General features: G+C 43.6%; 36 protein-coding genes and 1 tRNA gene. 21 read left to right on the top strand and 16 right to left on the bottom strand.

Features of this window, described 5'->3' with window-relative positions; all coding sequences use genetic code 11:
* The first annotated feature begins 826 nt into the window (after positions 1-826).
* The 6 genes from NDA03_RS24445 (at position 827) to NDA03_RS24420 (ending at position 7632) form a co-directional block, all read left to right on the top strand.
* Positions 827-1603 carry an EcsC family protein gene (locus NDA03_RS24445; RefSeq protein WP_190413874.1) on the top strand — a complete coding sequence of 259 codons (777 nt, stop codon included), beginning with the start codon at positions 827-829 and terminating at the stop codon, positions 1601-1603.
* Between the two features lie 5 nt (positions 1604-1608).
* Entirely contained in the window at positions 1609-2535 is a 927-nt protein-coding gene (locus NDA03_RS24440; RefSeq protein ID WP_190413875.1) for a hypothetical protein, read from the top strand.
* Between the two features lie 444 nt (positions 2536-2979).
* Positions 2980-3354, top strand: coding sequence for a hypothetical protein (locus NDA03_RS24435; RefSeq protein ID WP_348239413.1), 375 nt, complete (start codon positions 2980-2982; stop codon positions 3352-3354).
* A 152-nt stretch (positions 3355-3506) separates the two neighbouring features.
* On the top strand, positions 3507-4085 hold the full coding sequence (locus NDA03_RS24430) for a hypothetical protein (RefSeq protein WP_190413879.1): 579 nt from the start codon (positions 3507-3509) through the stop codon (positions 4083-4085).
* A 145-nt stretch (positions 4086-4230) separates the two neighbouring features.
* On the top strand, positions 4231-6291 hold the full coding sequence (locus NDA03_RS24425) for an ATP-binding protein (RefSeq protein WP_348239412.1): 2061 nt from the start codon (positions 4231-4233) through the stop codon (positions 6289-6291).
* Positions 6292-6339: 48 nt separating this feature from the next.
* Positions 6340-7632 carry a hypothetical protein gene (locus NDA03_RS24420; protein ID WP_348239411.1) on the top strand — a complete coding sequence of 431 codons (1293 nt, stop codon included), beginning with the start codon at positions 6340-6342 and terminating at the stop codon, positions 7630-7632.
* A 741-nt stretch (positions 7633-8373) separates the two neighbouring features.
* Here NDA03_RS24420 and NDA03_RS24415 read toward each other — a convergent pair.
* Positions 8374-8446 (bottom strand) — tRNA-Phe (locus tag NDA03_RS24415).
* 222 nt (positions 8447-8668) lie between these two features.
* On the opposite strand from NDA03_RS24415, the gene NDA03_RS24410 reads away from it, so the two are divergent.
* Entirely contained in the window at positions 8669-8833 is a 165-nt protein-coding gene (locus NDA03_RS24410) for a metallothionein (RefSeq protein ID WP_190413885.1), read from the top strand.
* 114 nt (positions 8834-8947) lie between these two features.
* Here the strand turns inward: NDA03_RS24410 and NDA03_RS24405 are convergent, their stop codons facing one another.
* Positions 8948-9826: a metal ABC transporter permease gene (locus NDA03_RS24405; RefSeq protein ID WP_190413887.1), complete on the bottom strand. Its 879-nt coding sequence runs from the start codon at positions 9824-9826 to the stop codon at positions 8948-8950.
* 61 nt (positions 9827-9887) lie between these two features.
* Between NDA03_RS24405 and NDA03_RS24400 the strand changes: the two genes are divergently transcribed.
* A complete protein-coding gene (locus tag NDA03_RS24400; protein WP_190413889.1) occupies positions 9888-10298 on the top strand; it encodes a metalloregulator ArsR/SmtB family transcription factor in 411 nt (136 codons plus the stop codon).
* Between the two features lie 31 nt (positions 10299-10329).
* Here the strand turns inward: NDA03_RS24400 and NDA03_RS24395 are convergent, their stop codons facing one another.
* Both NDA03_RS24395 and NDA03_RS24390 read right to left on the bottom strand, forming a co-directional pair.
* Complete coding sequence (locus tag NDA03_RS24395; RefSeq protein WP_190438714.1) at positions 10330-11112, bottom strand: ATP-binding cassette domain-containing protein; 783 nt, start codon at positions 11110-11112, stop codon at positions 10330-10332.
* 23 nt (positions 11113-11135) lie between these two features.
* Positions 11136-12179 (bottom strand): zinc ABC transporter substrate-binding protein, encoded by a 1044-nt coding sequence (locus tag NDA03_RS24390; protein ID WP_348239410.1) that lies wholly within the window; start codon positions 12177-12179, stop codon positions 11136-11138.
* 334 nt (positions 12180-12513) lie between these two features.
* On the opposite strand from NDA03_RS24390, the gene NDA03_RS24385 reads away from it, so the two are divergent.
* Positions 12514-14538 (top strand): iron uptake porin, encoded by a 2025-nt coding sequence (locus NDA03_RS24385; RefSeq protein WP_348239409.1) that lies wholly within the window; start codon positions 12514-12516, stop codon positions 14536-14538.
* A 357-nt stretch (positions 14539-14895) separates the two neighbouring features.
* Here the strand turns inward: NDA03_RS24385 and NDA03_RS24380 are convergent, their stop codons facing one another.
* Together NDA03_RS24380 and NDA03_RS24375 are read right to left on the bottom strand one after the other, a co-directional pair.
* Positions 14896-16716, bottom strand: a complete 1821-nt coding sequence (locus tag NDA03_RS24380) for an NFACT RNA binding domain-containing protein (RefSeq protein ID WP_348233582.1) — start codon at positions 16714-16716, stop codon at positions 14896-14898.
* 151 nt (positions 16717-16867) lie between these two features.
* The gene (locus NDA03_RS24375; protein WP_190413896.1) at positions 16868-17680 is read right to left on the bottom strand and encodes a PEP-CTERM sorting domain-containing protein; all 813 of its coding nucleotides are present in this window, start codon (positions 17678-17680) and stop codon (positions 16868-16870) included.
* Positions 17681-18404: 724 nt separating this feature from the next.
* Here NDA03_RS24375 and NDA03_RS24370 point away from each other — a divergent pair.
* The 3 genes from NDA03_RS24370 to NDA03_RS24360 all read left to right on the top strand — a co-directional run bounded on the left by NDA03_RS24370 (position 18405) and on the right by NDA03_RS24360 (position 20217).
* Entirely contained in the window at positions 18405-18671 is a 267-nt protein-coding gene (locus tag NDA03_RS24370; RefSeq protein ID WP_190413898.1) for a DUF370 domain-containing protein, read from the top strand.
* A 31-nt stretch (positions 18672-18702) separates the two neighbouring features.
* Entirely contained in the window at positions 18703-19266 is a 564-nt protein-coding gene (gene gmk, locus NDA03_RS24365) for a guanylate kinase (RefSeq protein ID WP_190413938.1), read from the top strand.
* 255 nt (positions 19267-19521) lie between these two features.
* The gene (locus NDA03_RS24360) at positions 19522-20217 is read left to right on the top strand and encodes an SH3 domain-containing protein (protein WP_190413900.1); all 696 of its coding nucleotides are present in this window, start codon (positions 19522-19524) and stop codon (positions 20215-20217) included.
* A 99-nt stretch (positions 20218-20316) separates the two neighbouring features.
* Here the strand turns inward: NDA03_RS24360 and NDA03_RS24355 are convergent, their stop codons facing one another.
* Complete coding sequence (locus tag NDA03_RS24355; protein WP_190688212.1) at positions 20317-20688, bottom strand: hypothetical protein; 372 nt, start codon at positions 20686-20688, stop codon at positions 20317-20319.
* Between the two features lie 240 nt (positions 20689-20928).
* A complete protein-coding gene (locus tag NDA03_RS24350) occupies positions 20929-22638 on the bottom strand; it encodes an AarF/ABC1/UbiB kinase family protein (protein ID WP_348239408.1) in 1710 nt (569 codons plus the stop codon).
* A gap of 656 nt (positions 22639-23294) precedes the next feature.
* Here NDA03_RS24350 and NDA03_RS24345 point away from each other — a divergent pair.
* Complete coding sequence (locus tag NDA03_RS24345; RefSeq protein WP_348239407.1) at positions 23295-24551, top strand: Na/Pi symporter; 1257 nt, start codon at positions 23295-23297, stop codon at positions 24549-24551.
* 115 nt (positions 24552-24666) lie between these two features.
* On the opposite strand, the gene NDA03_RS24340 is transcribed toward NDA03_RS24345, so the two are convergent.
* Positions 24667-27327 (bottom strand): M1 family metallopeptidase, encoded by a 2661-nt coding sequence (locus tag NDA03_RS24340; protein ID WP_348239406.1) that lies wholly within the window; start codon positions 27325-27327, stop codon positions 24667-24669.
* A gap of 477 nt (positions 27328-27804) precedes the next feature.
* On the opposite strand from NDA03_RS24340, the gene NDA03_RS24335 reads away from it, so the two are divergent.
* Entirely contained in the window at positions 27805-29040 is a 1236-nt protein-coding gene (locus NDA03_RS24335; RefSeq protein ID WP_348233593.1) for a glycerophosphodiester phosphodiesterase, read from the top strand.
* Between the two features lie 483 nt (positions 29041-29523).
* On the top strand, positions 29524-32391 hold the full coding sequence (locus NDA03_RS24330) for a tetratricopeptide repeat protein (RefSeq protein ID WP_348239414.1): 2868 nt from the start codon (positions 29524-29526) through the stop codon (positions 32389-32391).
* Positions 32392-32515: 124 nt separating this feature from the next.
* Here NDA03_RS24330 and NDA03_RS24325 read toward each other — a convergent pair whose 3' ends face one another.
* Both NDA03_RS24325 and NDA03_RS24320 read right to left on the bottom strand, forming a co-directional pair.
* Complete coding sequence (locus NDA03_RS24325) at positions 32516-33439, bottom strand: class I SAM-dependent methyltransferase (RefSeq protein ID WP_190675160.1); 924 nt, start codon at positions 33437-33439, stop codon at positions 32516-32518.
* A gap of 188 nt (positions 33440-33627) precedes the next feature.
* A complete protein-coding gene (locus tag NDA03_RS24320; protein WP_190430545.1) occupies positions 33628-35295 on the bottom strand; it encodes a DUF3352 domain-containing protein in 1668 nt (555 codons plus the stop codon).
* A gap of 529 nt (positions 35296-35824) precedes the next feature.
* On the opposite strand from NDA03_RS24320, the gene ligA reads away from it, so the two are divergent.
* The gene (gene ligA / locus NDA03_RS24315; RefSeq protein WP_348239405.1) at positions 35825-37870 is read left to right on the top strand and encodes an NAD-dependent DNA ligase LigA; all 2046 of its coding nucleotides are present in this window, start codon (positions 35825-35827) and stop codon (positions 37868-37870) included.
* 89 nt (positions 37871-37959) lie between these two features.
* Positions 37960-38883, top strand: a complete 924-nt coding sequence (locus NDA03_RS24310) for a DMT family transporter (RefSeq protein WP_348239404.1) — start codon at positions 37960-37962, stop codon at positions 38881-38883.
* Positions 38884-38962: 79 nt separating this feature from the next.
* Here NDA03_RS24310 and NDA03_RS24305 read toward each other — a convergent pair whose 3' ends face one another.
* Positions 38963-39955 (bottom strand): calcium-binding protein, encoded by a 993-nt coding sequence (locus tag NDA03_RS24305; protein ID WP_190413919.1) that lies wholly within the window; start codon positions 39953-39955, stop codon positions 38963-38965.
* 331 nt (positions 39956-40286) lie between these two features.
* Here NDA03_RS24305 and NDA03_RS24300 point away from each other — a divergent pair, with 331 nt between their 5' ends.
* From NDA03_RS24300 to NDA03_RS24285, 4 genes are read left to right on the top strand one after another with little or no spacing between them, the layout of a single operon-like run.
* A complete protein-coding gene (locus NDA03_RS24300; protein WP_348239403.1) occupies positions 40287-41189 on the top strand; it encodes a hypothetical protein in 903 nt (300 codons plus the stop codon).
* Between the two features lie 33 nt (positions 41190-41222).
* Positions 41223-42143, top strand: coding sequence for a DUF1822 family protein (locus NDA03_RS24295; RefSeq protein WP_348239402.1), 921 nt, complete (start codon positions 41223-41225; stop codon positions 42141-42143).
* Positions 42144-42194: 51 nt separating this feature from the next.
* A complete protein-coding gene (locus tag NDA03_RS24290; protein ID WP_190413926.1) occupies positions 42195-44573 on the top strand; it encodes a CHASE2 domain-containing protein in 2379 nt (792 codons plus the stop codon).
* Between the two features lie 4 nt (positions 44574-44577).
* Positions 44578-45312 carry a DUF928 domain-containing protein gene (locus NDA03_RS24285; RefSeq protein WP_190413927.1) on the top strand — a complete coding sequence of 245 codons (735 nt, stop codon included), beginning with the start codon at positions 44578-44580 and terminating at the stop codon, positions 45310-45312.
* A gap of 11 nt (positions 45313-45323) precedes the next feature.
* Here the strand turns inward: NDA03_RS24285 and NDA03_RS24280 are convergent, their stop codons facing one another.
* The 4 genes from NDA03_RS24280 to NDA03_RS24265 all read right to left on the bottom strand — a co-directional run bounded on the left by NDA03_RS24280 (position 45324) and on the right by NDA03_RS24265 (position 52766).
* Complete coding sequence (locus NDA03_RS24280; protein WP_242037111.1) at positions 45324-45830, bottom strand: peptidylprolyl isomerase; 507 nt, start codon at positions 45828-45830, stop codon at positions 45324-45326.
* 471 nt (positions 45831-46301) lie between these two features.
* A complete protein-coding gene (locus tag NDA03_RS24275) occupies positions 46302-46655 on the bottom strand; it encodes a hypothetical protein (protein WP_190413929.1) in 354 nt (117 codons plus the stop codon).
* A gap of 326 nt (positions 46656-46981) precedes the next feature.
* Positions 46982-49765, bottom strand: coding sequence for a CHAT domain-containing protein (locus NDA03_RS24270; protein WP_348239401.1), 2784 nt, complete (start codon positions 49763-49765; stop codon positions 46982-46984).
* A gap of 40 nt (positions 49766-49805) precedes the next feature.
* On the bottom strand, positions 49806-52766 hold the full coding sequence (locus NDA03_RS24265; protein ID WP_348239400.1) for a filamentous hemagglutinin N-terminal domain-containing protein: 2961 nt from the start codon (positions 52764-52766) through the stop codon (positions 49806-49808).
* Positions 52767-53348: the final 582 nt, after the last annotated feature.

Here is a 53348-nt window from a genome sequence, read left to right as displayed (position 1 = left end):
AGCTCCGTATACGGCATACCAACTCCCCAGTGTCTTGATGCTGATCTACTCCCTTATTGTGCAATCTCGATTATGAACTGGCACACTACTTGACCATTCATGCAGGAGGTCTAATGGAAACTTAAATAAATAAATAAATAAAGTTAGTAAAATATTAGTTACACCAGTTACAGTTACGTCAATGCTTGAAACTCTTACTGGGACTAGATTACTGCCGTTAATAGAGAAAATAATACTTAGTTTCACTTCAGTTACATCGGTTACATCAGTACTTAATAAAGTTTTCAGTTTTATAAACTCAAAACAGAAATTGATGTATTAATCATTCAAAAATTTTCAAATTAATTTTTAAGGATAAATACTTACAACTACTAAGCCTTAAGCATAAATACTCCTTATGTAGCTGGTTAGCTTTATTTGGGTATAGCAGTGATTCAAGTAAGGATGACTAACGAAAAATCAAGGTTTTTAGAGATCGCCCTGATAGGTAGAAAGGCTGAATATTTAATTTATTGAACAACTAAACGACTGAAAACCTCACATGACAATGGTTCCAGGCTATCCTAATAAAAAGCCATAAAACCACATTAAAAAGATTTTAGGTAGTAGATGACATAAAGCCAATTTCATGGCACTTGAAAGAGCTTATAGAAGCTAGGTATTTTTACTTAGGGTCAATGGTTATGCTTTTGAAAACCATGAAAACAGTAAAAATGCTTAAATGATAATTTAAAAGGAGAATATTCCTAGTGGTATAACTGAGTTATTTCTAAATTGTAAAAGTTATCCTTTAGCAACAGCTAAAAGTAATTATGTAAATCAAAACATGGATATTTCAGGTTTGCAAGAAGCGCTTGAATCACTAATTAACATGATGAGTAGTTCTGATCCAGAAGAAATAAATAAATACTTAAATAAAATCCGTTCGGAAAATCCTACTTTAAGTAAAAGGGAAATTGCCGAAAAAATAATTCATGACCAATCTATTAAGAGTGGTGTATTAGGTGCTGTTACTGGACTCGGAGGAATAGTTACTTTACCCGCAACTATTCCTATAGATATAGTTAAATCTTGGAGAATTCAAGCTTTTACAATTCGCTGTATTGCTTATTTGTACGAATATACTCCTGCAAACACTGATATTAAAACAGATATCTTTTTAGTTTTGTCTAATGGATCTATACAAGAGTTAAAGAAATTAGTAATTACAGAAGCATTGAAGTCAGCTCCTAAACACGCATTAAAAGCTTTAGAAAGTGTAAAACAATCAATTATTAAAGTAACTGTAAAGGAAAGTACAAAGTATGCTGCTAAAGTTATTACTAAACATGGTGGTAAAACCATAGTTAAATATACTATGAAAGGAATGCAAAAACATTTAGTAAAAGCTTTATGGAAAGTAGGAGGAAAGAAAGCAGTAGAAAAATCTGTTCAGAAAACACTTGGCAAAGCAGTTCCGGTAGTTGGTGCAATTATTGGCGGTAGTTTAGATTGGGTTTCGACACAAGCTATAGGAAAGTTAGCAATTGAGTATTATGAAAACTCAACTCCTGAATGGATAGATGAAGTTTTCAGCTTGTGTGCAGAAGAAAATAAAGGTTAAAATAGATGCTTGTATTTTTCATTCATGGAGTTGCTACAAGACATGATAAGTACGCTTTTGAATTAATAGAGAAAATCAGAGATGATTTTGATAAAAGAGAACAAGCTAAACCTTATTTTTGTTGCAGTCAATGGGGAGGAGTTTTAGAAAATACACCCCCACTTTGGAAATGGGTTCAGCAAGATTTAAATAATTTTTGCAATAATTCTAAGATCGATTTAGGAGATGTGTTTCAGTATAGTCAATATCGTGAATTCTTTATCGAGCAGTTCTTTGGGGATCTTTTCACTTACCTTAATACAGAGAATGGTCGGGAAATTAGAAACATTATTGCATTGCAATTACTTGAATTTTTAAAAAAACATCCTCAAGAAACAGAACTTCATCTAATAGCACATTCTTTAGGAGGAGTAATTTTATATGATATGTTATTTTCTGATAAATATGGAACAGACGATCCAGCATTTTATATAAGAAATATAATAAAAGGTTTAAGTGGTGCTAACGGTAAATCAAAAGTTTATCTTAGAAGTATTACTACAATGGGTTCGCCCATATTACTTTTTAATTTAATGTTAGGTATCCTGCCTGAAAATCTAAAAAGGTTTGCTAGTAGATATTTAAAATCACCTTTAAGATGGATTAATTTGATTCATGCTTCTGACGTTTTTGCATATCCTATTTCTGCAAGCTTAAATATTGATTCATCATGTAATCTCTTTTTTAGAGATAAGTTTATTGCATCTCATAATCTTATGAAAAAAATTTCACAGCCATTTTCTGGCTTAGCCGGATTATCTATGGCTAAAGGATTAACAAGTTCTCATACGTCTTATTGGAATAGAAGTAGGGTTGCTCGTTTAATCACAGCTAATATTTTAGGAGACTGTGAATTTATAGATTCTGTAAGTCCTTATAGAAAACATTTTTGATTTCTGCTTTCCGCTATAAATAGTTTTTTTGTATTTTTAAAATAATAATTTACTTATTTCAAAGTAAGCATTTTAAGAATATATAATTAATGTTTTACTGATTGTATATTTTTATATGCTTTTATGTGTCCAATTTGTTAATATCAACTTTGCTAAAAACATAGATTAATAGATTTTATGGATAGCTTAAGTAAGACTTTGAAGGGTACTTAAACACTAATTTTTATCTATGCCTGTTCGATTAAATTTAGCTTGAAAGTGTCTTTATATGTTTAACAAGCTCAAGATTCATCAATTTCTGTATAAATTAGGAATTAAAGGTAGTTTACACAAAGTAAATGATATCAATCATTAATATTTGTGATTAATATCACAAGGTTGAATAGTAACTGTAACTTCTAAATAGAGAATACTGTTACAAGAGGTACTACAGAGGTTAAATTAATGAATGCTTTCCAAATAGTTCAGCTTTATAAGGCAAGTAAGACTGCATACAAAGCAGGTAAGGAAGGTAAGAAAATTTATGAAAAACTGCTTCACGGAGGTAAAGATCGTGTAGGTGAAGTTCTAATTAGAGATAGCAGATATCATCTTTGGGAAGTGAAAGTACGCCAAACAGTTAAGCGAGGAAAATATCTCAAGATAACTTCAGAATTAAATGGAGACGAAATTCTCGCATCAGCAAATAACTACAAGATAGGGAAATATCTTGCTATTACATTAGAAGAATGGGAAGTATTCGCTCTATGTACAGAGCATGATGATGATGAGAAAATCAGTAAATGCGCTCAGGATATTCTCACCAGACTTGTGAAATAGAACAAGAAACTGCTAAAACATTAGAGTATTAGGTAGACAACTATACAGTTAATAAGCCTCTTATACACATGAATATACAGCATTCATGGGCTATCATACAGGACAAATAAACCATCTATCTGTCGAACAAATATTAAGATGTTGGAGTTCCTATGAGTGAATGTCCTGTATGTTTGAATGTATCTCAAGATGATGTTAACTTCTGTCCTGTATGTAATTGGGATTTAAGCATCTATCTTCTTTCTCCTGATGGACTTAAACAAGAACAAGAGAGTAGGCTCAACTGGGCTATAGAAGTTTGGCAAGAATTTAAAACTCTAAGAGAAGAAAGAGAGTTGATTTTTTCAGAATATGCCTTAAAAGAACAATGGATAGACACATTGTTCAAGGTGTTTAGAGATTTGGAAGTGGGATTAGAAGATGAAAATCAAAGCCTAAAACATGAAAACAAGAGACTAAATCATGAAGTAAAGGAATTGAAAACCAAGTTAAAATCAGCAGAGGATAAAGAAATTAGAGAATCTCAAATATCGGCTCAATGCAAAAGAATAACAGACAAGGTTTTTGAACGTGAATGGTCAGAGGGAAAATTAGTTTCTGTAGCTTTACCCGAAAGCGTGAAAGACGCTATTAAAAAACGTACTCGTGAGCGTAGCCGTGGTGAAGATGGTTTAGCTCATTGGCTTAGAGTTACTATAACTTACGGAGCAATTAAAGAACGATGGTTATAAGTTACTTCTAACTTTATTTTTACTAATGCATAGCAGTTTTAATTAGCTTTGTTGTGGAAAATCCAGCAATAATAAGCCGTGTTTATATATATTGTAATAAGCCTATCTGCTTAGATCATTTTAAACTTTGATAAAGAGGAGTGTTATGGTTAATCGTATAAAAATTGAACCCGATCAAATCGAAAAGGAACAACAAGATTACACTAATAAACCGAAAAAATTTAAAAACCAAATAGGATATCCTTACTCTAATTTGCCTGACGATCGGGATTTTGAACGTTTATTGTATTTAATATTTAAAGAAGATTTAAAAAGTCAAAATGATTTAATTTATGATGACGTAATATTAATGCAAGGTGTTGGAGAAAAAGGTCGCGATATTTGTTTAACATTGAAGTCCGAAAATATAGGATTAGTTCAATGTAAAAAATACAAAGATTCGTTAAATAGAAAACAGGTGGGAGAAGAAGTTATAAAGTTTGTTTTGTTTCATTTACAGGGTAATAATTTAATTTCAAACACTCAAGAAAAACTTTACTACTATCTCGCTGTAAGCTCTGATATAAATGAAAAAGGAAAAGAATTAATTTCAGAAATTAATGATAGTAGATTAGAAAAAAATGAAAATGAAATTCATGAATGCTTTGAAAGCATCAAGAAAAAATATGTATCATTTAAAAATTTAGATTTTGAAGTATGTAAAAATGATATTTTTGCAACTTTAGAAAAAATTACTATAAAACCACTAATAAATACTGACTTAGACTACAGACTTGATAGATACAGTGATATTGTGAATCTGTTTTTTAAAGTTGATTCAGTTATTAATACTGATGCCTTTAAGGACATATTAGAACAAAGGGAAAAACAAGCTGTAGAATTAATGGGTTCACTAACTCCATTGGAAAAACATCTTCAAAATAAATCTCCCTATTTGTTTGATATTTTCAACAATACGAAAAGGAAAATACAAGAATTAATAAATCAATACAATATTCATTTTATAGACTACTCTGAACATAATAAATGTCATAACCAGGAGGTAATTAAGTATGTTTGTAGCCTTCTTACACAAGAAAATATGAGTCATCTTAATGAGCATGAGTTATATATATTAGCTAATTCATCTTATTTAACTGATATTGGCGTTTGTCAATCTAAAGAAGCCTTAGTAGAAAAATATCAGGATGAATTTTATGAGCATAAAAAAAATAACTTTTTTCATTCGTTTGAAAACTATATCCGATTGAATCATTACAAAATATCCCATGACTATATAGTTGAAAATGCAGAATTATTAGGAATTCATAAGGATTATGTAGAAGCAATTTCTTTAGTCACTCAAGCTCATTTTAGTATTCAAAAAACTATTGAAGATTCAACTTACTATCACTCTCAACATTCAGTTAATTCTTATTCTACTGAAACAGTATGTTTACCTTATCTAGCATTTTTAATCTTAATTGCAGATAATGTTGATGTTAAAAACATTAACTCAAATAAGTTGTTGAATAAATATATTAAATATCCTAAGTATATTAAGAGTAAGAGATTGTGGGAAGAGAAAGTAGAGAGAGAAAAACCTCGGACAAAGTTCCAAGATGCCGGAAAAAGATTGATTTTTGAGGATAAAATCGACGATCAATTAATTTACTTAGCAACTTCAGAACATTTACACTTACTTGAGCAACTATTAAAAACTTGCCATAAATTTATTAAACAGTTGCCAAAACAAATCAAAATTGAACTAACTTTTGTTGAGAATGATATTTCCTCTCCATTTAAAGACGGAATAGGATTTAGCCTCGATTATAAAAACATTATCCATACTTTTATGGGTAAAAAAATTTACCATGATGAATATGTTGCTATTCGTGAAGTTCTTCAAAATTCATTAGACTCATGTGAACTAAAAATTCAAAACGAACAGAACTATACGCCTGAAATTATTCTTGATTTAATTGGTAATGATCTAGTTATTCAAGATAATGCTTTAGGAATGGATAGGTATATAGTTGAAAATTATTTTGCTAAATTAGGTAGCTCATTCTATTGCGAAAACAACATTGAAAATTCTATCGGTCAATTTGGAGTAGGAGTATTCTCATATTTTATGTTATGTGATTCTTTTACTGTAGAAACAAAAATGAAACACTCTAATGGCTTAAAATTTATAGTTAATCAAGAAGCTCCCTATCAGTTTTAATTTGAAGAAGACCCTAGTATAAGTGAAGGCACTAAAGTTATACTGCATTTGAAAAACGATATTGATTTAAATATTAATAGGCTAACAGATTTTGTTTCGACTAACTTTAAATATGTTGATATACCTTTAATTATAAAAAACGAAAATCAACAGACAAATATTATTGAATTTAAAAAAGATGCTTTCTGTGAGAATGAAGTAATTGACTTAATTAAAGATATTGTACAAAGCCCTCATGTAATAGCACTTTTAGAATACAAGTTTTATCAGGTCACACTAAAAAATGAGGAATTTGAAGGATATTGTGGAATATTTTTTCCTGAAAATCAACATGACTATTCTTTTGAACTTAGAAATATTTATAAGGATAATAGAAGAAATGTTAATATTTTTCAAAAAGGTATTTTTGTAAAACAAGCTGGTATTACACTCATTGGCGATATTAATATAAAAATACCTAAGCAGCTTAATATAACTAGAAATACTTTTGAAAATGATTTATTTTTATATGAAATTTATGAAAAATTTCAAAGCGAGATAATTAAAACTATTTTTTCAAACATTCACGAAAATTTAAGAACTACTGTTACTTTGTCTTATCTTTTGAATTATCGTAGCTCCTGTAGTAAAGAGCATTATGAATTTCTGGAAAATTACTTTTATTTCTCGGTGTATCAGCGTAATTTTCTTCCTGAAGGAGCAAATGTCATTAACTTAGATTTGTCCTTATTTAAGCTAAGTAACTTATTAGAAATAATGCTGTGTACTAATGATGTGAACCTTATGGATTACTATATACGTAAGTATAATATTTCTTATATTCTACCTGGAAATCATCAAAGTTCTAGTTTTATCTTTGACTATTTGAAACATAAAAAGTTTGTATTTTATGTTGTAAACCATCCGCAAGGAACTTTTTTGAAAGCAAGCAAAAACAAGCATGAAATTATAACTTATAATAGTTTTTCACATAACTACGAGTTAGCAAATTTTTATGGAGTCCAATTAACTCTTTGCACGACTAAATTTTGTTCTTATATAGATAACCCTATAAAAACTTATTTTAATATTAATCATCCGATAATAAAGTTTTGGTATGATAACTTCAAGGAACTTAGTCATACTAGACCATTTAGGTTATTTCAGGAATTAATGGAAAAGATACGTCAGCAGTTTGTAATTGTTTTTCACCGTATTAACGGCTCTACAACTCTGATAAAATTATCTCTGAATGAACTTAATTTTTATTTAAATGACATTAATGTCCTTTTAGGTACATCTTTTCATTTATCAAAAAATGATTTTCCTGAATGGATGTATTCAAAAATAGATGATGATTAAAAATGAAAAAATAATTTTTTCATATTTCAGGTTATTTATGTAACAAGCTTAACCAATTAAGTATGCAAACTTAAAACTAACTATGAATTACGTTGCTAATATTATATTTATACTGCTGATTACATAAATTTTTTAAGCATTCATGCTACACTTTTCAATTTATATTAAATAATTGTATACATCGTGTAGTAATTATGTATCAACAAATATGTATCAACAAAGTTGATGATTTTATCTATGTTTTCCATATTATTCTGCTAGTAATATGTGTAGAATTTACACGTTTTTTTCAACCTCATACCTCTAAAACATCGAATAATCGATAGATACATCAGTTGTATATGTCTTTCCATAGCGGAAATTGTAAGATTACATCTGCTATTTGTATACAGCAATTATGTGTTTGTAGTTATAGACCTATTGCATTTATATAGGATTAGCACTCAAGAAGTGATAAGCATGAGTATAAATACAGGTATTGACTAGGATAGTTAGCTATGGTATACGTCCACCCTTAAGCCATAGTTCTGTTAGAGTAAGCCATAGTTCTGTTAGAGCTATCTGTACTTCCTTTAGAATCCTCTGTAAGGACACGATAACCCGTCAAAGGTGGAAAGATAGCTGAGGGCAGCTTTTATCGCCCTTAAAGCCTCTTCTACACTTAGTAGAGTTTTAGTAGACTTGCCTAGACTATTAGCGTACTTGATGAGCCTAGAACCTTCTATATACTGTTGTTTTAAATGCCAGGACGGAGATTTGAACTCCGGACACGAGGATTTTCAGTCCTCTGCTCTACCAACTGAGCTATCCCGGCGCACTTTTTTTGGTGCTTTATTAAATTAACAAAGTTAGACAGTGTTGACAAGCCCCTAGTGGCAGATTCGGTAATATTTTTGTTTTTTGTCAGAGATCGCAGTTCCAGCAAGGGCGATCGCTATCTCTGTATCGCTATCTCTATGACGATTCCTGAAAAGGACGGATATCTGAATATCTGTTCAGATGTTATAGTAAGTGAAGAGTTGACTAGGACAAAGTGATGACTACCGTAACTTCGATGAAATGTGCCTGTGAATCTTGCCTGTGCGTTGTTTCCATCAGCGAAGCGGTGGAAAAAGGTGGTAAATACTACTGCGGCGAAGCTTGTGCCAATGGTCACGAATCTGGACAAGGCTGCTCCCATCACGGCTGTAACTGCGGCTAACTGAAGGTTGAAAGCTTACAAGAGTTGAAGGTTGAAGGTTTACAGCAGTGGAAAGTTCTCATAAACTGGCTAACCTTCAACCGGCTAATCCACAACCCGCTAACCTTACTTGTCTCAGCTAGTTTGCAGATTCAGCTTTGCCCAGCCAAGAACGGCTAGAAACAGCAAAAACTGGACGAGAACAATACTAGGGCCAGAAGCAAAGTTAAAAAGACCGGATACAATCATTCCAGCAACGCTACTCATCGCTCCCAAGAAAACGGAGAGCCAGAGAAAGTAGATAAATTGGTGACTCAACAACTTGGCAGTAGAAGCGGGAATCACTAGAAAGGCATTTACGAGTAAGATGCCTACGGCTTTGATAGAAACGGCAACTGCCAGGGACAGCAGTACAACAAATAAGTAGCGATAGAGCTGAACTGGAACACCCTGAACCTTTGCTACATCGGGGTTAAGCGTCAATAAGATTTGCTCTCGCAGCGTTGACAGTAAGAAGATACCGCTGCCCACAAGCAATAGAAAAACCAGCACCAAGTCGGTGTTATTAATTGCGAGAATATCCCCAAATAGAGCGCCTAAGAGGTTGCCTCGGTATCCCTGGATAAAACTGCTGAGGATGACGCCAATTGCCAAGGCACCGGATAGCACAATGCTGAGGATGTTGTCGCTGGCGAGATTGGTTTGATCAATCAAGTAGAGAACCGCTAGACCAAAAATTACCGTAAAGGGTAGTAGCATCCAGGTGGGATTTAGCTGCAATAAGACTCCCATCACCAGCCCGACTAAAGCCGCGTGACCAACGGCGTGGCTGAAAAAAGACAATTGGCGCAAAGTGACAAAACTGCCAAGAAATCCGCCGAGAAGTCCCATCAGGACGCCACCTGCGATCGCTCGTTGCATGAAGGGAAACTGCAACAAGGTGATTAAGTTAGCGCTATCCGCGATCGCTAGCCAGTGAAAATGAAATGAGATCGACCAATCTAGGAGAGTCATGAGCTTTCCATCCACGTCAGCGAATCAGTTACGATAAGAGTATCTACCTATAGCTTGAGAAATGTCAGTGCAACTTTCATCTGATGAAGCTGTAAATAGCGACCTTCAGAAGACAGAAACTTTAAATTGTAATCCGCCACATCCGGTTGACATAGATAACGTTCACCAATTGCAAAGTCAGATTCTCAGCACCGAGAAGTCCCAGCGAATGGCGGAGTTCTTTAGTCTCTTAGGAGACGCCAATCGCCTGCGGATTCTATCAGTTTTGGCACTCAAAGAACTGTGTGTGTGTGACTTGGCAGGAGCGCTGGCAATGAGCGAATCAGCGGTTTCCCATCAGTTGAGAGCCTTACGTGCCCTGCGACTGGTTAGCTACCGCAAGCGTGGGCGCAAGGTCTTCTATAGCCTTCAAGATAATCACGTTTTAGACCTCTATCGCTCTGTTGCAGAACATTTGGATGAAGCCAATTAAATATTAAAAACTCCTAGCATTTTGATTCTTTTTAGTGGTGATGATGATAGCGACTGAAACTTGGGCCATAAGTGGCTAGCAGGTTTTGAGGGGAAAGGGCAATTTCCGGGGTGCCAGTGCAGACTACCGTTTGATTGAGGCAGAGAACGCGATCGCAGTGGTGACTTACCATGTCAATATCGTGGGAAACTTGCAACACCGTCCAATTTTGCTCGCGTTTGAGTTCATTGAGCAAAGCATAAAAATCTGCTGCACCTTGCACATCCACACCGGCAAACGCTTCATCCAGGACTAGAAGTTGACGAGGCATGACTAGACAATAAGCCAACAAAACACGCTTGAGTTGCCCACCACTCAGAGTACCGATAGATTGACGGCGCAGGTGATAAGCGTCTACCCGTTTCAAGGCAAATGCGATCGCTTCTGATTTCTTTTCATCTTTCCGCCAGAATGACAAAAAGTTTTGAGCCGTGAGTTTTCCTGACTCCTGATTTTTCTTCGCCCATCCCAACCCCACCATTTCGGCGACAGAAATTGGAAAACTCCGGTCAAAGATAAAATTTTGCGGCATATAGCCTAACCAGTGACACCAATGCCCCAAACGTTCAACTGGACGGTCAAAAATTTCTACTTTTCCGGCACTTCGCGGAATTAATCCCAGAATTGCTTGCACCAGCGTACTTTTACCCGCACCATTCGGGCCAACTACTGCTGTATCAGTTCCGGGTAGCAATTCAAAAGAGACATCCCGAAGCGCCAGATAGCTGCCTAGATATACAGTTAAGCCGTCAACTTTCAGAATTGGCGATGGGATAGGGGCGTCGGAATTTCTCACGTCTACTTGCAGGCAGCTTCCAGGGTTTGCAGATTTTGCTTCATCGCGGTGAAATAATGCTCCGGAGTCAGGGGGCCGTTTTCCAGAGGATCGATGGTTCTCAGGGTTAATTTCAAGTCAGTGGAGAGACTTTCAAGCAATTTATTGTCAGTTCCTGGTTCGCCAAGTAGGGCTTTAACATTGTACTTTTTCACTGCCCCAACCGCCTTTTGAATGTCAGCAGGCGAAAGGTTATCTTCAGGAATCTGAACTACTGCAACTTGCTGAAGCTGGTAGCGTTGAGCAATGTAAGGATAGGCATCATGGAAGGTGACATAAGTACAACCGCGATAAGGTTGCAGACGCTGCTGAAATTCTTTGTCTAGCGCCTCCAGTTGCTGAATGTAGGCGGTGGCGTTTGCTTGATAAGTCGCTTTGTTATCAGGATTGGCTGCAATTAAACCATCCCGAATATTCTCTACTTGCTGTTTTGCTCGGACTGGATCGAGCCAAACGTGAGGATTACCTTCTGCATGGTCGTGTTCTTCTGCCTTTGCACCGGCTTCTCCCTCGTGGTTGTGGTCTTCGTGGCTAGCTGCTTGACCATTCACCACGGGTGAGGCGTCTTCTAAGGCGTTAATGCTTTTACTACTATCAATTTCTTTAATCTGAGCGTTTCCAGAATTTTTGATAGTTTCTTGAAGAAATTCTTCCAAGCCGAAGCCATTTTTTACCAGCACATCTGCTTGAGCGATCGCTTGTACGTTTGCGGGTGTCGCTTGATACTCATGCACTTCCGATCCGGGTGGCACTAAAATTTCTACCTGCGCTTTGTCACCCGCAACTGCCTTGGTAAACCAATAAATCGGCAAAAACGTTGCCACTACCCGTGGAGACTTCGGATTCTGCGCTGCTACTGGCGACTGCGGTGAAGCACTCTGCTGTGGAGATGGGACAGAAGTCTTTGATGAGGTACACCCAGCAGCGAACACTGGCAGCAGTAATAAAGACAGGGCAAATTTGCGCGGATAATGTCGGATTTGATGTCGGATTCTAGGGCGCGTCACGGTTTATCTCCTGATTGACGGTGGAAGTGTCAATCTCTTTTTTTGAGAATGAGTCTTGTTGTAATGTTATGAGAATAATTCTCATTTTAGTATGATATTGCTGCCGATAGTTGAGTTTTGACTGGTAAATGCCATCAGGGGGGATTGTAAAAGTTGGAGAAATCTTGTCTCTTAAGTGTTTAAAAGCAAAATTTCTCAGCAGCAACGGATGCTTTTCATTGGAAAAAGGCAATTTATAAGCAAAATCCAGCAAAATTGTCAATAAATTGTCTTTAGCAAACTGTAGAGCAGTCAGTCGCTGCGGAGAATCTTGAAAGGGTGTCAGGAGTGAGAAATGAAATTTAAAAACCTGTGGAATGCGCTGCTGGTAAGCCCAGCAGTGTTCGGTGCAATGCTGTTAACGGATGCGGGGGCATTCGCAACGGAAACCCCGGCGGTGATGGAAGTTAAGGAGAACGCAATCGAGGATGCGATCGCTCCCACTCTCCCAATCAAGGAGGATCAAGAGGAATCTCAAGCGTTACATGAAAAAAATGAAGAATTGGAATCAAACTCGGTAGCCGTCGCAGCTGCCCTAATTACCACTTCTGAGATCAAGCTGGACGAGACATCTGCTGTCAAGGTAGAAACACCCGCATCAGAGGCGATCGCGCCAAATCAGTCAACAGTGACGGATTTAGCCCAAATCCCAGCTACCACCCCAACATCAGTGACGGCTGATGCCGATGTTTTAGAACAAATCGATGTTTATACCAATCCAGAGGGCGCGGATAGTTCTCTGGATAGTTCTCTAGAACAAGTCACGAATGTTTCCCAACTGCAAGACGTAGAACCGACAGATTGGGCGTATGAAGCGTTGCGATCACTTGTCGAACGTTACGGTTGTATTGCAGGATATCCTGATGGCACTTTTCGCGGCAACCGGGCACTCAGCCGGTATGAATTTGCCGCCGGTTTGAATGCTTGTCTGCAACAAATCGAGAAATTGATTGCCGCCAGTTCGGCAGATTTCGTCACCAAAGCGGATTTAACTACATTACAGCGACTGATTGATGAATTTGGCGCGGAATTGGCGACATTGCGGACGCGCGTTGATAATTTAGAAGGTCGCACCGCTTTTCTGGAAAGCCATCAATTTTCCACCACCACTAAACTACAGGGAGAAGCGATCTTTGCGCTGGCAGGGATTTTCAAGGGAGAAGATGCGACTGGCGATGAGATCGACGATGTAGCGATTTTTGGTCATCGTACCCGTCTGAATTTTGAAACCAGCTTCACCGGGAAAGATGTGCTGAGAACGCGACTGCAATCGGAAGGACTGGGTTCTCTTACCGAACGCACTTTGACACCAGAAGGCAACCTGTTTTTCTCAGGTGATACCGACAGTAATGTTTTCGTGGATGCGTTTCTTTACGCTTTCCCCATCGGTGAGAGAACAGAAGTGGTAGTTGCGGCAAATGCAGGTGCGGCAGATGACTTTACCGATACCGTCAACTTCCTCGACGGTGACGGTACAACTGGGGCACTCTCTACTTTTGGAACGCGCCCGCCGATTTATTACCTAGCAGAAGGTGCTGGAGTTGGGCTAAGGCAGCAGTTGGGCGATCGCTTTGAACTCAGCTTAGGCTATTTAGCAGGGGACGCCGCTAACCCGGAAGAAGATGGTGGTTTGTTCAATGGCCCTTATGGTGCCTTGGCACAGCTACTGATCAAGCCAAGCGATCGCTTGAAGCTGGGCTTGACGTACATTCATTCCTACAACAACAATGACACCGGCACTGGTAGCAATCTCGCGAATTTCCAGGGCGGACTTGCCCGCTTCTTCGATACCGATATTGACGGTAGTTCGGTCGGCGGGGGTTTAACTAACTTAGGGTTCAGCACCAATCTCCCCGTGATCAGCAATTCTTATGGGGTAGAGTTATCTTGGCAACTGAGCGATCGCTTTGTTTTGGGTGGCTGGGTTGGCTACACCAACACGCGCAACCTCTCCACTTTAGGCGGACTCATTGAGCGCGGCAAAGTTGACATCTGGAACTGGGCTGTCACCTTAGCCTTCCCAGATTTGGGTAAACAAGGCAACTTGGCTGGCATTATCGTGGGGATGGAGCCGAAAGTCACTAACTCAACCATCGATATCAATCCCGGCGCAGTCGCCGCATTAACCGCAGCAGGCATCCCCACCCCGCCCGTGGGAGACAATGACGATACTTCACTGCACATTGAAGCGTTCTATCAGTATCAATTGACAGACAATATCGCCATCACACCCGGGGTTATCTGGCTTACTGCTCCCGACCACAATAATCGTAACGATGATATTGTGATCGGCACTATCCGCACCACGTTTACATTCTAGTGACGAGTCAACCGTCATTGGTCGTTTCTTAATTTTGGATACAACCAGATTTGAGATAGCACTCCTAAAGGATTCGTGAAGACGAGATCCCCGACTTCTTAAAGAAGTCGGGGATCTAAACTCTGGCAGCTCACAACTCTGAAGCGGATTGCGATATGACTAATGACCACTTACCACTGAAAAAAAACCAGCTGATGTGACAGCTGGTTGAACAAAATCTTTATTTTTGTTGTCGTTAATCCGAGGAAATCCAGAGCTGCGCGTTCCCAACCGCCAGCCGTAAGATTTCTTTAATATTTACTGTAACAGGAAATACACATTTTTTGAAAGAAATATTTACATTTTTTTGTAAACTTCTTACCTTAGATAGTTGATTCCTGTTTGAGGACTCCCCCAGATAATGCGCTCCTGCTTATAAATAGCGATTCCCGGTTTAGCACCCTTGGGTTTGTAGACGTGCTTGGGTTCCGTGTAAACAACTGGCACGCGATCGCTTTGTCTGGCGCGGCTGTAATAGGAAATTAAATCGGCAGCAAATTGCAAATCGGCTTCTTCCGGGACAGAACCCGGAGCGACGCGCAGCAACCCATGACTTCCAGGAATCTCCTGGGTGTGAAACCAGAGGTCGTAGTCTCCAGCCATCCGAAAGGTTAGCTGGTCGTTCTGGCGGTTATTGCGCCCAATCAATAACTCAAAGCCGCTGGGCGTCTGGTAACGATAAGGGTGACTTCCCTCCTCGTCTCTACGATTACGGTTGTCCGGGTCTTCTAGATACCGCTGCTGTATCAGCTCATCGCGGATTTCTAAGAGCGTTTGTAAATCTTCTGGGTCATCGTAAGAATCGAGCTGAGTTAGGGTGGCTTCCACTTGCTCCAAGTAGTCTATTTCCGTTTGCACCTCGTTAAGTAACGGTTCAACGGCTGAGCGAGCGCGTTTCAGCTTCTGATGCCGCTTGTAGAGGGATTGGGCATTTTGGACGGCATTTTTTTCAGGGTCGAGGGGAATTGTGACAGGTTTGTCGGTGTCAAAATCATTGAGGTCAATTGACTTCATCCCTGGTTCCCAGTTCTGAAGGTAAGCCATCAGCAAATCTGCCTGTTGCCGATATTGGTCTGCTTGATCGGATTGCTGCAAGCGTTCCGTAAAAGTAGACGCCTTCAAGCGTAATTTTTCCAGAACGTTGTTGAGTTTCTGGCTCAACTGATGATGAATCTGGTTAAATTCTTGTTGATTGAGCCGATCGGTGTAGTAGCGGTTGAGTAATTCTTGGATTGATTCAGCAGGCTTAACAATGCCCCAGCCCAAGACGTTGTATCCTTCAGGTGTCCAGCCGGGATGAAAAACTGCCCCAGTCTCCTTATGCGTCACGAGTGTCGTAGGCGAGGGGATAGAAGACTGAGAGGATTGGCTTTTCAGAATTGCTTGCAGCCATTCTTGCCATCGGAGAAATAATGCGTCCCAGTCAGATTGTGTGAGGGTATCGGTCGATTGCTCTGGATCTAGACCAGCGGCTTGTACCATTGAGACAACCAGCGCTGGACTCAAACCCCGGTAATTTTTCAGCATCTGACGCCGCAGTGCTGCGGGAATTAAACTCAGCCGTTCTTGCCAGCGTTCTTGAGATTCGCTTAAAGTCGGGATGGTTGCAGTGAGGGCGGGTGGAGATTCGTAGGGCTGTCCGGTCAGGATGGTACGGACGCTAGATTGTTGGGCGTTGACTTGATGGGCGGCGGTGACAATCAGGTTGTCTGCACCTGTAAGGATGACGTTACTGTATTTGCCCATGATTTCAACGTACAAGTGCCAGATAGCCGGATCTCCTGGGCGTTTGGCAAATTGTAAATCGATCACTCGTTCCCAAGGCGCGATCGCTGAAGGTGTATTTGCGTCAGCGCTACTCGCTTCTATCGCCACCAAGGCAAAGCCCCCCAACTGATGCCGTAGCTGGTCGCTGAAGGTAAAGGTATCTGGCGTGCGGGGAGGTGGATCCCCAATGCAAACACGCGCTGCTTGCGGATGCCAAGAAACTGTCAGCCAACTCCTCCGCTTCAGGGTTCGCAGGGCTATGGAAATTGTAAAGCGATCGCGCTGATAAACTTGTTCCAGCCGCGCCGGTATCCACTCAGCACGCAGCTCAGAACAAGTGGCAGTTAAGGTAGTAAAATCAACGAGTTGCACGCGCGATCGGTATTTTTTGTAAAGATTTCGAGGAGCGGTCTCTTTCTATCCTCTCAGTTTCAGGCTACTTCCGACAAAAAAAGCACAAAGCTATTTTAAAGGAGCCTTGTGCGTTAATGAGTATCACCCGTTTCTGTTGAGACACATTGGCTTAGACAGATTGGCGACGGCGACGAGTTTTTAAACCGAGTGCGATCGCGCCCAAGGTCAATCCTAGCGTCGCGCTGGGTTCTGGAACGCTCTGTTGGTTTTTCCAGTCATCGGTCGTCCCAACTTTGATTTGGTAGGCGAGATTGGATTGGGTAGGGATTTTTCCCGTCCAACTCATAATTGAATTCCCTGTAAGGCTGAAACTCCCCGATACATCGCCGATCCGAAGATATTGCACTCCCCCCTTCACATCCTCAAAAATATTGCCATTGGCATCCTTGGACCAGGTTGTGCAATTAGGACTCAAGGTACATGAAACGCTAGAAGTTTCGGCGATGGACTTCATACCCGACGCATCTTTCAGCAATAAGTCTTTGACCGTCATGCTGCTATTCGTGTTATTTGCTCTAGTGCGGACAAAGATATCTGTGACGCCTTGGGTAAATTTCGATGTGTAGTCGTAAGCTAAAGTTTGGTTTCCAACTTTATAAGTAACTATCTTTGTGAGTGCGTCGTAAGCCAGAGTGAAAGCATCCACTCTTCCGCTTTGCCAGAAATTTGAACCAGTCAGTTCCTGTTGTTTTTGTACCGCAAAATTAGTGCTTCCCGTATCATCGTGAAGATCGAGTTCGTAAGTGCTGTTATTGCTACTGCCAATCCGACCCTCCGCAACAAACAATAAATCTACATTTAAATTTTTAAAGGCTTGGTCGGTTTCTAAATAACTTAAAGAAATTGCTTTTGCGTCAGCAGGAGCCGATAATATTCCTAAAGTGGCAACGAATAATCCAATAAGTGTTTTACGAATAGCCATTTTTTTTATTCCCTGGTTTGGGTAAGTGCAGCACGGTATATCAGGATTGATCTTTACGTCCCCGATTGCCGCGCTTGGGTTGGCGCTACTTTTTTAGCATAAATGACTCATGCCAATAACCGCTACTAAAAACAGCCTATTTTACGGAAACTTTATCGCTATAGTTTATATTTTGAAGTTATGGAAAAACCTAGATAAAAGTATTTTGTTTTCGATAGCTTGGGATGGCAAAAAACCTTTGTTTCAATAAAAACACGGTACTTGTTTTTCTAAAAATGGTGAAAAAGCGGATTAATTGTAATTCTACGGATAAGCGCTCTATGTAAAATCTCGTAAATAGTTGCAACCATCCATCCTCTGGTAGAATTTGATTTTTATGGGCATACAAAGAAATACTTCCCACCCTGTGAACGAAGAGCGATTCCACGGACAATCGTGAAGCGATCGCGTCCCTCAAGCTGTTCCAGTCATGCTGGATATCTATTTCACAACCAGCGCCAAGAGAAATGAATTAAGTTGAATTTGTGCAGTTGAATGTTAACGCAACTGTCAAACCTGCCTCTGCCTTTCGGAATAGATAACAGAGGTAAAAGGGAAAAAAAAGCAGCGATCCCTTAAAAACGCGAGTTTTTGTGGATTTTAGGCTTGTAAGTCAAAAATTTTGTAGATAACATGGGAACTAGACTTAAATAAGCTTTTTAGGCGGTTATGCCGCTAGTTTTTTATGGACATTCAGTTAATCAATATCGGTTTTGGTAACATCGTGTCTGCAAACCGAGTGGTTGCCATTGTCAGTCCAGAATCTGCGCCCATTAAACGGATTATCACCGACGCCAGAGATAGAGGGCAGTTGATTGATGCAACCTATGGGCGTCGCACTCGCGCGGTAATTATTACCGATTCCAGCCACATCATTCTCTCCGCCATTCAGCCTGAAACCGTTGCTCATCGCTTTGTGATTGGCAAAGACGTGAATGCCAGCAACAATTAAGGCAATAGGCATTTTCACGGGTGACAGGAGCATGAAAACTGGCAGGCTGATTGTTTTGACTGGGCCGAGTGGCGTAGGCAAAGGTACTTTGCTGCGATCGCTCTTGCAGCGTCATCCGGAGCTGTATTATTCTGTATCCGCGACGACTCGCGCCCCCCGTCCCGGCGAAATTGAGGGAAAACACTATTATTTTGTTAGCCGCAACCAGTTTGAGCAAATGCTGGAAGCCGGTGAATTACTGGAGTGGGCTGAGTTTGCTGGTAACTGTTATGGCACCCTAAGACGACAAGTGGAGGAGCAAATCCAGCAGGGTCAGTGGGTGATACTAGAAATTGAACTAGAAGGGGCGCGGCAGATCAGACAAAATTTCCCAAGCGCCCTACAGATTTTTATCCTACCGCCTTCCGTCAGCGAACTAGAAAATCGAATCCGAGGACGCGGGCAAGATTCAGAGGTAGCGATCGCGCGACGGCTTAACCGTGCCGAAGCCGAAATTGCTGCGGCGAGTGAATTCGATATTCAAATCATGAACGACGATCTGGAAAAAGCCCTGAATCGTATCGAAGCCGCTATCTTCACACCGGCAAGCTGTTGAATTTTTTCCCGCTTTAAATCACAAAGGCGATCGCTTTTACAACTGAAAGCGATCGCCTTTTTCTAGAGCTGGAAAATTGGAATAAAGATAAAAATTAGGCTCAAAAAGTTCCCTATTGACTCTTAAATATATCTTGAGATAGGTATGGAATTTTTGATTGTAGGCAAGTCCGAAAAATCAGTTTGCATCATTGTGTTTAATAACATGCGGAAGGAAAACGACCTTCACAGACTGATTTAAAGGAAAAGAACTACTATGCGCCTTGGATCTCTTAAAGTAATTGGTGGATGTGCCACAACGGTTACGCTACTAGCCCTTGCAGTAGGTTTGTCCGTCCCCAAAAATTTAGCTGAACCTTCTCAAGATGGTAACAAATTTGCTCCCAGAACTGTCGCACCAGAACAAGCGGGAGGTGTTACGGAAGCTCAGACAGCCCGCGAAGCGATAAAAGCTAGGGTTGGTACGGCAAATGCTCTCGGTGCAGGTATCGCTGGCACGGCGACGGATGATGGTCGGGTTTATAACGTCCTGAGTACCGTGAACATTCGCTCTTGTCCCAGTACCAGCTGCCGTATCCTGCGGGTGGCTAGACCCGGAGCTGATGTTCTCAACGATCCTAGCGGAGGTACTCAGCAAGGCAATGGTTATACTTGGATTCGCGTAACTTACGGATTTAATTCTACCAATGCTTGTGATAGCAATCGTGCTCAAGGATGGATGATCGTTAATCCTCTCGCTCCTGGAAAGGTTCGCGTAACAAAAGGGCCGTTAAATGTTCGGTCATCGCCATGTTCTGGTCGGATTATTAAAACTTTACCCACTGGCACAACACTAGACTTCCATCCAGACCAAAACCAATGGAGCAACAAGTGGTATAAAGTTGTTGTTCCTGGGGCAACACCAGGGCCTTTGGGTTATGTTGATGGTTGGGACTTCGCGGATGTCTACTAATATCGTTTCCGAATAATCATGGCTATCTAATCTAAAAGAGAGAGGGTAAGCAGTTGCTTACCCTCTCTCTTTTAAATAGCAAAGCGAATCACTAATCGCTTATTCCCAAGCATCTAAATCAAGTGCGCGAGAGCCACCACGTTCTAGCTGACCTAAAAGGCTTTTGAGTTGCGACCAAACTAACAAGCCAATAAATAGAGTGAGTGGCATCGAAGTCCCAAAAGAGAGCCATCCAGGAAAGCCAAAAATCTCTAATCCAGCTACTAGAAACAGACAGATTCCGCCACAAATTCCCAGGAATGGCAACTGTAATTGTATCCCTTGCATCTGAGCCAAAGTCCGGGTAGAGCGGTTCTTTGACCATTCCCGCACTTGCTGTTTGAGGGTGGCTTCAAAAGCAAGACCACAGGTTATTCCAGCAAACAAACCGAAAACAAGTAAAAAATACGGCGGATCTGGGAAATAGTACACTAAAAACTCCTAATGGGTAACGGGTAAATGGGCAACGGGGAATCGGTAATGGAATTACCAATTACCGCTATGTGCAACTTTTTCTCAGCCTCTAATTTATCAGGGGTTGGGGCGATCGAAATGTCAAGCAAATTTTGTCAGCTCCCCCAATCCCCCCCTTAATTGGAGGGAGAAAGACACAAAGTTGCACACCGCGCCAATTACCAATTACCCATTACCGATTCCCTAAGACCCAACACTTTATTCTCTCTCTTGAAAGGCAGCAATCGTGGCAAAAGAAGGTAATAGTGCGGCGACTCCTTCAGTAGAGAGTTCCGTCAAGGCTCCGAGGGCTACATTAAACAACCGTGACGGTTTTAGGTCATCTTTCACTAGATTCCATAAACGTCGCACTTCTTCGGTATGAAGCCGGTCATCTTCTGTTAAAGCAATTAGCACTTGGCGTCGCAGAAATTGTCCTTCTTCTGAGAGAAGAAACTGTAATCCTAATTGAGCGGTGGGCAACAGATCGAAGTTATCATCCGAGCGAGCGATCGCAATCATGTTCTCTAACCGCTGCCATTGGAATTTGCCGTCTTTGAACAAGACTTCAATTAAACGTCGCCGCATTTCTGGAGATTCGCCAGTCAGCAAACGCCGCGCTACGTAGGGATAGGCAACTTCGACAATTTTGAAATTGGGATTTAAGCTAAGAGCCAATCCCTCTTGTGTCACCAAGGAACGAATAATTAAGGCAAATTTCGCCGGAATTCGGAACGGATAGTCGTACATCAGTTCCGAGAACTTGTCTGTAATTGTCTTAAAGTTAAAGTCTTGTACACTTTCGCCGATGACATCTCCCAGTACGCTTTCTAGGGCTGGAATGATCGGAACAATATCCGTTTCTGGCGTCAAAAAGCCCAACTTAACAAAGTCTTTGGCTAACTCAATATAGTCTTTGTTAATTAGGTGAACGACGGCACTAACGAGGGTTTCTTTGGTATCCTCCTCCATCTGATCCATCATGCCAAAGTCTATATAAGCCATACGACCATCTGGCAGGGCAAACAGGTTACCTGGATGGGGATCAGCATGGAAAAAGCCGTATTCCAATAGCTGTCGTAGACCGGCGGTGACGCCAATCTCGATCAAGGTATCGGTTTCCAAATCGGCTGCTTTAATGCGCTCGGTATCGTTCAGTTTGAAGCCGTCAATCCACTCTAGAGTCAGGACGCGAGTGTTGGTGTAGCGCCAGTAGATGGCTGGGACTTTAACGCTGGGGTCATCGCGGAAATTAGTGGCAAACTTTTCGGCGTTTCGTCCTTCGTTGAGGTAGTCAATTTCTTCAAATAACTTGTAACCGAATTCATCGACGATCAGAGTCAGGTTATGCCCTAAATTTAGGGGAAGCCAAGGACTCAACCAAGCCGCCATCCATCGCATCAAGTAAAGATCGAGGGTGATGGTTGGTAGCAAGTTGGGGCGTTGCACCTTGACGGCGACTTCTTCGCCGGTGTGAAGACGCGCTCGATAAACTTGACCCAGACTGGCGGCAGCAAGTGGTTCTGGGGATATTTCTCTATATATCTCTTCTACTGAGCGTTCTAGCTCGGTTTCAATGATATTGAATGCGATCGCATTATCAAATGGCGGCAGTTGGTCTTGTAATTTGATGAGTTCTTCTAAAAAGTCTTTCCGCACTAAGTCGGGTCTTGTGGAGAGAGCTTGACCGACTTTAATAAAGGTTGGACCCAGGCGAGTGAGGATTTCCCGCAGTTGAGTGGCGCGTTTCTCTCGATTCTTCCAGTCCTGGTTCAGCCAATCGTCCCACTTTAAGCCAAGAACAAACCCTGCAAATAACCAGATAATTTTGATGGCTCGCCAGAGAACTCGCCAGGGACGATAGCGGAAGTACTGGGCGATCGCTTCGGGATCGTAGCGCCGAGACTGGATGAGGGAGTACCGATTCACGCTTGTGCTTGCCTCTTTTAACCTAACTTAATTCGCCATTAGCGGCTTCTGGGAGTATTCAAGCCACTATTTAACCTAATCAATCGAATAACATTAATTTCCAGGGATTTCGACCGCATTCTTTCGTAACTTTACTCATTGATTTTTACCAGGTTTTTAACGTTTTATTAACTATAGTATACAAAACTACAGACACTTGCGGGGATCGCCCATCTGCTTTAGGAGAGCAAACAGTTCCCTCACTTGCTATTTTTTCTCTGTCAAGGTTCCATGACAAAACTGCTAAAGTCTCCTACCAGCAAAACCAGCAGTGACTAATTATTCTTAAGGAAGAAATTAAAATAATCTTAAGTATATTTTAAATTACGAATAAATAGTGTATCAGAGCCGTGAATCTCCCTCTGAGGAGGTAAGCACAGTAGGGGAGAGACATCGAAAATCTTTAGTGTCTGCCCAGTAGCTCGAAAATGCTGTTTCGAGTCTAGACGCTGGGCAAGGTAGTCAAAGCGCAGCGCCAGTCCGATAGAGAGTTTTATCAGTATCAATTTGGTTTAGGTCAGCATGACGAGTGCTATGGCTTTGCTTTGCCATGAGCGTTTACTTCGCCCGTACCTGGGATTAAGAACCTATATTGCCGTTATTTTGCGGGGTCATTCATGTTGTTTTCAAAAAATTCAAAGAAAAAAATACTCAAGTTGTTGGGTTTGAGCCTTGTAGTTACAGCTTTGATTGTTAGTCCTTCCCTATCAGGAAATAATTTCCACTTATTTAACGCACCGGCGTTAGAAGTCAGTGTCAACGCTCAGCCTCCGGCTGGAACTGATGCGGCACAGCAGAATCCTGCTTCCCCTGAAGGCGAAGAAAAGGGAAAAAGTGACAAGGCTGAGAGTGCCTCGTCTGAAGGAGAAACGAAAGGAAAGATCGATATTTTCAAAATTGTCATGGGTGTGCTGGCGGGTCTGGTGCTGTTTTTATATGGTGTGACCCGGCTTGCTGAGGGACTCGAAGCGATCGCAGGCGATCGCGCAAAAAATCTCATCGACAAGTTCACCAGCAATCGCTTTGCCGCAGTGGCAACTGGCACGGTGGCAACAACCATATTAGATTCATCGTCGGTCATGATCATCATGACGATCGCGATGGTGAGTGCTGGGTTGCTGACATTCGTCCAGTCTCTCGGCGTGGTTCTAGGTTCCAACATCGGAACGACTATCGGCGCTGAACTGATCGCTTTTAAGATTAACGAATATGCACCGATAGCCTTGTTCCTTGGTTTCTTGTTGCATTTTTTGGGCAAGACAGACCGCTGGAAGAACATCGGTTTAATTTTATTGGGGATAGGCTTGCTCTTCTTCGGTCTAGACACGATTGACGAGGCGATGAAACCGTTCCGGGACTACCAACCCTTTATTGATTGGATGAAAACCTTAGGGGAAAATCCGCTGCTGGGTGCCTTAGTTGGGGCGCTGTTTACCGTCTTGATTCAATCCTCTTCCGCCACAGTAGCCATTGTCATTACGCTGGCAGCTTCTGGCTTGATCTCATTGCCCGCAGGCATCGCCTTGATGCTGGGTGCGGAAGTAGGCACCTGTGCTGACACGCTGGTAGCGACGATTGGGCGATCGCGCGAAGCTGTGCGGACGGGTGTCTTTCATGTGATTTTCAATGTGATAACCGCAGTCGTGGGGATCTTATTTGCGGCTCAATTAGCAAGCCTTGCCCAGTGGATTTCTGGGGGGGCTGATGTTGCCCGCCAAATTGCCAATGCTCAGGTGATATTCAACGTATTGGGCGTAGTGTTGGTTATCGGGTTTCTACCGTTAATCGCCCGTGGATTGGAAATGCTAATTCCCGGCGGTAAATCGAACCGGCAACTCGCAGGGGAGCCTCAAAGGGAACAAACTAAAGTGTAGAGAGGCAATACTTATCGGTTCTCTCCCCCAACTCCACTGTGACAGGGAAAGGAGATCCTTGTTTTCCGGTTAGGGGAGATTGGGGGAGAGGTCGGGTTGATGCGATCGCAATTGCTTAGGTACCTGAGGTGCTGGACTTCGCTTCTAGGTTTTCCAAGCGGCTTTTGAGTTCCTGGTTTTGCTTCTTGATCAGGTCGAGTTCGTCTCGCAGTTGCTTGATCGCTTGATCCGATCCAACATTTTTTTGCACCCGCTCAACCGCTTCCTCAGCGATGCGACGGACTCGTCCATCGGGGGTTTGGTCGGCAAGACTTCGCAAAATCCCAATCGCTTTGGGAGTCTCCATTTGCCCTAGTGCGATCGCGACTGATACTTGGGTTAAGAAAAATGTCTCTTTGGAGAGTGCGGCAAGTTGTTCGAGAATTCGTTCCAAGTTGACATTATTCTGACCCGTTGAAATGGTTCCCAAAGCGCGAATCGCTGCTAGACGCAACGCTTGCGGGACGCCTTGGGCAGTGTATTCCAGAATCAGATCCAGCGCTTGGGGTGAAGTTTTCAGTTGAGACAAACCAGCGATCGCGCCAGTTCTGACAACCTCATTCCAACCCGCCTTTTCTTTGAGTACTGTTTGCAGCAGCTTCAGCACTTTCTCTTCTTTGGGCTTTTCGTCCAGATTTGCCGCCCCAATTCCGCCAATCGCATTAACCGCTGCGGACTCCACATAATAGCTAGGGTCGCCATCTTCTACTAATGGTTTCAGTGCTTTATAGCTGTCATGGGTTTTGATCGTTCCCAATGCTTGCACCACTGCACGACGCACTAAGGCTTCTTTATCTTTTAGACCCGCAACTAGACCGTCAAACGCTTGATCGAGTTTAACTTCTGCCAACTGTTTAGCAACTTCCGCCCGGACGCCCCAGAAAGAATCGTTTTTCAGGGCGAAAGAAAGCGCTTTTACGACCTCCAATCCGCCTTTTTTCGCTAACGCCTCAGCCGCGTAGATGCGGGAGACGGGATCGGGATCGGATTGCAGTTGGGCTTTGAGTTCTTGAACTGGGTACTCTAAGGACACCGTTTTTAAGAAATTATTCCCGATGTCAAAGCTAATAAAATGGGGTTTTTCTTCGAGGGGGAAGTAAAAGCTTTGTTCCCGTTCGTGAACCCTGACTGCGAAAGTTTTGAAATTGACAGTAGAGGATTGTTCAGGCGAGGAATCTCGCGTCTCTACACGATCCTCGTTAGAGGAATTTCCTGAGACATAGCCAAAAGCAATGGGAATTTTTAGGTCAAATAAATCGCTACGACTGCCGTTAGTATCGCTGGTGGCTTGAGTTTGAGTAACGGTAACTTTAGCCAACTTGCTATCAGTATCCCAGGAATAAGCAACTTTGAAATCTGGATGACCGCCGCGATAAACGTACTGATCAAATAAAAATAGGAGGTTGCGACCCGTCGCTTTTTCAATTGCCCGTAGCAGGTCAACAGTTTCAACTGTTTTATGGGCGTTGTCCTGAACAAAGGTGTGGATGGCTTTAAAAAATAGCTCGTCTCCCAACTCCGCCCGAATCATGTGATAGACACAAGCACCTTTTTCATAGAGGTGGCGGTCATACAGTTCAATCGCCTCGCGATAGACATGAGTGACAATCGGGCGACGGTAACGGCTGCTGTCTTCTACAAGGTAGCTACGAGCTTCATTGAGCAGGTAATACGCTGCATCTTGCAAACCATACTCTTGGTGTGTCCACAGCACTTCTGAGTAAGAAGCCATCCCTTCTTTAATCCAAGCATGAGACCAGTGCTTGATGACCACTAAATCTCCGAACCACTGGTGGGCGAGTTCGTGAGCCACTAAGCTTTCAGTGGTGCGATTATCTAAAGACGCCCGTTCATCCAGCAAGCAGCGATCGGTTAGCAGCGTGGTGGAGGTGTTCTCCATCCCGCCAAAGATGAAGTCATCGACGCACACTTGAGCATATTTGGGATAGGGGTAGGGATAACCAAATTTTTCGCTGAAAAATTCAATCATTTCCGGCGTTTTGCCCATACTGCGGCGGGCGTCTTCTTCTCTGCCCTTATCCACATAGTAGGTGACGGGTTTGTCGTTCCATTCATCTTGAATTTCGGCAAAATCACCCACTGCGAGCGTCATCAGGTAGGTGGGATGAACTTGCTCTTGCAACCAGTGATAAGTTTTGTAGTGGTTATCTTCCTCTGTTTTGATGAGCAATCCGTTGGAAATGGCAAGCAGGAGTTTGGGAACTTTGACCCGAATTTCTGAAGTGGCTAACTGTCCGGGATAGTCAAAGCAGGGGAACCAGAAGCGGGAATCCTCATCTTCTCCCTGTGTCCAAACTTGAACGGGTTTGTCGGGATAGTGTTTGTTGGGGGAAATAAAGTAGATACCGCGCTGGGGTTTTTCCACCGAGTAGGCGATCGCTATCTCGATTGTTTTTCCCACCTGAGTAGGTGTCTGCATCTGGATGTGCAGTTGTTCGCCATCATAGTCAAAGCTTTGCGGTATTTCGTCAACCTGTACTGACTGAATATTTAGGTTAACGGCATCTAAGGTTAAACGGTCAATCCCACTCCGCACCGGCAATAAGGTAATGGCGCAAGTACCTCCGACGGTTTGATTAGGAATATCGAGGGCTAAATCCAGGAAAATATGCTCGACTTGTCCGGGTCGATCTGGGTTGTAGTGGGGACGGGCACCGGGCAGTTCAAAGGATTTGTGACCGTTATTTTCTGAATCGAAATAAGTCTGCAACTTCATGGTGAGATTGACCTGTAAGACTCCGAAGTATAGCCGAGAATCAGGGCTAAGGAGGTTATTTCTTTAGGTTAACGCCTTCAGACTGAGTGAACTTCTCTTCTAAGCACGGCGACGCGCGGGGTATCCAAATTTGTAGCGAACACCCAGATGCTTTGTTACTTCAGCCGCGATGATTTTCAAGCTTCACTTAGCGTTGTGTCTACTTGCGCTCTCAAAAAAGTGCTGGCTTGAGGGGCGTGTTTATGCCCATTGGTGTCAATTTGAGAAAAAGCAGAGCGAGAAAGGGTGGGATCGCAGATTCTATCCAAGCGCAAATGCTATATCTCTGCTCTTTTAATCAATCTTTAAATGGTATTTATACTTAGCTTTACCCAGCCTAATGCTCAAGCTTAATCTCGGCACCGTACATTTACTTAAGTACATTTACTGATGAATTTCATATCAACCAAGCTTGAGCCGATTGGTGAGGAAAGCAATATGTGGCGCGTTTTTAAGCTAGCTTTATTAACAACAGCAGCTTTGGCAGTTTTTCCAGTGGGTGAAGCAGCAGCAGCAACTTTGACGGGTGCCCCTCCAATTGTGATTGGACACCGGGGCGCTAGCGGCTATCGTCCAGAACATACGTTAGCAGCCTATGAGCTGGCAATTGAGATGGGCGCTGATTTTATCGAACCTGACTTAGTTTCGACAAAAGACGGCGTTCTTATTGCTCGCCATGAAAATGAAATTTCTGGAACGACAGACGTTGCAAATCGCCCAGAATTTGCTAACCGCAAGACAACCAAAACAATTGATGGAAAACCAGTCACCGGCTGGTTTACCGAAGATTTTACCTTGGCTGAAATCAAGACTCTCCGGGCGAAAGAGCGTATCCCTGAATTGCGCCCCGGATCGGTTAAATATGATGGTTTGTATGAAATTCCGACTTTGCAGGAAGTTATCGACCTAGCCAAGAAAAAGAGTGCCGAAAAAGGTCGCACGATTGGTATTTATCCGGAAACGAAGCATCCGACCTACTTTGATTCCATCGGATTATCGTTAGAGGAACCTTTGGTAAAAATCCTCAGCGAGAACGGTTACACCGATGCGGATGATGCGGTTTTCATTCAATCCTTTGAAGTTGCAAACTTGAAATTTCTCAAAACACTGACGAATTTGCCGCTGGTTCAGTTGTTTGATGCAAGTACCGCCAAGCCGTATGATTTTGTTGTCAGTGGTGATTCTCGCACCTATGGCGATCTCATAACTTCTTCAGGATTGAATGCGATCGCGCAATATGCAAGCGGAATTGGCCCTTGGAAACGCCTGATTATTCCATCTGAGACGGTCGATAAAAATGGCGATGGTCAACCTGACGATCTCAATGGAGATGGGGTCATTAGCGATGCTGACAAGCCATTGTTACAACCCACATCCCTAATTAGTGACGCCCATGCGGCGGGTTTGCTGGTTCATGCCTACACTTTCCGCAGTGAAGACTTCTTCCTCGCTCCAGACTACAACGGCAACCCAGAGCTGGAGTACGAACAATTCTTTAAATTAGGGATTGATGGCGTCTTTACCGACTTCCCAGATACCGCTGTTGCAGTTCGCAACCGGATTGCTGGCAATCCCAGCAAAGACGTTCCCGAACCCACAACCTTACTGGCGTTTGGTATTCTTCCAATCGCAGAAATTTTGCGCCGTCGCCAAAATAAATTCAAAAAGGCTTGATTGAGTAGCCGTCTTACACTCGCGCTACTCAGATCACTTTCCTCTATTAGCTTTCCTCTGTAGATGCTGAGCTAAACATCGCCGAACGCATCTATCCGAACACATCTATCCGAACGCACCGATAAAGTCCGCTTCAGCGGGCTTTTTTTATGGCTATTGAGTAATTAGACGGTAAACCCTAGTCACAAGGATCGCGAGATACTTTTGAGTTTCACCAGCAGCATTTAGCGATCGCGCAATTACTCAAGACGCAAGCCATTATCGGACAAGTTACTGGATAATCTTAACGGGAATGTGTACCGAGAGCGATCGCGTTTTCTTTCCTCTGCGCCACTGGACACTCCCTATCAGTCTGGGCTAAGACAGTAAACTGCACTCAATCAACATCTTCTTTCAGCTATGCGCCCTCAACTCGGAATCTTTGCGCTTATCGCTTTCCTAGCTACCATTTCAGCGCCTTTGAACGCGCCTTCCATAACACAGGTGTTGGCACAAACTTCAGAATCCCGCAAAGTAGAAGCTGAACGCCTTTTAGAGCAAGGTATTCAGCAGATTGATAACCGTCAACTTGACAAAGCCTTACAGTCGATACAACAGGCATTGACGATTTATCGAGAACTCAAAGATCGTCAGGGAGAGGGAACCGCTCTAGCAAACCTGGCAAGTATTTACTATTGGGTGCAACAGTACTCTCAATCAATTGATTTCCAACAGCAAAGTTTAGCGATCGCGCGAGAAATTGCCGATCGTCCCTTAGAAGCGAAGAATCTTAGACAATTGGGAAGTTCGTACTCGGCGCTGGGACAACATCCCCAAGCAATCGAGTATCTGCAACAAAGTTTAACTCTTGCACGGGAAATTAAAAATAATAAAAGTGAAGCAGCCGCTCTTGGTATGCTGGCTCTTGCTTATCAACGAATAGGAGACTATCAGAAAGCGATTGATTCTTGGCAACAAGCACTCCCTATTTTTCAGCAACTCAAAGAACGTAGGGCTGAAGGAGCTGCTCTCACATCTATTGGAAGTTACTATCAGTTGCTGGACAAGTACCCTGAAGCTCGAAAGTTCTTCCAACAAGGTTTAGTTATTGCCCAAGAACTGAAAGATCGCTCTAGCCAACAGGTAATTCTTGCACTTCTGGGTCATGTTCATGAATCCCTCGCTGAATACTCCCAATCTATTGATAAATATCAACAAAGTTTAGTTATGGCGCGGGAAATGAGGGAATCGGCAATTGAAGTAGAAATTTTGAATAATTTGGGCGGGATTTATGCCAATCTATCAAGATATCAGGAAGCAATTGAATATTATCAGCAAAGCTTAACCATTGCCAGAAAAATTAACGCTCGTCAATCAGAAGCGGGTATTCTGTCTAATTTAGGCACTGTATATAAAAATTTGAACGATTCTCCCCAAGCAATTCGCTATTATCAGCAGAGTTTAGCAATTACCGATGAACCCAATAATCAACAAAGTGCCTTAGAAGTTCGAGAAAAACGGAAATTATATGCCCAAACAATCCTAAACTTAGGAAACATTTATCAAGAAAGTGGCACAACAGATAAAGCAAAAGAATTTTATCAGCAAAGCTTGAAAATCGCCCAAGAAATCAACGATCGGGATTTGCAAGCAGATATCTTAAATTTTTGGGGAATTCTCTCCTATCAAAATCTGGGAGACTACCGGCAAGCCAGTGAATATTATCAACAAAGCTTAGCCTTAGCCAAACAAAATAATAATAAACGCGGGGAAGCAAAAGCGATAGGCAATTTGGGACTCGTTTATAATTCTATGGGCGAGTACGATAAAGCGATTAATTACTTTCAGCAGGATCTCGCAATTTCTCGCGAAATTAAAAATAAACGAGGGGAAGCCATCGCCTTAAACAATTTAGGGCTAACTTTTATGCGTGCGGGTAAGCTATCGGAAGCCGAAACATATTTAAAAAATGGAATCGAAGTATTAGAATCTGTCCGAACCGGATTAGGCAGAAATGATGCTAATAAAGTATCACTTTTTGAAGATCAAGTCAGCACTTATCGCAATTTGCAACAAGTTTTACTTGCTCAAAATAAAATAGAAGCTGCATTGGAAATTGCTGAACGGGGGAGAGCAAGAGCCTTTGTTGAGCTATTAGCTTCGCGGTTATCTGAAGCATCCGTTCAAGCTACGCTTACCTCACCGAATATCAACAAAATCAAAGAGATTGCCAAGCTTCAGAACGCTACCTTGGTTGAATATTCTATTGTCTATGAAGACATAGATGCTATAGGAAAAAGATCGCAATCCCAAACATCTGAAATTTATATTTGGGTAGTTAAACCAACCGGCGAAATTGCCTTTCGTAAAGTCAACCTTAAGTCTTTGCGACAGCAAAAAAAGAGTTCTTTGGAAGAGCTTGTTGTCAGCAGCCGCGAATCGATTGGTGTTAGAGGTCGTGGTTTAGGTGTAGAGGCTAAAGCTCCTGGAAGTCCAGCAAAACAAGGCTTTAAGGAACTTCACGAACTACTCATTAAACCTATTGCCGACCTACTCCCAAAAGACCCAAATGCTCGTGTTATCTTTATTCCACAAAGCGAACTGTTTCTAGTTCCTTTCCCAGCATTGCAAGATGCTTCTGGCAAATACTTAATTGAACAACATACTATCCTCACCGCACCTTCAATTCAGGTACTGGATTTAACAAATCAGCAACAACAGCTTGTTGGAACGCGAAGTTCTACTTCTGTACAAAATCAAGATGTGCTGATAGTTGGGAATCCCACAATGCCGAGGGTTCCTGAAAAAATTGGCGATCCGCCGACTCAGTTACCAAGCTTACCGGGTGCAGAACGAGAAGCTTTAGCGATCGCGCCTCTGTTTAAGACTAAAGCTTTCACCGGCTCTGAGGCAACGAAAGCAGCGATTCTGCAACAAATACCCACAGCACGAATCATTCATCTCGCGACTCATGGTTTACTAGATGATATTCGAGGATTGGGAAGTGCGATCGCGTTGGCTCCATCTGGCAACGATAACGGCTTACTCACCGCTGAAGAAATTCTAGACTTGAGATTCAATGCCGAATTAGTTGTCCTGAGTGCTTGCGACACAGGTAGAGGCAGAATCACTGGTGATGGTGTGATCGGCTTATCTCGCAGCTTAATGAGTGCGGGTGTACCCAGTGTAATTGTGTCCCTCTGGCAAGTGCCAGACGCTCCTACAGCCTCATTGATGACAGAATTTTATCAAAATCTTCAAAAAACGCCCGATAAAGCCGCCGCCCTGCGAAGCGCTATGCTAAGCACCATGAAGCAACATCCAAATCCTAAAGACTGGGGGGCATTCACTTTAATTGGAGAAGCAGAATAATTAAAAATTGAAGAATTTCCAGACGTTGCACATTGGACGGATGATAGTGTCGCGCAAAGACGCTAAGAAAAACTTTGCATCTTTGCGCGAAACGAAAAAGAAAATCTTTCTTAATGTTGAATTTTTAATTCTGCTTCACCTTGGCAATTACCGTGCGGTGACGATGAGTATTGCGGCTGATTGTCGGCGTAGTGAAACCGGAATCTACTAGCGCTTGTTCAATATTTAACGCAAAATACTCATCTAAATAAGGCTCGGTACTCTTGAGCAATGTCAAGATGTAGGGCGGCATTTTGGTATAAATCTCAGATTGAGGATTCATATCCATAATTGCCAAACAGCCACCGGGACGCAGTACGCGCCGCACTTCTCGGAAAATCTGCATAGTTGCTGACTGAGGCAACTCGTGGCACATCAAAAAGATAGAAACCAAATCGAACGAGGCATCTGGCAAACCTGTAGTTTCAGCAGCAGCATGAACCCAGGAAATCGGTTTTTGGCGCTGTTGGGATTGGTACTGGGCAACTGCTAGAAAATAGGGCGACAGATCCAAACCCGTCAGCTTTGCTTGGGGATAAACATCTTGGAGGGCAAACGTACTCATTCCCACACTGCACCCCAAATCTAAAATATCTTGTGGTTGAGTAGCGATTTCGTTTTTGAGAATATCAAGATAACTCTGGCGCAGTCGGGCATCTCCTTGCGCCCCCGCATCAGGCCAAATTCCGGCGTGAACGGCATAAGCCGCAACTTCTACTTCCCAAGCGGCTTCCCAGCTTAAGTTACCACTTTCGTAAGCATGGAACGATCGCAGGTAATATTCTGGGTAGGTCAGTTGGGGGTTTTGTACTTGAGCCAGATGACTTTCCCAGTCGTATTGTGAAAACGTCTGTACTTGCTTTCTCCAAGGCACTCCAATCTTCTCGGCACGTTTGATCATCATAGAACGCGCTTGCTGCTTGGCTAGATTGGCTAATGGCTTAATCGCTAGCAATCCGTTTACCAAGCGTGAAGATAATCCGAGTTCAGTATTTACTGTGGCAGTCATAAAGTAATAAGTAATGGGTAATGGGTAATAGGTAATGGGTAATAGTAAGTAACAAATGACCTTATAACCAATTACCAATCCTGAATAAAGATGTCTCAGTAGGATGAGCTTTTATCCCACCAAAGCTTGAAGGGTGGGCAATGCCCACCCTTCAAGAATATTACCAATTACTCATTCCCCGCGACTTCCTATTTGCCCGTTTTAGGCTTGAGTGCAAGTAACACCTCAACTTGACCCGTTGATGCGTCTGGTTGAGTCACGGTCAAACCAATACCATGCATGGAATTCAGAATTGCAGTGGTTTCAGGCGTGATGGAACTCTTTTGGGCTGGAGGTAGCTGGCGATTCACCAAAGACATGGTTTTGTCCATGTCGAGGTAAAAATAGCCTGCGTTTGGCTTCTGCAAAGACCCCGTGACCGTTTTAAAAGATGTGCTATTGTCCAAAGGCTGGCTGGGCTTGTTTGCCATGACATCGGCGATGGGGCCACCAATCGCCACATACATCGTGTTTTCATCTATCCAACCATGCCCTAAGAAAGCGCCTTGTTGCGGGATTTGCCATTCTGTGACGGTTTTACCCTGAATTTTTCTAGGCGCTACGGCGATTGAATTTCCCTTAGCGATCGCATCCAGTTTGTTGAAGGTGGCTTCAGCCGTTTTGCGATCGCTGGTTTGAAATATCAAGGCTCCACCAAATCCAACGGGTGCTAAAATTCCCTTGGTCGATGGAATCGCCGCGAGAGCAAATTCTCCATCCATCCATCCGAAGATATCTTTATCTAGGTCAAGATTGACGAGTCTGAGTTGCTGTCTTGCCATGTCAAATCCCTGCTGGGCTTGGGGATCGGCTTTGGATTGTTCGACAACCGTTGCCCAAGTTTGGCTGATTCCATTTCCAGCGATGAGGGCAATTGTCTCAGCCGGAAGTTGAGACGCGACTTTGCCAGGAGAAGCCTTGTACTGAACTTTCATTACCGAGGGATCTACCTTTGCGATCGCCTTCATCCTCACACCAGCATTATCAATCCCAACACCCATCACCACCGACTGCACAGCCTTTAACTGCTTTAGGGTTTCTGGAGGAAGCGGGGGCGTATTCGGATTATTTGCCAGTGCTTGCTGCACCGTCCCCGCATAATCGGGGATATAGAATTGAGCGATGGAGTTTTGTACGTCTACACCCTTAGTCAGAAGGCTGGCTGCACCTGCTTTGCTAGCAAATGAAGGTTGTCCTTTAAAGGTATCAATGGCGAGTTGCACTGCTTCTTTTTCATCGGACATCACTAAATGACTGTCTAACAAAGCCGTGTAGGTTTTGCCACTTTTATCTGTGGTTTCCTCTATTTTGATGCCTTTGTAATCTATTTGTTTGGTTCCAGCTTTCTTGGCTTTCAGCTTATTTGCAAAACTTAAAGCACTTACTTTGTCTTTGACGCCAACCACCATCAACATCCGGACTTCCGGTGACGATTTTGGGGGTGTCGCTTGTGCCGGTTTTACAGTCGGTGATGGCAGAACAGCAAACATCACGCTACCCAGCCAAGGCTTAACATCTTTTTCATAATTGATGTTGGATTCAGTCAACATCTCTTTGTTGAAATCCTTCAGCCCTTTATCAACCAATTTTTGGGCTTCCGGAGTCCCAAACTGTTGCAATTGCGCCCAGTTTTTCGGATCGGTGGAGACAAAACCCGCCATTAATGCTTCATCCGGCACCACTTTGGCACTTGCAAGAGGGCTGGTCGCATCGCTAAAAGAACCCTTCAAGTAAAGATAAGTACCGATGCCTCCGGCTACTACAACGGCAGTGCCAACAATAATAGGAACTATACGATTTGGTCTTCTTTCAGACATTTAAATTTTTCCTTAGATTATTACTGCTTGTGATTGTTATCGATACATCCACAAATGGCATTGTGGATTTTGCGGATTTAGCGGGAATCGCTCTAAGGAAAATTCGTAATTTTGCTTAGTCACGATTCCTACTAAAAGGATTGTTATTAAAATACTTCAACCTGATTTGGATAAACTCCGCAAATCAGAAATATGAAGTTTAAATACAAAAATCGCCTGCTGGTACGAGGGGAGAGGTTTCGCGTCAGATAAGGCTAAGCGATCGCGCTTTAAAACTCTTTCAACAATAAATTGCCCAGGAAAATCAAGATTCTCCCCTCTTTCACTGAGTAGGGGCATAAACACGCCCCTACTAAATGTCGCAATGCCTCGATATTTTCTTTGACTGTATGAAACCCCCCTGGCTCTCGAAAAGCGGAGAGGTACCTGGGGGCGAGGTTCCGGTTGTGTTGAAATCCATTGAGAGCCGTTCTATATCTGGTGATGGCAGTTAGACTAAAAGCGGAAACAGATAGAGTTTTAAGTAGGGATGGATGCTGTGGAAGTGACACAGGCAGTCAAGCAGCGGGTACAGGAACTGCGACAGTTGTTGGACAAAGCCAGTTATGCCTACTATGTCCTGGATGCTCCCATCATGGAGGATGCCATCTATGACCGGCTGTATCGGGAACTGCAAGACTTAGAAGCCCAGTATCCAGAACTGGTAACACCGGACAGCATCACTCAGCGCGTGGGTGAGAAACCGGCAACTCAGTTTTCCTCGGTGCGGCACAATATCCCTCTCTATAGTTTGGAAAATGCCTTTAATATTCAGGAATTTGCCAAATGGCAGGAACGCTGGCGGCGACAAGTTCCCGAACTCAATACTTTTGAATATGTCGCGGAGTTGAAAATTGACGGTTCTGCGATCGCTCTCACTTATGAAAGAGGCATCTTGGTGAGAGGAACCACGCGGGGGGATGGCATCGCGGGGGAAGATATTACTCAGAATGTGCGGACAATTCGCGCTATTCCCTTGCGATTGAATTTAGAAAACCCTCCCACTCACGTAGAAGTTCGCGGCGAGGCGTTTTTAGGCTTAGATGTGTTTAAGCAAATTAATCAGGAACGGCAGCAAGCTGGCGATCAGTTATTTGCCAATCCTCGCAATGCAGCGGCGGGAACCTTGCGGCAATTAGACTCTCGGATTGTGGCAAAGCGGCGGCTGGATTTCTTTGCCTATACGTTGCAAATTCCTGGGAAGGATGATGCTGAGGTTGCCCGAACTCAGTGGGAATCGCTGGAATTGCTGCAACAAATGGGATTTAAAGTAAATCCCAATCGCAAGCGTTGTCAGTCTTTAGAAGAGGTTCGGGATTATTATGACGAATGGAATACGGGGCGGTTGAATCTACCCTACATGACCGATGGGGTTGTCGTGAAGCTAAATTCGATTCCGCTTCAGGAAAAGTTGGGATTTACGCAAAAGTTTCCCCGCTGGGCAGTGGCGCTGAAATATGCAGCAGAAGAGGCACCCACCCGTGTTGAAAATATTTCTATCAATGTCGGGCGAACGGGGGCGCTGACGCCGTTGGCAGAGTTGCAGCCAGTGCAATTAGCTGGGACAACCGTACAAAGAGCCACATTGCACAATATTGATTATGTGCGATCGCTCGATATTCGGATTGGCGATACGGTGATTATCCACAAAGCCGGGGAAATCATTCCCGAAGTGGTGCGCGTACTGCCAGAACTCCGCCCAGAGGGGACTCAATCCTTCCAAATGCCCACCTGTTGCCCGGTGTGCAATCAGCCAGTGGTAAAGCCCGTTGATGAGGCGGTGACGCGCTGCGTGAATGCTTCTTGTCCCGCCATCCTCAAAGGGGCGCTGGTTCACTGGGCAAGCCGTAATGCACTGGATATTAACGGCATGGGCGAAAAATTAATGCACCAGTTGGTGGATAAAGGAGTGGTGAATTCGGTTGCAGATTTATACGATTTAACCACTGATAGGTTGGGAACTTTGGAACGGATGGGTAAGAAGTTAGCCCAGAAATTGGTGGATGCGATCGCGCACTCGAAAACTCAGCCTTGGTCGCGGGTATTATACGGTTTGGGGATTCGTCACGTCGGCAGCGTCAATGCCCAAACCTTAACTCAAAAATTCACCACCGTTGAGCAACTAGCTGGCGCATCCGCATCGAATATTGAAGCAGTTTACGGCATTGGTCCAGAAATTGCCCACGCTGTTTACGACTGGTTTCAAGTCCCGGCGAATCAGGCGTTAATTGACAGACTGAAAGCAGCGGGTTTGCAACTCGCCGCCGAGGTAGAAACCCCATCCGCAGAAAGTGGAAGCGTTCCCTCGCCCCTACAAGGCAAAACCTTTGTAATTACTGGCACGCTGCCGACTCTGAAGCGCGACGAGGCGAAAGCGTTGATTGAAAAAGCTGGCGGTAAAGTCACGGGTTCCGTCAGCGCCAAAACCGACTACTTGCTGGTGGGGGAAGATGCTGGTTCCAAGTTAGAAAAGGCTGAAGCGTTGGGAATCACCCAACTGAGTGAAGCCGAACTGCTGGAAATAGTCGAAGATTAGATGTCAACAGCAAACACACTAAGGAAAGATTGTAGGAGCGTGCGGCACAAAACGTATCGCTCCTTTTCCCTTTTCATCAGAATATACCAATGCCACTTCACTCTAGTTCCGGTAGATGGCGATTAGGGCTAGCCTTATCGCTTGTAACTGTATTTTTGTGGGGAATTCTGCCCATTGCCCTGACGGTGACGCTACAGGTACTCGACGTTTATACCGTTACTTGGTTTCGCTTTTTGGTATCGTTTGGGCTGCTAGCCGTTTATTTAGCCGCACGGCGGCAACTACCACCTGTCGAAAAATTGCGTTCAACGCCACTTGGATTGTTAGCGATCGCGATTATATTTTTGGCGATTAATTACATTCTTTTTCTGCAAGGTTTACACCAAACTTCACCTGCTAATGCCCAAGTTCTCATTCAACTCGCTCCAGTTTTAATGGGTTTAGGGGGATTGGTTGTTTTCAAAGAACGTTATACATTGCGTCAATGGATAGGTTTAAGTGTACTCACGGTTGGCTTTGCACTATTCTTTCACGAACAATTAACTAATTTAATTACAGCACAAGGTAAATATTTAATCGGCTGCGGATTAATCTTTTTTGCAGCAGTAACCTGGGCAATTTATGCTTTAGCACAAAAGCAGCTTCTACAAAGATTACCGTCTTCAAATATCATGCTGCTAATCTATGGCGGCTGTGCTGTTTTATTTAGCCCTTTTGCGGCACCTCAACCCATTCTGACACTGAATCCTTTACATTTAGGAATGCTGCTTTTCTGTGCTTTGAATACCATCATCGCTTACGGTGCTTTTGCCGAATCTTTAGAACACTGGGAAGCATCGCGGGTGAGTGCAGTATTAGCGACAACGCCCATTGTCACCTTAATCTCTGTGTCAGCAGTGTCAATCTTTCTACCAACCCTCATTGCACCGGAACGCTTGACTGTTTTAGGAGTGGTAGGGGCGATTTTTGTAATATCTGGTTCGATAGCGATCGCTTTAGGAAAAGCTCGATAACTTTTTCTTGCATATAACTAGGGATTAAAAATACATTAATCCCCAGTTTTATTAGTGCAGGCAAATCCTACAGCAGTTTTTAAACAAAAACAAAGTCTTCAGAAATGATGACATCAGAGGTATTTTTTACAAGGCCAATCTGTTCCCCCATATAAAAGATACCAAGCCCATACATGAAGCTTCCCGAGTCGCTATTAAACTCAAGGCTATAGTCACTCGCACTGCCGTAAACTTGGATTTTATCACCTTGATTCCAGCCAAAATCCGTGATTGTCGCGTAGCTTTGAGCATCTTGGTAGTTTTGAACATCATGGTAGAAGGCACCTGAGGTATTGCCGAGTACGAAGATATCTGCACCAGCTCCGCCTTCGAGCGTGTCACACTCAATATAGTTATCGCTGCTAAAGCCATTGAGGATATCGTTGCCCGCACCACCGTAGAGGTGGTCATCATCAGCTTCACCATAGAGCGAGTCATTCCCATCGCCGCCATACAGATGGTCTTGTCCACTGTAGCCAAACAGTGTGTCATCACCAGATTCACCATAGAGGCTGTCATCGCCATCCCAGCCGTCCACGTAGTCATTACCTGCTCCCGCACGAACAGTATCGTCCCCTTCTCCGGCATATATAGAGTTGTTCTTGCTGTTACCTGTAATCGTGTTATTGAGGCTGTTTCCTGTGCCGTTAATAGCATTGCTACCTGTCAAGGTTAGATTTTCCAGGTTAGCGCCCAGAGTGAAGCTGACAGAAGATTTAACAGTATCGGTTCCTTCACCAAAGTTCTCAGTGACGGTATCGCTAGTGCTGTCAACAATGTAGGTATCGTTGCCTGTGCCACCTTTAAGGATGTCGTTACCTATACCACCATCAAGGGTGTCATTGCCTGCTTCACCGACGAGGCTGTCACTACCCGTCCCACCATACAGTTTGTCGTTACCAGCCTTGCCATACAATTTGTCATTGCCGGATGTACTATTGGCACTACCACCTTGCGCCCAGCCATAGATAGTATCATCTCCCGAAGTTCCATTTTTTGTGTCAGAGCCTGTGGAACCATAGATAGTTGCCATTTTAGTTTCTCCTAATTTTCCTAATTGATGGTTATGGTTGGTATTTGAACTGAGGGTTAAGCTTCCTTGCCCTCCTTCTGTCTGTAACTCAAGTCAAAAAGCCAGGGTTTTATGCAAAATTGCAAATATTAATTTGTGTAACAAAATATATAATTGCTGGCTGTTTTGGCTGAGTAACAATCGGAAGCTTCTGATTAAAAGTGCGACGCCCTTGGTTCATCAGACACAACCCGATCGTCAAATTGGTGCTTCACCTGGTTAAAAGGAGAGACTTTCAACAATGGTGAACGTTCTATTAACGAGTTGCGATTCTAGTGGTACTTTCAAGACTATGGATGAGCGACTTGAGAAGCTAGTAACAGAAGCGCAACGGCACGCCCCTCAGTCTGAGGAGCGACAGTTGGCTTTAACTCAGTTGGTTGATGAAATGCTGCGATCGCGCAAAATTTGCCGTTCGCTTGCAAGTAAACCTCTATTGGGCATTTATCAGGAAATTTACCAGCAAGTCCGACAGCAGCTATTGCACGACGTTGGCGCACAACTCAATCAATACAATCCAAAACAGACGACTGTGAGGGAATGGGCAAATGCCTTGCGGGATCTAGCGTTTAGAACAATCTTGGTTGATGCTCAACTTAAACAGTTAGCGCTGGTTGCCCAAGGATACCCACCCGCTACAGAGTTACGACAGTATGCTTTAGGAGAACTGGTTGAAGCAATTCGCCTATCGGGTAAGCTTTGCCGTCCACATCGCGCCAGCTTTTCGGCTCAGTTTTATAACCTGCTTTATGATGAAGCCGTTAATAAAACGTTAACTTATGTCTGTCGGCACATTAACAATTACGACCCAGAGAGAGGAGACAAAAAATTTATGAACTGGGTTAACTTTCGGCTAGATAGGGTATTTATAGAATGTTGCCGTGAATTTAGAGAGCCGAATACTAAGGAGCTACCTTCACTGAACGAATTGGAGTATATAGTACAGTCCGAAAAATCAGATTCATTGTTTGAAAAAGTGCGCGAATGTCTAGAAGAAGATCGTGAAAAAATTTTCAAACAGACACATATTAGAAATAGACCGGATGCTAATTTCTCGGCAATAGCTTTAGCAAGATTTTCAGGTAAAAGTTGGGAGGAAATTTCAGCAGAATTTAACATCCCGCTGCCAACGCTGAGTTCCTTCTTTCAGCGTTGTTGTGAAAAATTTCGCCCTAAGTTCAAGCAATACGCCTAGAACCAATTTTTTTCTCGACGAGGTGCGATACTAATGAGCGTAAATCAATTGATTATGAATTCCGAAATAGATGCTTGGACTTTCACGGTTCCGCTAGCTTTGTCAGCTCATGCGCGAGCAGAACAATTTCGATGCTATCAAACTAAACCCGATAAAGCCAAACAGGTTTATCTCAATACCTTGGCAGTGTATGCCGTGAGTGCTTACCTAGAATGCCGGGGATTTGAAACGGATTTAGAACAGAGTGCCAGTTCAGATCCGGTAATGCAGATGCTAATGGATGTTGCCGATTTAGTGGTGAAAAATCGCGGCAAGTTAGAGTGCAGACCCGTGTTGTCAGATGCAGAATTTGTCCGCATTCCGGCAGAAGTTCGGGACGAACGGATTGGTTATATTGCGGTGCATATTTCCGAATCCTTGAGGGAAGCAACACTACTGGGATTTGTGGAAGTAGCGGCTTCAGAGTTACCTTTGAGCCAGTTGCGATCGCTATCCGAATTACCCGGATACTTGAATGAAATCAAACCCTTAGTAAACCTGAGCCACTGGTTTGAAAATCTCTTTGAAGCCGGTTGGCAAGCTGTGGAAGCGCTTTTAAACCCGCAACCAACAGAACTAGCTTTTAGCTTTAGAAATGCTCTTGAAGTTAGGCGGTGTAAGCTGATTGAATTGGGAACGCCGGCTCAAGCTGTAGTTGCGATTGTCTCGCTTACAGAACAATCCGAGCAGGAAATAAATATTAGCGTAGAGGTGCAGCCCCCAAAAGGTCAAATGTATCTGCCTTCAAATTTGCAACTGATGGTAATGGATGAGGATGGAGAAGCAGTCATCGACGCCCGTGCCAGAAGCGACAATAAGAGTATTCAATTAGAATTTGCTGGGGAGCCGGGAGACCATTTTGGAGTTAAGGTGGCTGTGGGTGATGTCAGCGTAACAGAGAATTTTGTCATCTGAGGGTAACAAGGAGAAATTCAGTCTTGACCCTTGGCTAAGGACTAATGACTAATGAGCAAGTTAATTGTCCTCAAACTAGATGGCGATTTCAACTCCGGCTTTCGGGTAACGCTGGAGATTGGAACAGAAAGCGATCGCCCAGAAACGGAAATTACTGGTAAGTTACCCAGCGCCCCCGAACTTGCCGTACAGTATAGCGGCTGGCAATCAACCTATCGTAGTTTGGGGAAGGCTACCCGCATTATTAAAGCCAAAACAGTCAGGATTGATGGTTCCCTCAAAAAAGAGAAGGAAGAGTGCCGCAACCAAGCTTTAGAGTTCCGCGATCGCTTGAATACTTGGCTCAAAGCCGAATCATTTTCCTCAATCCGCGAGAAGTGGCTAGAAAAAGTCAGTACCTCTGACGAAGTGCGGGTGCTAATTCGTGCCGAAAACCAGCAGATATGGCAGATTCCCTGGCATCAGTGGGATTTGTTGGAACGCTACAGCTTTGCTGAAATTGGACTCAGTACCCTACAGTACGAACGACCCCCAAAAATTCAAACGCCCAGCCATAAAGACCAATTTAGAATCCTAGCGATTTTAGGTAATAGTGAAGGCATTCAAGTTGAGGAAGATCGAAAACAGCTAGAGAATTTACCTGGTGCAGCAACAACCTTTCTGGTGGAACCGCAACGCCAAGAGTTAAACGATCGGCTTTGGGAACAATCCTGGGATATTCTATTTTTCGCAGGTCACAGTCAGACTGAGGGTGAAAAAGGACGGATTTATCTCAACCAGACGGATAGCTTAACCCTTGACGAACTCCGATATGGCTTAAAAAAAGCGGTTGCAAACGGGTTGCAATTGGCTATTTTCAATTCCTGCGATGGTTTGGGATTAGCGCGGGAGCTAGAATCACTGCACATCCCGAAACTAATTGTCATGCGAGAACCAGTGCCAGACCTGGTGGCACAAGCATTTTTGAAGTATTTTCTTGACAGCTTTGCCAGTGGCAGACCTCTCTACCAGGCGGTGCGGGAAGCGCGACAGCGACTGCAAGGTTTCGAGAATGACTATCCCTGTGCCAGTTGGTTGCCAGTAATCTGCCAAAATCCGGCAGCTATGCCTCTGTTTTGGCCAGAGTTGCCCGAACCTGCACAAGAAGTTAGTCGTCCAACCTTCCCTCTGTGGCGCGGTTTGCGAACCGTCTTCGCAACGAGTTTGGTTGTCACTGGTTTGGTGATGGGGATGCGATCGCTCGGAGTAATGCAAAGATGGGAGTTAGAGAGCTATGACCAGCTACTACGCCAACGTCCTTCCGAACCGGCAGATTCTCGGATTCTGCTTGTGGGAGCGGATGAAGCAGATATTCGTCAATACCAGTATCCGTTACCCGACGCTATCCTAGCTCAGCTCATTGAAAAACTAGATCGTTATCAACCGATAGCAATTGGTCTTGATATCTTTCGCGACCAACCCGTACCGCCGGGTCACGAGTCACTAGCTACACAGCTACAGCAAAATCAACGTCTCGTTACCGTCTGCACGCTTGGCACCAGCCAAGAAGATGCCGTCGCACCCCCACCCACAAGTCCAGCAGAACAAGTTGGCTTTAATGACTTAGAAAATGACCCCCAAGACAACACCGTTCGTCGCTATCTCCAATCCCGAACCCCAAACCCAATATCTTCTTTTTCACCCTGCGACACACCCTATTCCTTCAGTCTGCAACTTGCCTACCGATATCTGGAAGCTAAGGGGATTTCAGCAACAACGACTCCAGATAAAAATTGGCAATTTGGTAGCGTTGTCTTTAAACGTTTAGAACCTCGTAGCGGCGGGTATCAAAACTTGGATGCGCGAGGAAATCAAGTGTTGATTAATTACCGCGCCACTCCCCGAATTGCCCAGCGAGTAACAGTTAAGGATGTATTAACTGGGAAGTTAGAATCAGAGTGGGTGAGGAACCGGGTGGTTCTGATCGGTGTTACTGCTGCCAGTATTCAAGACTATCACGACACTCCTTATGGCAGAATGCGAGGGCTGGAAGTTCATGCCCATCTGGTGAGTCAAATTTTAAGCGCAGTTCTGGATAAACGCCCTCTAATCTGGTGGTTGCCTCAATGGGGCGATGTTCTCTGGGTCTGGGTTTGGTCGCTGACAGGTGGAATAGTTGTTTGGATGGTGCGATCGCGAAGCGAGAGCAAAGCGCGATCGCCACTACTCCTGGTTCTGGCGATTTGCATCTCTGTCACTGTCTTGTATGGACTGTGCTGGGTTTTCTTACTACAAGGTGGTTGGTTGTCTTTTGTCCCGGCGGCATTAGCTTTGATGCTCACAGGCGGCGCTGCGAGCCTCCTACCAAGGAGCTTTTCTAACACCTGCCCTTTAATTCCAACCCAGCACCAGAAGGCACTCCTAAATACTCATCGTTCCATTGTGGAGTAAAGCGATGAACAACCTTGCGAAAATGAAACTTGCGTTTATTACTGTTTTAGCGATCGCTAGCTTTACCAGCAATCTTGCACTGTTATGGACACAATACAGTTCGCAAGCGATCGCTGGCTTGATAGAAGCACCAAATACTGGCACACCTGATAATAGGAGAGCGACACCAGGAGGAAGCCGTGGTGGAGCCTGCAAACACAAGCAGACCGAGCAACACCTTACTGCCTTGATACCTGAAAAAAGCACTCAGAGTTTAACAACTTCCGAGCATCCAGTTTTTTGGTTTTATATTCCTGATACTCCCAAAGACGTACATTCCATCGAGTTTTCACTACATGACCGTAACGATACAACTACTCTCTACCGAACTACCCTCCAAACCACTAAAACACCAGGAATAATTGGTATCGCATTACCACCCGGCCCAAAATCCTCTCTAAAACTTAATGAAAGCTACTATTGGCGGTTTATTGTTCGTTGTGTTCAAGAAACACCTGAAAGTGACCCGGCGACCGATCCAGTAGTCGAGGGTTGGGTGACACGAGTTCAGCAAAGCCCTAATCTTGAAAACCAAGTAATTTGGCACGATGAGCTAACCAATTTAGCTCATCGCTATCTGTCTGAGCCACAAAATACTGAAGTGAGAAATGCGTGGGCAAAACTTTTGAAATCTGTAAGCTTGGAAGGACTTGCTCAAGCACCTCTGGTTAGTTCGGTCAGTAATTTTAAAAATCACTGAATTTACCTTACTCAATCCAGCGATATCAATCCACTACTAGTCAGTTCAACGAGGCGTTCTTGGACCCAGCGTTCAAAGAGTTCATTGAGCAGTTGCTGGCGCATAGCTTCGTCCAAAACAGCCGGAATAAGTTGTTCGAGGCGCACGATCGCTATGCATTCCCCTAAGCGAGTGGGAGGCCAAAGTTGACCAGTTTGGCTGATATAGAGCATCTGAGCCAGCTTAGAGGAGATTTTGCCTAGCTCGATAGGGCCAACCAATCCACCGATTTGCGCCTCCGACCCTTGAGAGAATTCTCGGGCTAGTTCACTAAAAGACTGCTCCCCTTCCTGAATGCGGAAATAGAGTTCCTTGGCGACACCCACATCTTTCGTCCGAATTAAAGAATAAATGACCTTGTCTAGCAACGACTTGCGACTGAGGAAGTAAGATTCCAGTTTATTGGCCCAGGTGGCTCGTTTAAATTTCTCAATCCTCAGCCCTCGTGTGGCTAAGGCTTCTAGTTGCTCCAAGGTCATTTCATAAAGCTCTAGCCATTCCTGACGTTCTGATTCGGAAGTGAGCTGATATTTTTCATAGAACTGCTGGCAAGCACTGGCTTTCTCTTCGGGCGCGCAGTTGATCGAGGCAATAGCCTAATCGGTAATGACCTCACGCAAAAATTGCGGCAGCATCTGGTAGTTCGCCAGTAAAGTAACGACTTTTTCTGTAGTAATGTTTTGGTTCCAAATTTGTAAAACTTTGGTCATATTTTATAAACTCAATGTATTCATAGTGCTTCACTCGATCGCAGAGAAATGGAAGGGCAATGGGCAAAGGTTTCAAGACTGTTATTACTCAATCAAAGTCCATTATCGTGGTTTGCATGAAGCCTCCCTTAAAAATTCAATTTTTTGAAAAGGGAGGCTATCCTGGTTAAGCTTGCCACTATCAATCTAACTGAGTGAATGTGTACACTCACTCAGCCTATCAGAGAACTATTCGCTCCCTTAAGCTGTGACTTCGTAGGTCAGTTCATAATATGCCCCATCTAAATTGAAGGGCTTTGTCTGGTCGCCTAACCCAATATCTTGATTGGTGACCTGAATACTGCCCAGAAAATCGTCATCGTCAAACCATCCAGCGTCCGCGTCAAAAAGCTTGATGGTAGCCTGACCGCTGAAATCAAATGCCAAAAAATCGTTTGGGTCAGCAGTCTTCTCGTTAAATAAAGAAGCGTCTTTTTGGTCGTTCAAAGTTCCCTGCCAGACTGTCTGACCATTAACACGCAAGTAAGGTTCGTCAGATCCAGTCCAGTCCTCAGTCTCTTGGCAATATAGAGTTTTGAGTGTCAAGGTAGCCATGATGTTTCTTCTCCAAAAATAGAATGCAATTATCAGCTTATTGTTTGAACTGAGGGTTAGGCTTCCTTGCCCTCCCTCTGCCTATTACTCAACTCAAAAAGCCAGGGTTTTATGCAAAATTTAAAAAATATATTTTTGTGACAAAACGCATCACTGCTTGCTGTTGAGGCTGAGTAAAAATCAGAGATTCCTTATGCTCAGCATGGTGAATAGACACTCAGCGCCATGCCCCTTGCTTCACCAGATATTGGAGTTGCTCTCTAAAACTATATGTCGCTTGTTGAGGGTTAAATAGACATTTCTAAAAACCCTCAATATGGCAAAGACTAAAGCCAATTCCCAACTAGAACGTAAGGTGCCCAGTAGTAGGGAGCTTTGTATTGCTTAAATAGAGCTTGCTGAGCTTGATGAAGTGCCTCAGATTTTGTCAATTCAGGCTTAGTTAACTCCTTGTAGAACTGCTCCATCAGTTCAGATGTCGAGCGATCGCTAACTTGCCATAGCGTTGCTAGCGTACTGCGTGCCCCTGCCCGCACGGCTATTCCAGCCAATCCCAAAGTTGCTCGGTTATCTCCCTTAGCTGTCTCGCAAGCACTGAGGACAAGTAATTCGATGATATTTGATGAGCTTTGATTGTTAACCCGGAGCAAGTTATTTAAATTATTGCTATCGAGCAGGCGATCGTAAGTCAGAATAAACGTTTCTTCGGGATTAGAACTGAACTTGCCATGAGTGGCAATATGAACTATGGAAAAAGCTCCTGAATTAATTTGCTGTTCGAGATTTCCTTCAGTAAATTTTGGATTCAGCAGCGATTCTGAAGGGGCTATATTCTTAATTTGCTGCAATTCTTGTACTACGTTAGGAAGCTTTTCAAACTTTCGTCCTCCAAATTGCCGTTGTTCGCTTACTCCCGCTGTTAAAACTTTTAAGCGTTCTCGCTGCAAAGGTCGGAGGTCGAAAAGCTGCAAACCTGGAACTACGGCGAGGGCATACGGCTTCTGCATCAGATACTCTTGTCGTTTGCCATCATAGAGAACTGACATGGGAATATTTCGCAGAACTCCATCTAGGACAAATACTACAGTTTTGACTTCGCTGCTATTATTTTCCAAATCTTTTTCTAGCGGTTCTATCAACCAGTTGTATACCCGTGTGGCCTTTTCTATAACGTTTTCTGGTCGGTTGCGTTTAAGGATGTTAGAGCGCAGTTCGCTCGCCGTTTCTTCTACCTCAATTTGTTTGACTAGAGTGACAGAATGCTTTAGAGGTTGCCCTGGCAATTGGGAAATAACCGCTAATCGGTCTTCCAAAATAATTGGATAAATATATGCTGCTTTCCGGTCTATCTTGTTAATATCCTGCGTCAGATGCACTGTCTGAGAAAGGTTACAGTTGAGAAAATTTTCAAGTTCCGCTAAGCGGAGGGAGTCGATTGTCTCAATCGCTTGCTTGAGATTTCCTTGACTCGGTTCAGAGCTTCCCTCAGTTCTTAATAGCAAATCAACTAACTTGCGGTGAACGGGTTCGACATTATCCCTAAAGGAAAATTGCTCGTCTGAATTGATGGTAAGCAAATCGCTGCGAACAGATTTAAGAGTTTTAACCGCTTCTTGATAGGTAGCGATCGCTCTATTTATATCCCCCTGTTTTTCCCATAAACGCCCCATCTGCCATTCCCAGCGGTAGCGAATATCAGGAGCTTGAATTTCCTCAGCTAGCAGGAGAGCTTGCTGAGTATAGTCTTGAGCAGCGCTCGATTGCGCGGTCAGCTCGTACAATCCACCCAATTGACCAAGAGCATAGGATTCCGCTCTGCGGTCTTTTAAGCTACGAGCTTGTTGGATAGCTGTTGTTAATATCTGCGTAATCTCTGGCAACGAGGGAGGGGTTGTGGCAGCGCTTGGCTCAGAAAAGCCTTCTCTAAGCTTCAACGAGCGCTCGGAATTGATGCAGGAAAGCGAGTTTTTGCCAACAAAACCAGGCTGGAGACAAGTCAGGTTCTGGGCAAAGTTAAGTCGGGCGTAGATATTTGTTTGACTCGGAGGCAAGCTAGCAATCGCAGTTTGGATTGTCGAGCCGAGTTGCGCTGCCTCTGACAATTTCCCAGTTTCTACTAAGAGACTTAGCCGATTCAACTCAGCTTGGAGTCGGAGGTTGGGTAAATTGGCTGCCTGTTGATAATATGCGATCGCATCCCGAATATGCTCTTGAGCATCTTTCACGTTGCCGATTGCGATCGCTCTATTACCTAAAGCGCGTTCGGTATTAGCCAATTCGAGCAAAGTAGAACCCCGAACTTTAGAAAGTTGAAATTCTCTCTCCACGATTGCCCAACTTTGCTGCAAAACCTCACGAGACTTTTTCAACTCGCCAACTCGTCTGAAAGCTTCACCGAGACTCTGCAATCCAGTTGCCTTGAGGTTCGGATCTGATTGCTTTAGGAGGATTTGTTCGACCTGTGTTAATGCCGCTTCCGCCTGACTGCTTAATCCTAATGCTTGCAGCGCTTGAGCTTGGTTGATCGCGCTACCAATGACACCCGTTTCATTGCCAGCTTTTTTATAAGTAGCTGCTGCTTTCTTCCACGTTTCTAGAGCCTCCGACCACTGCCCTTTTGTCGCTTGCAAGCGACCTTGAGTGTTCAAAGCTTTAGCAAAAACGTCTAAGTAATCTTGGGTATTAGTCGTATTTTGCCGCTCGTTTAGCAGTTTGAAGCTGTTAGCGATCGCTTTTTCTGCTTCCTGCAACTCTCCTAGATGCTGATAAGCCAACGAAAGATAGCGCAGCACCAGCCCTTGGTTCAAACTATCTCCTTGGTTTGCAAATGCAGAAGCCGCCTGACCGAAGAATCCTATTGCCTCTGAATACTGTTCGGCATCATAAAGTTCTAGACCCTGTTGCAGTAACAACTGGGCATTTGAGGTTTGAAAATTAACTTGAGAACTTCCTTCAACTCGTTGAGCTAAAACAGCCGGGATATATAAAGTTGTAATGAGTGCCAACGGTGCTAGAAGAATTAGTCCTAGTATCCGCTGGTACGCCTTGAGTGATGCAAACTTCACTAAGCGTTGGATGCAATCCCAAAATATAAGTAATTTTCTGCTCATCTGCTTGTTCTCAACTGTGAAATCAAACAGTCACAGGTAGCTAATGTAGGCGACAGCCACGTTGGGACTGAGTGGCGGGCATTTGGGCAACGAGGACAATCTTTCCGTTATCGTTAACGCTCCACCCTTGGGCTTCTACAATTTGGTCAGGTGGAAGTGGTGGCGAGGCAGAAGCGCTAGCATCTGTCGAGTTCTCAACCCTCCGCACTGGTGGTAGCACATCTTCCCAAATCTTATTGCTGCTAATCGGTTCGTAAGGATTAGGTGCTAAGCCTCCTCTACCCGTACTGAAAAACCCTATAGCCGCCTGTTTTCCACCTGCTTGGCACCCCTGTGCAACTTCCACATTCGCTGGCTCAACTGGCAACTCGGCTAACCCCTGGCTGGGATCGACATCCGGTGTGTTGATTTCTACGGTTCCTGAAAGCCCAAACTCGGAACTGGCAGTGATGTCACTACTCTGTGCTGTCGGTTGTTCTCGAAATTGGATGCCAAAGATGCCTTGAGCAGTGATTTTGACTTTGCCGCCAGTACCTGTGTATGCGTTTGCGGTAATATCGCTATTTTCTGAAGGAACGGCGACGATGAATGGGGCGTTGATGGTGATGTTACCACCGTTTCCACCAGCCTTGGCAGTGCCTGCATTAGTTGATATTTGACTGTTGTGGCGCAATAGCAATAAGTCCTGCACCTGTAGCGTAATATTGCCGCCATTACCCGATGCAGTTTCTGCTGTTAGTTTTCCTTGGTTCTCAAGTAGGATAAAGTCAGCCTGAATATCTAGGTTTCCTACATTACCCTGTCCAAAGCTGCTGACATTCAGCTCTCCATTATTAGTCACAGACAGTGTTTTGGTAGTGATGTCGATACCACCTGAGTTGCCGACGCCGTTTTTTACCACCCTACTGTTGATGAAACTCCTATCCAAGGAGATGGTATCGCTGGCTCGAATAATTATCTCACCGGAATTTCCTGTGCCCTCGGTAGAGGCAGTGAGTCCCGATTCATTCACTAGAGACAGGATGCCTGTGGTCATATCGATGCCGCCCGAGCTGCCTGCGGCGTTCTTTTCTACTTTGCTGGTGATGATACTTCCATTTACTAAAGAAATAGTATCGCTGGCACGAACGATCACCTGACCTGCATTTCCCTGTCCCCGAGTGTTGGCGCTCAATGAGGCTCCATTGTTCAGAGAAAGCGAGCCAGTGGTAATTTTGATATTGCCTGCATTACCCTTTCCCAGGGTGTTGGCATTCATTGAGGCGTCATTGTTCAGAGAAAGTGAGCCTGTGGTGATGTTGATGCCCCCTGAGTTGCCGATGCTGTCTTTTACCACCCTACTATTGATGAAACTCCCATCCAAGGAGATGGTATCGCTGGCTCGAATAATTATCTCACCGGAATTTCCTGTGCCCTCGGTAGAGGCAGTGAGTCCCGATTCATTCACTAGAGACAGGATGCCTGTGGTCATATCGATGCCGCCCGAGCTGCCTGCGGCGTTCTTTTCTACTTTGCTGGTGATGATACTTCCATTTACTAAAGAAATAGTATCGCTGGCACGAACGATCACCTGACCTGCATTTCCCTGTCCCCGAGTGTTGGCGCTCAATGAGGCTCCATTGTTCAGAGAAAGCGAGCCAGTGGTAATTTTGATATTGCCTGCATTACCCTTTCCCAGGGTGTTGGCATTCATTGAGGCGTCATTGTTCAGAGAAAGTGAGCCTGTGGTGATGTTGATGCCCCCTGAGTTGCCTACGCCGTTCTTGACCACCCTGCTGTTGATAAAGCTTCCATCCTGCAAGGAGATGGCATCGCTGGCACGAATGATTATCTCACCGGAATTTCCTGTACCCTCGGTGGAAGCAGTTAGTCCAGCTTTATTCACCATAGACAGGGTTCCTGTAGTAATGTCGATGCCCCCTGAGCTGCCCACGGCGTTCTCTTCCACTCTGCTGGTGATGAAACCTTCATCCCACAAAGAAATGGTATCGCTGGCACGAACGATTACCTGACCTGCATTTCCCTGTCCCAGAGTGTTTGCCTTCAGTGAGGCTTGATTAGTAAGCGAAAGTGAGCCAGTGGTAATTTTGATATTGCCTGCATTACCCTTGGCGTTCTTATCTACCTGAGTTTCTACTTTACTCCCATCCAAAGAGACTGCATCAGAAGCATTAATTTCCACATCTCCCGCCTGAGCCTCCGGTGTTCCTAAATTTTTTTCTATTCCAGCTGTAAGCTTACTTCCTTCCGAGGCTTTAAAGTTACGAGCATGAATTCCAATAAAGCCTCCACCTCCAGCACCCACATCAACAGAACTATAATTAGTAAGAGACACATCTGCTCGCGCTACATTATTAGGAAAGTTCAAACTGCCATTTTCCTTGAGTTCAACTTCCCCGGCTACAGATAATCCTCCTAGCTCAAGTCGTCCTCCCGGTGCTGTTAGTTTCGTTTTCTGTAAGCGAATCTCACCGCCTACCAGAACTAAATTTTGATTTGGTTCGACTTTTAGATTAGACCCCTCCACCTCTACACTGGCAGGATTGTCCCTCAATTGCAAACCAATAGGCGTGTTTACTGTCAGGAGGGGTTTTGGTTGAGTATTTGTAGCGCTAAATTCTATACCATTGTTAAACAGCAAAGTATCGGCGGTACTTGCTAGAAACGAACCTCCTATATCTAGTTTGGCTTTGGAACCAAAGATAATTCCTGCTGGATTGATCAGGAATAAGCTAGCACCGCCATTAGCTTTAATCAAACCATTAATGTTAGAGACGGATGAACCTGTCACACGGGTCAATATGCTCTCAATAGCCCAACCATTGTTGAAGTATGCCGTACTCCCATTAATTACAGAAAACTCTTTAAAGCTGTGGAACAGGTTGTTTCCTGCTACTGTTCCCCCAGTAATAGTGCTAACTTTCCCCTTGGTTGTAACCGTGGAATTGTTAGGTAAAGTGGCATCGGGGACAATTTGAGCCACGCTGGGGGTTGCCGTCACTAGACAGCAGAGGGCAATCCCATTAGTAATCCAAAACGAGTAAATATTCTTTCTGCTAGAGAAATTGCCCACCATACATTTATACAAGGGCAGAACTTGCCTTTTTGGGTAATCCTACTTAAACATTACTCAGAGTTTACCTAAGGCCCCTATAAATTTACATTTTGAAATTTAACAAATTAGATGAATTGATAGTTTCGCTAATTTCTGGAGTCTATGTATAAAATGTTTCATAAACTAGAAGGTGTATCCTTAATAAGGAGTCAGTAATAATTAGTAATTTATAAATTACCTGCAAATAGGACTAAGTAAGTAAAGAATTATAGAAAATAGCTCAACACTGTTCTAAATTTAACTTACCCAGAAGTTACCATCAATATTTAGTAATAGTTTTTGCTTGGTACGAATTGTAAGATTTTTCATTAATAGGAGAAGTTTTGGTATTCCACTTTATAGTATTTCTTAACGGGACTTAAACAGATTTCAAGCCCAAATAAAACCCAAAGCAGCTTTATAGGCTGAGAATACATCTCGATTAGCGTTCACCCACTCCATAAAACGGAAAGACATCGCTGTCCGAAA

Source organism: Trichocoleus sp. Lan (assembly GCF_039961855.1).
In the GTDB taxonomy this organism is placed as follows: domain Bacteria; phylum Cyanobacteriota; class Cyanobacteriia; order Cyanobacteriales; family FACHB-T130; genus FACHB-T130.
Note: the sequence above shows the minus strand (reverse complement) of the source record. Positions and strands in the feature narration are given on the sequence as shown.

Coding starts and splice junctions, on each gene's coding strand:
- NDA03_RS24445 (WP_190413874.1), top strand. CDS start 827: ATGGATATTTCAGGTTTGCAAGAAGCGCTTGAATCACTAATTAACATG.
- NDA03_RS24440 (WP_190413875.1), top strand. CDS start 1,609: ATGCTTGTATTTTTCATTCATGGAGTTGCTACAAGACATGATAAGTAC.
- NDA03_RS24435 (WP_348239413.1), top strand. CDS start 2,980: ATGAATGCTTTCCAAATAGTTCAGCTTTATAAGGCAAGTAAGACTGCA.
- NDA03_RS24430 (WP_190413879.1), top strand. CDS start 3,507: ATGAGTGAATGTCCTGTATGTTTGAATGTATCTCAAGATGATGTTAAC.
- NDA03_RS24425 (WP_348239412.1), top strand. CDS start 4,231: ATGGTTAATCGTATAAAAATTGAACCCGATCAAATCGAAAAGGAACAA.
- NDA03_RS24410 (WP_190413885.1), top strand. CDS start 8,669: ATGACTACCGTAACTTCGATGAAATGTGCCTGTGAATCTTGCCTGTGC.
- NDA03_RS24405 (WP_190413887.1), bottom strand. CDS start 9,826: ATGACTCTCCTAGATTGGTCGATCTCATTTCATTTTCACTGGCTAGCG.
- NDA03_RS24400 (WP_190413889.1), top strand. CDS start 9,888: ATGTCAGTGCAACTTTCATCTGATGAAGCTGTAAATAGCGACCTTCAG.
- NDA03_RS24385 (WP_348239409.1), top strand. CDS start 12,514: ATGAAATTTAAAAACCTGTGGAATGCGCTGCTGGTAAGCCCAGCAGTG.
- NDA03_RS24375 (WP_190413896.1), bottom strand. CDS start 17,680: ATGGCTATTCGTAAAACACTTATTGGATTATTCGTTGCCACTTTAGGA.
- NDA03_RS24370 (WP_190413898.1), top strand. CDS start 18,405: ATGGACATTCAGTTAATCAATATCGGTTTTGGTAACATCGTGTCTGCA.
- gmk (WP_190413938.1), top strand. CDS start 18,703: ATGAAAACTGGCAGGCTGATTGTTTTGACTGGGCCGAGTGGCGTAGGC.
- NDA03_RS24360 (WP_190413900.1), top strand. CDS start 19,522: ATGCGCCTTGGATCTCTTAAAGTAATTGGTGGATGTGCCACAACGGTT.
- NDA03_RS24345 (WP_348239407.1), top strand. CDS start 23,295: ATGTTGTTTTCAAAAAATTCAAAGAAAAAAATACTCAAGTTGTTGGGT.
- NDA03_RS24340 (WP_348239406.1), bottom strand. CDS start 27,327: ATGAAGTTGCAGACTTATTTCGATTCAGAAAATAACGGTCACAAATCC.
- NDA03_RS24335 (WP_348233593.1), top strand. CDS start 27,805: ATGTGGCGCGTTTTTAAGCTAGCTTTATTAACAACAGCAGCTTTGGCA.
- NDA03_RS24325 (WP_190675160.1), bottom strand. CDS start 33,439: ATGACTGCCACAGTAAATACTGAACTCGGATTATCTTCACGCTTGGTA.
- NDA03_RS24320 (WP_190430545.1), bottom strand. CDS start 35,295: ATGTCTGAAAGAAGACCAAATCGTATAGTTCCTATTATTGTTGGCACT.
- ligA (WP_348239405.1), top strand. CDS start 35,825: ATGGATGCTGTGGAAGTGACACAGGCAGTCAAGCAGCGGGTACAGGAA.
- NDA03_RS24310 (WP_348239404.1), top strand. CDS start 37,960: ATGCCACTTCACTCTAGTTCCGGTAGATGGCGATTAGGGCTAGCCTTA.
- NDA03_RS24305 (WP_190413919.1), bottom strand. CDS start 39,955: ATGGCAACTATCTATGGTTCCACAGGCTCTGACACAAAAAATGGAACT.
- NDA03_RS24300 (WP_348239403.1), top strand. CDS start 40,287: ATGGATGAGCGACTTGAGAAGCTAGTAACAGAAGCGCAACGGCACGCC.
- NDA03_RS24295 (WP_348239402.1), top strand. CDS start 41,223: ATGAGCGTAAATCAATTGATTATGAATTCCGAAATAGATGCTTGGACT.
- NDA03_RS24290 (WP_190413926.1), top strand. CDS start 42,195: ATGAGCAAGTTAATTGTCCTCAAACTAGATGGCGATTTCAACTCCGGC.
- NDA03_RS24285 (WP_190413927.1), top strand. CDS start 44,578: ATGAACAACCTTGCGAAAATGAAACTTGCGTTTATTACTGTTTTAGCG.
- NDA03_RS24280 (WP_242037111.1), bottom strand. CDS start 45,830: ATGACCTTGGAGCAACTAGAAGCCTTAGCCACACGAGGGCTGAGGATT.
- NDA03_RS24275 (WP_190413929.1), bottom strand. CDS start 46,655: ATGGCTACCTTGACACTCAAAACTCTATATTGCCAAGAGACTGAGGAC.
- NDA03_RS24270 (WP_348239401.1), bottom strand. CDS start 49,765: ATGAGCAGAAAATTACTTATATTTTGGGATTGCATCCAACGCTTAGTG.